Annotated in this window: 52 protein-coding genes, 1 rRNA gene and 1 riboswitch (1 of these 54 running past the window's edge); of the genes, 9 read left to right on the top strand and 44 right to left on the bottom strand. The window is 47.0% G+C overall.

The genetic code is table 11. From position 1 onward, the window contains the following. The 3 genes from bioA to CRO25_RS27795 all read right to left on the bottom strand — a co-directional run. Positions 1 to 692, bottom strand: the 5' portion of a protein-coding gene (bioA, locus tag CRO25_RS27805; RefSeq protein ID WP_079697192.1) for an adenosylmethionine--8-amino-7-oxononanoate transaminase. 667 nt of this gene lie to the left of the window's left edge; only the first 692 of its 1,359 coding nucleotides appear in the window; the start codon lies at positions 690 to 692; its stop codon lies beyond the left edge, outside the window. Between the two features lie 330 nt (positions 693 to 1,022). Continuing rightward, positions 1,023 to 1,802 carry a sirohydrochlorin chelatase gene (locus CRO25_RS27800; protein ID WP_079697191.1) on the bottom strand — a complete coding sequence of 260 codons (780 nt, stop codon included), beginning with the start codon at positions 1,800 to 1,802 and terminating at the stop codon, positions 1,023 to 1,025. 2 nt (positions 1,803 to 1,804) lie between these two features. Continuing rightward, positions 1,805 to 2,095, bottom strand: a complete 291-nt coding sequence (locus tag CRO25_RS27795) for a YerC/YecD family TrpR-related protein (RefSeq protein WP_017690665.1) — start codon at positions 2,093 to 2,095, stop codon at positions 1,805 to 1,807. A 449-nt stretch (positions 2,096 to 2,544) separates the two neighbouring features. Between CRO25_RS27795 and CRO25_RS27790 the strand changes: the two genes are divergently transcribed. Next, entirely contained in the window at positions 2,545 to 3,177 is a 633-nt protein-coding gene (locus CRO25_RS27790; protein ID WP_079697190.1) for a hypothetical protein, read from the top strand. 176 nt (positions 3,178 to 3,353) lie between these two features. Further along, positions 3,354 to 4,445 (top strand): DNA alkylation repair protein, encoded by a 1,092-nt coding sequence (locus CRO25_RS27785; protein ID WP_079697189.1) that lies wholly within the window; start codon positions 3,354 to 3,356, stop codon positions 4,443 to 4,445. A gap of 360 nt (positions 4,446 to 4,805) precedes the next feature. Here CRO25_RS27785 and corA read toward each other — a convergent pair whose 3' ends face one another. The 5 genes from corA to CRO25_RS34195 all read right to left on the bottom strand — a co-directional run bounded on the left by corA (position 4,806) and on the right by CRO25_RS34195 (position 9,021). After that, positions 4,806 to 5,765 carry a magnesium/cobalt transporter CorA gene (corA, locus tag CRO25_RS27780; protein WP_079697188.1) on the bottom strand — a complete coding sequence of 320 codons (960 nt, stop codon included), beginning with the start codon at positions 5,763 to 5,765 and terminating at the stop codon, positions 4,806 to 4,808. A 352-nt stretch (positions 5,766 to 6,117) separates the two neighbouring features. Next, the gene (locus CRO25_RS27775) at positions 6,118 to 7,107 is read right to left on the bottom strand and encodes an inorganic phosphate transporter (RefSeq protein ID WP_063568079.1); all 990 of its coding nucleotides are present in this window, start codon (positions 7,105 to 7,107) and stop codon (positions 6,118 to 6,120) included. Positions 7,108 to 7,121: 14 nt separating this feature from the next. After that, positions 7,122 to 7,739 carry a DUF47 domain-containing protein gene (locus tag CRO25_RS27770; protein ID WP_063568078.1) on the bottom strand — a complete coding sequence of 206 codons (618 nt, stop codon included), beginning with the start codon at positions 7,737 to 7,739 and terminating at the stop codon, positions 7,122 to 7,124. A gap of 216 nt (positions 7,740 to 7,955) precedes the next feature. Next, positions 7,956 to 8,792 (bottom strand): DUF3048 domain-containing protein, encoded by an 837-nt coding sequence (locus CRO25_RS27765; RefSeq protein ID WP_306291830.1) that lies wholly within the window; start codon positions 8,790 to 8,792, stop codon positions 7,956 to 7,958. Between the two features lie 28 nt (positions 8,793 to 8,820). Continuing rightward, a complete protein-coding gene (locus tag CRO25_RS34195) occupies positions 8,821 to 9,021 on the bottom strand; it encodes a hypothetical protein (RefSeq protein WP_306291829.1) in 201 nt (66 codons plus the stop codon). A gap of 341 nt (positions 9,022 to 9,362) precedes the next feature. Between CRO25_RS34195 and CRO25_RS27760 the strand changes: the two genes are divergently transcribed. Together CRO25_RS27760 and CRO25_RS27755 are read left to right on the top strand one after the other, a co-directional pair. Continuing rightward, positions 9,363 to 9,902 carry a DoxX family protein gene (locus CRO25_RS27760; RefSeq protein ID WP_064642274.1) on the top strand — a complete coding sequence of 180 codons (540 nt, stop codon included), beginning with the start codon at positions 9,363 to 9,365 and terminating at the stop codon, positions 9,900 to 9,902. 159 nt (positions 9,903 to 10,061) lie between these two features. Then, positions 10,062 to 10,274 carry a hypothetical protein gene (locus CRO25_RS27755; protein WP_063568075.1) on the top strand — a complete coding sequence of 71 codons (213 nt, stop codon included), beginning with the start codon at positions 10,062 to 10,064 and terminating at the stop codon, positions 10,272 to 10,274. 178 nt (positions 10,275 to 10,452) lie between these two features. Here CRO25_RS27755 and CRO25_RS27750 read toward each other — a convergent pair whose 3' ends face one another. The 3 genes from CRO25_RS27750 to CRO25_RS27740 all read right to left on the bottom strand — a co-directional run bounded on the left by CRO25_RS27750 (position 10,453) and on the right by CRO25_RS27740 (position 12,724). Continuing rightward, positions 10,453 to 11,238 carry a class III extradiol ring-cleavage dioxygenase gene (locus CRO25_RS27750; protein ID WP_079697187.1) on the bottom strand — a complete coding sequence of 262 codons (786 nt, stop codon included), beginning with the start codon at positions 11,236 to 11,238 and terminating at the stop codon, positions 10,453 to 10,455. A 179-nt stretch (positions 11,239 to 11,417) separates the two neighbouring features. Further along, a complete protein-coding gene (locus CRO25_RS27745; protein WP_063568073.1) occupies positions 11,418 to 12,248 on the bottom strand; it encodes an alpha/beta hydrolase in 831 nt (276 codons plus the stop codon). Between the two features lie 239 nt (positions 12,249 to 12,487). Further along, complete coding sequence (locus tag CRO25_RS27740; protein ID WP_079697186.1) at positions 12,488 to 12,724, bottom strand: hypothetical protein; 237 nt, start codon at positions 12,722 to 12,724, stop codon at positions 12,488 to 12,490. Positions 12,725 to 13,138: 414 nt separating this feature from the next. Between CRO25_RS27740 and CRO25_RS27735 the strand changes: the two genes are divergently transcribed. After that, entirely contained in the window at positions 13,139 to 13,975 is an 837-nt protein-coding gene (locus CRO25_RS27735) for a DUF1129 family protein (RefSeq protein ID WP_079697185.1), read from the top strand. Positions 13,976 to 14,282: 307 nt separating this feature from the next. Here the strand turns inward: CRO25_RS27735 and CRO25_RS27730 are convergent, their stop codons facing one another. Together CRO25_RS27730 and CRO25_RS27725 are read right to left on the bottom strand one after the other, a co-directional pair. Further along, positions 14,283 to 15,200 carry an AraC family transcriptional regulator gene (locus tag CRO25_RS27730; protein WP_079697184.1) on the bottom strand — a complete coding sequence of 306 codons (918 nt, stop codon included), beginning with the start codon at positions 15,198 to 15,200 and terminating at the stop codon, positions 14,283 to 14,285. Between the two features lie 250 nt (positions 15,201 to 15,450). After that, positions 15,451 to 18,627: a copper amine oxidase N-terminal domain-containing protein gene (locus tag CRO25_RS27725; RefSeq protein ID WP_179132281.1), complete on the bottom strand. Its 3,177-nt coding sequence runs from the start codon at positions 18,625 to 18,627 to the stop codon at positions 15,451 to 15,453. 287 nt (positions 18,628 to 18,914) lie between these two features. Here CRO25_RS27725 and CRO25_RS27720 point away from each other — a divergent pair, with 287 nt between their 5' ends. Further along, a complete protein-coding gene (locus CRO25_RS27720; RefSeq protein WP_079697182.1) occupies positions 18,915 to 19,880 on the top strand; it encodes a hypothetical protein in 966 nt (321 codons plus the stop codon). Positions 19,881 to 20,030: 150 nt separating this feature from the next. Here CRO25_RS27720 and CRO25_RS27715 read toward each other — a convergent pair whose 3' ends face one another. The 11 genes from CRO25_RS27715 to purM form a co-directional block, all read right to left on the bottom strand. Then, on the bottom strand, positions 20,031 to 20,633 hold the full coding sequence (locus CRO25_RS27715) for a GNAT family N-acetyltransferase (RefSeq protein ID WP_097115832.1): 603 nt from the start codon (positions 20,631 to 20,633) through the stop codon (positions 20,031 to 20,033). Beyond that, entirely contained in the window at positions 20,633 to 21,925 is a 1,293-nt protein-coding gene (ilvA, locus tag CRO25_RS27710) for a threonine ammonia-lyase IlvA (protein WP_079697181.1), read from the bottom strand. Before ilvA ends, CRO25_RS27715 begins: the two co-directional genes overlap by 1 nt. Before the next feature lie 63 nt (positions 21,926 to 21,988). Further along, the gene (locus tag CRO25_RS27705; protein ID WP_079697180.1) at positions 21,989 to 22,879 is read right to left on the bottom strand and encodes an alpha/beta fold hydrolase; all 891 of its coding nucleotides are present in this window, start codon (positions 22,877 to 22,879) and stop codon (positions 21,989 to 21,991) included. Positions 22,880 to 23,136: 257 nt separating this feature from the next. Then, positions 23,137 to 23,742 carry an alpha/beta hydrolase gene (locus CRO25_RS27700; protein ID WP_079697252.1) on the bottom strand — a complete coding sequence of 202 codons (606 nt, stop codon included), beginning with the start codon at positions 23,740 to 23,742 and terminating at the stop codon, positions 23,137 to 23,139. Between the two features lie 14 nt (positions 23,743 to 23,756). After that, positions 23,757 to 24,707 carry a ring-cleaving dioxygenase gene (locus tag CRO25_RS27695; RefSeq protein ID WP_063568066.1) on the bottom strand — a complete coding sequence of 317 codons (951 nt, stop codon included), beginning with the start codon at positions 24,705 to 24,707 and terminating at the stop codon, positions 23,757 to 23,759. 314 nt (positions 24,708 to 25,021) lie between these two features. After that, the gene (locus tag CRO25_RS27690; RefSeq protein ID WP_079697179.1) at positions 25,022 to 26,104 is read right to left on the bottom strand and encodes a hemolysin family protein; all 1,083 of its coding nucleotides are present in this window, start codon (positions 26,102 to 26,104) and stop codon (positions 25,022 to 25,024) included. A 268-nt stretch (positions 26,105 to 26,372) separates the two neighbouring features. Further along, complete coding sequence (locus CRO25_RS27685; RefSeq protein WP_079697178.1) at positions 26,373 to 27,710, bottom strand: hemolysin family protein; 1,338 nt, start codon at positions 27,708 to 27,710, stop codon at positions 26,373 to 26,375. A 724-nt stretch (positions 27,711 to 28,434) separates the two neighbouring features. Then, complete coding sequence (purD, locus tag CRO25_RS27680) at positions 28,435 to 29,700, bottom strand: phosphoribosylamine--glycine ligase (RefSeq protein WP_079697177.1); 1,266 nt, start codon at positions 29,698 to 29,700, stop codon at positions 28,435 to 28,437. Between the two features lie 130 nt (positions 29,701 to 29,830). Next, entirely contained in the window at positions 29,831 to 31,378 is a 1,548-nt protein-coding gene (gene purH, locus CRO25_RS27675; protein WP_079697176.1) for a bifunctional phosphoribosylaminoimidazolecarboxamide formyltransferase/IMP cyclohydrolase, read from the bottom strand. Positions 31,379 to 31,712: 334 nt separating this feature from the next. Beyond that, positions 31,713 to 32,330, bottom strand: a complete 618-nt coding sequence (purN, locus tag CRO25_RS27670) for a phosphoribosylglycinamide formyltransferase (protein WP_072735726.1) — start codon at positions 32,328 to 32,330, stop codon at positions 31,713 to 31,715. Beyond that, entirely contained in the window at positions 32,330 to 33,370 is a 1,041-nt protein-coding gene (gene purM / locus CRO25_RS27665) for a phosphoribosylformylglycinamidine cyclo-ligase (RefSeq protein ID WP_063568060.1), read from the bottom strand. The genes purN and purM overlap by 1 nt, the downstream gene beginning before the upstream one ends. A gap of 247 nt (positions 33,371 to 33,617) precedes the next feature. On the opposite strand from purM, the gene CRO25_RS33110 reads away from it, so the two are divergent. Then, positions 33,618 to 33,806, top strand: coding sequence for a hypothetical protein (locus CRO25_RS33110; RefSeq protein WP_143806606.1), 189 nt, complete (start codon positions 33,618 to 33,620; stop codon positions 33,804 to 33,806). Between the two features lie 41 nt (positions 33,807 to 33,847). Here CRO25_RS33110 and purF read toward each other — a convergent pair whose 3' ends face one another. From purF to CRO25_RS27610, 12 genes are all read right to left on the bottom strand, one after another. Further along, on the bottom strand, positions 33,848 to 35,326 hold the full coding sequence (gene purF / locus CRO25_RS27660; protein ID WP_079697175.1) for an amidophosphoribosyltransferase: 1,479 nt from the start codon (positions 35,324 to 35,326) through the stop codon (positions 33,848 to 33,850). Further along, a complete protein-coding gene (gene purL, locus CRO25_RS27655; RefSeq protein ID WP_079697174.1) occupies positions 35,311 to 37,554 on the bottom strand; it encodes a phosphoribosylformylglycinamidine synthase subunit PurL in 2,244 nt (747 codons plus the stop codon). Before purL ends, purF begins: the two co-directional genes overlap by 16 nt. Beyond that, on the bottom strand, positions 37,532 to 38,221 hold the full coding sequence (gene purQ / locus CRO25_RS27650; protein ID WP_024633543.1) for a phosphoribosylformylglycinamidine synthase subunit PurQ: 690 nt from the start codon (positions 38,219 to 38,221) through the stop codon (positions 37,532 to 37,534). The genes purL and purQ overlap by 23 nt, the downstream gene beginning before the upstream one ends. Before the next feature lie 4 nt (positions 38,222 to 38,225). Beyond that, the gene (gene purS, locus CRO25_RS27645; RefSeq protein ID WP_024633544.1) at positions 38,226 to 38,471 is read right to left on the bottom strand and encodes a phosphoribosylformylglycinamidine synthase subunit PurS; all 246 of its coding nucleotides are present in this window, start codon (positions 38,469 to 38,471) and stop codon (positions 38,226 to 38,228) included. Between the two features lie 638 nt (positions 38,472 to 39,109). Next, on the bottom strand, positions 39,110 to 39,985 hold the full coding sequence (locus CRO25_RS27640) for a phosphoribosylaminoimidazolesuccinocarboxamide synthase (protein WP_079697173.1): 876 nt from the start codon (positions 39,983 to 39,985) through the stop codon (positions 39,110 to 39,112). Between the two features lie 254 nt (positions 39,986 to 40,239). After that, positions 40,240 to 41,538 carry an adenylosuccinate lyase gene (gene purB / locus CRO25_RS27635; RefSeq protein WP_079697172.1) on the bottom strand — a complete coding sequence of 433 codons (1,299 nt, stop codon included), beginning with the start codon at positions 41,536 to 41,538 and terminating at the stop codon, positions 40,240 to 40,242. Next, positions 41,535 to 42,737 carry a 5-(carboxyamino)imidazole ribonucleotide synthase gene (gene purK / locus CRO25_RS27630; protein ID WP_079697171.1) on the bottom strand — a complete coding sequence of 401 codons (1,203 nt, stop codon included), beginning with the start codon at positions 42,735 to 42,737 and terminating at the stop codon, positions 41,535 to 41,537. Before purK ends, purB begins: the two co-directional genes overlap by 4 nt. Continuing rightward, the gene (gene purE / locus CRO25_RS27625) at positions 42,734 to 43,219 is read right to left on the bottom strand and encodes a 5-(carboxyamino)imidazole ribonucleotide mutase (RefSeq protein ID WP_072735748.1); all 486 of its coding nucleotides are present in this window, start codon (positions 43,217 to 43,219) and stop codon (positions 42,734 to 42,736) included. The genes purK and purE overlap by 4 nt, the downstream gene beginning before the upstream one ends. Before the next feature lie 186 nt (positions 43,220 to 43,405). After that, positions 43,406 to 43,507, bottom strand: a riboswitch (purine riboswitch). Between the two features lie 270 nt (positions 43,508 to 43,777). Next, entirely contained in the window at positions 43,778 to 44,212 is a 435-nt protein-coding gene (locus CRO25_RS27620) for a universal stress protein (protein ID WP_024633549.1), read from the bottom strand. A 187-nt stretch (positions 44,213 to 44,399) separates the two neighbouring features. Further along, entirely contained in the window at positions 44,400 to 44,663 is a 264-nt protein-coding gene (locus CRO25_RS27615; protein WP_063568208.1) for a DUF1294 domain-containing protein, read from the bottom strand. Between the two features lie 129 nt (positions 44,664 to 44,792). Further along, positions 44,793 to 44,930, bottom strand: coding sequence for a hypothetical protein (locus tag CRO25_RS33600; RefSeq protein ID WP_162842470.1), 138 nt, complete (start codon positions 44,928 to 44,930; stop codon positions 44,793 to 44,795). A gap of 58 nt (positions 44,931 to 44,988) precedes the next feature. Then, positions 44,989 to 47,118 (bottom strand): DNA topoisomerase III, encoded by a 2,130-nt coding sequence (locus CRO25_RS27610; RefSeq protein ID WP_079697170.1) that lies wholly within the window; start codon positions 47,116 to 47,118, stop codon positions 44,989 to 44,991. Positions 47,119 to 47,500: 382 nt separating this feature from the next. Between CRO25_RS27610 and CRO25_RS27605 the strand changes: the two genes are divergently transcribed. Further along, positions 47,501 to 49,435 carry an amidase family protein gene (locus CRO25_RS27605; protein WP_079697169.1) on the top strand — a complete coding sequence of 645 codons (1,935 nt, stop codon included), beginning with the start codon at positions 47,501 to 47,503 and terminating at the stop codon, positions 49,433 to 49,435. 199 nt (positions 49,436 to 49,634) lie between these two features. On the opposite strand, the gene CRO25_RS27600 is transcribed toward CRO25_RS27605, so the two are convergent. The 7 genes from CRO25_RS27600 to CRO25_RS27570 form a co-directional block, all read right to left on the bottom strand. Continuing rightward, on the bottom strand, positions 49,635 to 50,717 hold the full coding sequence (locus CRO25_RS27600) for an ABC transporter substrate-binding protein (RefSeq protein ID WP_256863764.1): 1,083 nt from the start codon (positions 50,715 to 50,717) through the stop codon (positions 49,635 to 49,637). Between the two features lie 30 nt (positions 50,718 to 50,747). Further along, positions 50,748 to 51,080: a ferredoxin family protein gene (locus CRO25_RS27595; protein ID WP_063568212.1), complete on the bottom strand. Its 333-nt coding sequence runs from the start codon at positions 51,078 to 51,080 to the stop codon at positions 50,748 to 50,750. Beyond that, on the bottom strand, positions 51,077 to 52,684 hold the full coding sequence (locus CRO25_RS27590; protein WP_079697168.1) for an FAD-dependent oxidoreductase: 1,608 nt from the start codon (positions 52,682 to 52,684) through the stop codon (positions 51,077 to 51,079). Before CRO25_RS27590 ends, CRO25_RS27595 begins: the two co-directional genes overlap by 4 nt. A gap of 23 nt (positions 52,685 to 52,707) precedes the next feature. Beyond that, on the bottom strand, positions 52,708 to 53,607 hold the full coding sequence (locus tag CRO25_RS27585; protein ID WP_079697167.1) for an ABC transporter permease: 900 nt from the start codon (positions 53,605 to 53,607) through the stop codon (positions 52,708 to 52,710). A gap of 53 nt (positions 53,608 to 53,660) precedes the next feature. Further along, a complete protein-coding gene (locus CRO25_RS27580) occupies positions 53,661 to 54,467 on the bottom strand; it encodes an ABC transporter permease (RefSeq protein ID WP_079697166.1) in 807 nt (268 codons plus the stop codon). A 95-nt stretch (positions 54,468 to 54,562) separates the two neighbouring features. Beyond that, complete coding sequence (locus tag CRO25_RS27575; RefSeq protein ID WP_079697165.1) at positions 54,563 to 55,339, bottom strand: ABC transporter ATP-binding protein; 777 nt, start codon at positions 55,337 to 55,339, stop codon at positions 54,563 to 54,565. Between the two features lie 208 nt (positions 55,340 to 55,547). Further along, complete coding sequence (locus CRO25_RS27570) at positions 55,548 to 56,549, bottom strand: ketoacyl-ACP synthase III (protein WP_079697164.1); 1,002 nt, start codon at positions 56,547 to 56,549, stop codon at positions 55,548 to 55,550. Between the two features lie 300 nt (positions 56,550 to 56,849). Between CRO25_RS27570 and CRO25_RS27565 the strand changes: the two genes are divergently transcribed. Then, a complete protein-coding gene (locus CRO25_RS27565) occupies positions 56,850 to 57,404 on the top strand; it encodes an NADPH-dependent FMN reductase (protein ID WP_079697163.1) in 555 nt (184 codons plus the stop codon). Positions 57,405 to 57,578: 174 nt separating this feature from the next. On the opposite strand, the gene rrf is transcribed toward CRO25_RS27565, so the two are convergent. Further along, positions 57,579 to 57,671 (bottom strand): 5S ribosomal RNA (rrf, locus tag CRO25_RS27560); the annotation flags it as partial.

Genomic DNA, 57,671 nt, shown 5'->3' with positions numbered 1-57,671 from the left:
ATAATAAGAATGCCGCTAGCTCCTTGCACAATCGGCTCCACGATAATAGCCGCGATTTCATCTGCACTGGTTTCAAGTACATTACGCAATGCGGTTAGCGTAGCTTCCATGGCTTCCCGCTCGCCGTCCTCATGTCGATAAATGTAAGGATATGGAATGACATGAGTAGGAAATAGCATGGGACGGAACACATCATGGTACAACGGAATTGCACCGACACTCACCGCACCAATCGTATCTCCGTGATAGGCTTGATTCATCGTGATAAACTTCGTTTTACCGGTTTCTCCTCGGTTCTTCCAGTATTGAAACGCCATTTTCACTGCGATCTCGACACCGGTTGCTCCTGAATCAGAATAAAATACTTTATTTAATCCCTCTGGGGAAATCTCTACCAGTTTCTCAGCAAGTTCAATAGCTGGCACATTAGCCATTCCGAGTAACGTAGAATGTGCAACACGTTCCAACTGATCCGTTATGGCTTGGTTCAGCTCGGGTATGTTATGTCCGTGAACATTAAGCCAAACCGAGGAGAAGCCATCATAATAAGCACGTCCCTGGACGTCATAGAGCATGACGCCTTCGCCTCGTTCAATGATGAGAGGATCAGAGTTATTGTAATCTTTCATCTGCGTAAAAGGGTTCCATAAATGGGCCTTATTTATAGCTGCAAGCCGTTCATAATGTGTCACAAGATATCACCTTCCGTTAGATCATTTCAATTGTTAACCAAAATAATTTATAAGGTTAACAATTGATTGTTGACATCTTATCAGACAAAAACTTTCCTGTAAAGAGAATCATTTCTGAGTTAAAACCCTCTCCTCCACTCTGTATGAACGGATTGAACCCGGAGCTTCGGCTCGTAGAGGGTTTTGCCTAACACAAAAAAACACGCCTGATTCAGCGTGTTTTGTCTAAAATACATACAAAAACAAAAAAACGGCATCTCTGCCGTTTGTGTTTAAGCAATTGTTAGAGATAACGGGAATAATCGCTAGCAGCGACTTGTTTTCCCTGAATTAAACCCTAACCTTATTACATCTTTCCAGTAAAAGTTGAATTTGGCGCTCCAGCCACTTTCCTAATAAAGGATGTGGAAGCAGTGTCTCACCACTATACGCGTAATCCAGTTCCTTCAGCCGGCCCGGGATCGCCTTCATGGTGAAATAACCGGCACTCAAAAACAGCGGCGCCACAATAACCCGGCTCCCCCGCTCTTCACTCCAGTATTTCGCCTTGTCGTACACACTATCCGGATTTAGCAGCGCATAATCGGTATGAGCAACACCGCTTACTTCCTGCACCCGCTGTGCGAGTGAAGAAATGCCCGCTTCCCAGCGCTGACGGAATCCATCGTGAATACTCCCATGTCCGACTAACAGGATCGTCTCCTGTTCTGGTTGCTGCGACAGGGCCTTTACCTTGTCCCAGACCATAACCGCAATATCCGGGTCGTTATCCACAGGATAACCGAAGTGAATTTGTGCATTCACCTCGAAGGGTTCCAGATCAGTCTCACGCTCAGGAGCGTCTTTGGCACCGATGGCATACTCAATCTCATCCACATGTGTACTACCGGACGAAACAAACAGAGGTACGACCAATATATCAGTTACGCCCTGTGCTTCCAGTCGGTTGATACCGTCCTGGATCAGGCGTCCCTCCACAAGCTCAAGAAACCCGGCTTCAACGGGCAAGGGTACAGGCAGATTCAACCGGGAGACCGCGTCATCGACGGATTCTACCCAGGTCTTCTCCTGAGAACCGTGACTAATGATGAGTACACCCGGTTTCTTCATCCTTAACGTCCCAGGCGTTCCAGCGTCATTTTATAACCGTCATTACCGTAGTTCAAGCAGCGTTTTACACGAGAGATCGTGGCTGTACTTGCACCTGTCTCAGCTTCAATCTGGTTATAGGTATTTCCTTTGCCAAGCATACGCGCTACTTCCAGCCGCTGGGACATGGATTGAATCTCGTTTACCGTGCAGAGGTCATCAAAAAACACATAACACTCTTCAATATCTTTCAGAGTCAAAATAGCCTCAAATAATTGTTCAATGCTTTTATCATTTAGCTTTTTCAGCTGCATTTCATCATCATCCCCTAGCGGTTACTGTGTACCTTCATTGTACCCAGCCTGAGTTGGTATTTCAAGCGTTAACGATTTCACGCACTACAGAATAAAAATACATGTTACCGCTTTCATATAGCATTAATGTCCTCCCTGCGCGCACAATCCCCCTCTATCTCACGATTTATCCCCTTTTTCCGCGTATATTTCCGATTAATTATGTAGGAATTGTTATGTTTAAAATGTGACGATTTTGTGTCCAAACCATATAATTCCACTGCGAACCTATCATACTCTCCTGCGCCCAAATCCGCAAATATCCCGTTTTACGGGATACTCGCCTACGCCGTCTCTCCGCTAATGACATACAGTATAGCAAAAGGGAGTTCCAACTCGGTCTGTTATGCACGTCCAGCAGCTGAAGGAACGCAATTCCGAAATCCAACATAGAAGGAACGTGATAGTTCATGCCACAGCATTATTATCACCGCCAGCCCGCTCCACGGCAGCGTCCGGCTTCCCATACGCAACGGCAGGCCCATACTACTGCCTATATGCCGCCACGGGCATTGAATGAAGCTCAGGTTCCACCCATGTATCCTGGAGTAGAGCCTTACTACCCTCAATTCCAAGAGGTTGAAGCATCCGGACTTGTGCCTTATAGTCCAGGTGGTCCCGGGGGACCCGGTGGAAACTTTTTCGGCGGGGGAGCTCCTGTTGCTCCCCCTGTTCCGGTGGAAGCGCCTGCGTCTTCCTCAGGCTTTTCCCTGGCCAACATCGGAGAACTGAAAGGAATGATCGACCGCTTCGGTGGAATTGATGGCATCATGAGTGGAATCGGCAAAATGCAAAAGGTCGTTGGCGGCTTCCAGCAGATGGCACCCATGATGAAACTAGTGATGGGGATTCTGCCTTTTGGAAAAGGAAAAAAAGGAAGCAGTGTTGCGGATAAAGATTATGAAGAGTATTCGCCACCTCGCTCACGCAAACGCCGTAAAAAAACGACCTCTGCTCCGCGCAAACGGAACACGAATAGTAAAACTGGCCGGAATAAATCCAATTCTACCAAACATCGTCCCAAAAAAAGCAAAAAGCTCTAACTCTTTTCCCAGGCGCCCTCTTACATAAGGGGGTGCCTTAATCCACTTCCATCTTATTCTCCCCTTCAATCCACTCATTCTTTCATATAAGAGAATATTCATAACCTTTTTTAAGAACCTATGTTCTTATTCCCGTGAATTGAGGTATACTGTGTTATAGATAAAGGAGGCGGATTATGGAACTGTTTAAAGACAAATATACTCCCGCATTAATCGACCGGACAGGAGAAAGGTTACACCACTTCTACCCCAAGTTGGACAAGCAGCAATTTCGTGAACTTGTATTTGCCGAAGGTTGGGGAGAGCTGGAATTCAAAGCTCGTATCCGCCGCATTACGTCGGCATTGACCGAAGTTCTCCCTGACAACTATGAAGAGGCATTACACGTGATTGAACAGGCAGCACCACAGATGCGAGGGGTCGAGTATTTGTTCGTTCCTGATTTTATTGAAGTCAACGGACTTGCGCCGGAAAACTACGAACTATCCATGAAGTACTTGACCCTCTTCACACCTTATTCCAGTTCCGAGTTCGCGGTACGCCCGTTTATTGAACGCTACCCGATCGAAACGATGAAACGCATGATGGAATGGACGGGAAGTTCCAATGAACATATACGCAGGCTTGCCAGTGAGGGCAGCCGTCCACGTCTTCCATGGGGTTCCAAACTTCGGGAATTCATCACCGATCCCACCCCAGTACTTCCCATTCTGTATGAATTGAAGCAGGACGAGTCCCTGTATGTCCGAAAAAGTGTAGCCAATCACCTGAACGACATCTCGAAAGACCATCCAGAACTGGTCCTGGATTTGGCCTCAAGCTGGTACGGACAACATGAACATACGGACTGGATCGTTCGTCATGCAAGCCGCTCATTACTGAAAAAGGGACATCCGAAGGCGCTGAGTCTCTTTGGTTATGTCGAGCAGGATGCGACACATATCGAGCATCTTCAGCTTGCAAGAGATACCGTGGCCATCGGGGAAGATCTTCATTTTTCCTTTGATGTCGTTAATGAAAGTGGTCAGTCACAGATGCTGCGAATCGAATATGAAATCGGATATATGAAAGCAAATGGCAAGCAGGCACCCAAGCGGTTCAAATGCTCTGACAAAACCTTCCCTACCGGAAGAACCAAGGTTGCAACGAAGCAATCGTTCAAAGTCATTACGACAAGAAAGCATTACGCTGGTTTGCATACGCTAACGATTGTCGTTAATGGACAACATACAGCTACAGCCACATTTGTATTGGAGCAAACAGAGTAACCTGCGAAGGGCCAGTAGCCATCCAACTTATCATAAAAAGGTAGCAAGGTTCTTTTATGATATAAATCCCATGTTAAAATTCAGCTCATAGAATCCATTCCTTGAGAAATTCCCCAAGGCGTCTTCAGTACTGAAGATGCCTATTACTTTTTCCATCCTGTTCGTAACAGCCAAATTCCCCCTCAAATAAAGTTATGCACATGATGCTTCTTCATTTATTTTATCCACATGTGGACATCTATTCCGAAAATGAATCTATATGTACTCTTATTTGCCCTCTTATGCACATCATACACAGGCTAAAGAAGCGATCTGTGGAGATCGCTAACTCTTCACTTGCTATTCAGTTTCTATTCTTCCTTACTTAAACCAGCCCCGCTTCACGAACCAGGCCACCATGCTTCCGCCCAGAATAAACATCAACAGCAGCACAGCTCCATACCCAAACTTCCATTGCAGCTCAGGCATATAAGCAAAGTTCATACCATAGATCCCTGCAATCAGCGTCAGTGGCATAAAGACTGTTGTTATCACGGTGAGGGTCTTCATAATCTGGTTCATTCGGTTGGAATTCAGCGAAATGTAACTGTCGCGCAGGTCAGCCGTCATTTCCCGATCAGCTTCAATCATGTCCGTCAGCTTCAACAAATGGTCATAGATATCGGTAAAATATACGGTATGCTCTCCTGTTCGCTGCACATGCTGAGAATTGACTACCCGATAGAGCAGATCCCGCATGGGCACTACCGTTCGTCTAAGCTTCAGCAGTCGACTACGCAAGTCGAACACCTGATTCATCAGGTCTTCCACCGACTCCCTGCCGCCCCGGTTCTCCAGTTCAGCCAGCTCATCCTCTATGGCAAACAGAGACGGGAAATAATGATCGACCAACTTGTCCATCACCGTATATGCCGCTGCCACCGGGCCTCGGGCCCAGATGGTTCGTTCGTGCGCATGATGCAGCAACCTCTCCCAAGCTTCATCGACTTCCTCCAGTGCCCCATGATGAAAGGATACCAGGAAGTTCGCACCCAGAAACAGGTCCACCTCTTCCGCTTCCAATGTGGTCGGATTCAGTGCATGCAGCACGAGGAACTGCAAATTGTCATAATAATCGAGCTTAGGTCGCTGCAATACATGCATACAATCCTCAATAGCTAATGGGTGAAAATGAAAATATGTATCGAGCAACTGGCTTTCCTCTTCGGAAGGCTGATTGAAATCTGCCCATACCCAAGCGTAATCCTGCAGATCCAGCTGTGTAAGCGGTACATTTACAGATACCTGATGATCCCGTGAGATGGCGAGTGTACGAATCATAAAATAGACCACGTCCTTGTCTTGTATCCTTTACGTTATTGTACAACTTTAACCACTGAACCGTCTCCTGCAACAGCCCATTATACACACGTTATCGTGCAAACGCGACAACAAAAAAAGCCAACCCTGTTGGCTTCTCTCATTTCCCTATCCACAGTTTCCTGTATCCACAGGAATATCTTCTTTTGGTTTATCATTCCACGGATGGCTATCCACATATCCAGCCTGTCCACACGTTCATGCACAGGCGTCTCTTCTTTTTGGTTGTATAATTGTCCACATATCCCGATATTCACATAGTTATGAACAGTTTGTCTGAAACCCAGAATTTGTCCCGGAACACATTTTCGAATTAGAAAATGATCCAGTACAACAATCCTGCCAGCGCCCCAGTAATCGGAATCGTAATAAACCACGTAATAATGATACGTCCGGCAAGTCCCCATTTCACTGCTGAGAAACGTTTCGCGGAACCTACACCCAGAATGGCAGATGTGATTGCGTGAGTTGTACTCACCGGCAGGTGGAGCAAGGTTGCCGAGAAAATAACAGATGCGGCTGATAGATCAGCTGCAAATCCGTTAATCGGTTCAATTTTGAAAATTTTGGTTCCCATCGTTTTAATGATTTTCCAACCACCGATGGAAGTACCGAGTGCCATCGCTGTTGCCGCGGAGATTTTAACCCACAACGGAACATCCAGATGATCCTGTACGCCTGCTGCGACCAGTGCAAAAGTAATAATCCCCATTGCCTTCTGCGCATCATTGGTACCATGCGTAAACGCCTGGAGCGCTGCTGTGAAAATCTGTACCGTACGGAAACCTTTGTTCACATTATGCGGACTGCGTTTGGCAAAAATATATTTGAGAATGGTCATGACCACATAACCGATGGCAAATGCGATCAGAGGTGATAATAACAATCCTCCGACGATGTCAATGAATCCACTCCATTTGACTTTATCAGCGCCTGCGCCAACGAGTACAGCTCCTGCAAGGGCTCCAATCAATGCATGTGAGGAAGAGGACGGAATACCAAACCACCATGTAACCAGGTTCCAGATAATCGCCGCGATCAAGGTGACTATGACGACCTCAATCCCGTTATCTAGCGTGGTGGGGTCGGTTACACTCCCCCCAATCGTCTTCGCAACTCCCGTAAACATCATGGCACCGACAAAGTTCATCACCGCAGCCATAAGAATAGCTCGGCGTGGCGTCAGTGCTCGGGTCGAGACCGAAGTTGCAATGGCATTCGCCGTGTCGTGGAATCCGTTGATGAAGTCAAACGCCAGTGCAAGGAAGACGACTATACCCAATACCCAAATCGTTGTTTCCATTATTCTCTGGCTCCTTAAGAATTACGCATGATGATGGATTCAAGCACATTGGCAACATGTTCACAAGCATCCGTTGTCGTCTCAAGACGTTCATAGATTTCTTTGCGCTTGATCAATTCAATCGGATCAGGCACGGTAGCAAAAAGGTTCTTGATACAGTTGCGCAGCACTTCGTCGCCCTGGTTTTCCAGATCGTTCAGACGAATCGTGTACTCGCGAATCGCCAGCAATTTTTTCTGAGACAGCAAGTGAATGGCCTTCTGAATTTCGTAAGCCGATTGGCGCAAAATTTCAGCGAATTGAACAATATATTCGTCCGGGTCAGTCAGTTGGTACATATAGAAACGGGAAGCCGTTGCTTCAAGCCCGTCCAATACGTCATCAAGTGTTGTTGTCAGTTCCATAATATCATCGCGTTCGATCGGCGTGATAAATGTCTTGTTGAGCTCTGTAATGACGGTATGCACATAATCATCACACTGGGACTCGTACTTCTTCATTTCATTGGCAAAAAGAGTCACATCCTGAAGGTTGGAAACATGTTGGGAGAAATAATCAGCCGCTTGCACGACCGTATCTGCCATGTTCTCTAGTGTCTCAAAAAATATATCCTTCTTCTTCTTAAGCTTCATAGCTCTATCCCCTTTACGAGAAATTGCCGATAACCGATGAAACATGAAATGACAACCTTTGATATCTTATCATAAATGTTTCACGGTTTGTACATAAGGCATGATCCTTTTTTATATTCTTATCACATAAATCTGAAATGAATCTTAATTATTTGGAATGGCTGGAAAAATGATGATGAAATTTTACACTGCGTTTACATTTCTCTTCAAATTGGATTAATTTTCAATTTCGACATGCCCTGCAAAATCAGGCTGATTCGGAACGATACTAATAAAAGTCTTGCCAGGAATAAGAGCAACTTCGGACCCATTTTGCACAAATCGAATAATATCACCTGGTTTTTTGACCCACTGTCCTCGAATCATTTTGCCTTTTTGAAACAGCATGGCTTCACCGCCCTGCTCCAAATTAACGGAAATTCTACCCACATTGTCGAGCACCTTGTGATCTGCACCCGCTACAATAATATTGGCCGCTCCAATGGGATTGCCGTTATCCAGATCCTGATCTGCCTTTCCGTTCACCAATCTCATATATCGTCCGCTAACTTCATCATAATCATACGTGACCCGGTAACTCTCCAATAAATAATGAATATCGAATTGCTTGGCTAACTCTCCGGCGGACGTGGCACCTTCCTCGTTATACGTATATACAGGGGACTTAAAGTCGTGACTAAAGCCTTTGGTATCCGCGCCTTCTCTCAGCTTGTCCGCCGACGTATATAGATTGTGCGGTGCTTTACGATCGGAGGAACGCCAGAAATAAGGGCCGCTATTCGATATCTCATCCATATGCTGTTTCTGCTGCTTTTGCAAAATGGAATAGGCATCCGGGCTGCCACCCGCATGAACCAATACCCCATCGTAACTCTCACCAAGCTCGATCAGATACGGACGGATACTGCGCACGGGTCCAACCGTGTCTGCCCCACCTTCACTTTGGAAGATGGCAATAAAACGGGTAATGCCTCCCTCAGCGAGCACTTCGATAATTATATCTGCCGCACTCAGACCTGACTGGGGCCGCGCTGCAGGTGCATTGTTAATCATAACTGCCAGCGGACGGCGCGTAATTGCTTCATACAGGCAGACCCGTCAGCGGTGCTGTGTAGAGCGATGTGGCAGGTTCTTCCGTTTCTTGTTCTTCCTGTACGGGTGTGGGAACGGACTCCGGCTTCGGAATCTGGACCATCTCCTTACTCTGGCAAGCGACCAGACTCAGGGCCAGAATAAGCAGCGACGCCACTGATGTCGTTTTGTTCCATTTCAGTTGCTTCAATATATGTACCTCCTGGACGATATGGCTGAAATCTAGGCTGTAGTTGCTCTTATGTAAGTGACCATTTCACGTATTTCTTTCCATTTAATCACACACAGCACCATTTGTCTTCGATATGGAGAGCATTTTCTACCCTTCATTTTACGTTTGAAACTTGAGACAGGATGAAAAATATGTCCTAAATGTGAACTTCTCAAACCTTACTTAAAATTTGAACTAGATTGTGATAATAATCACAAACAGAATGACTTTTGAACTATACAATAAAGACATCAAAGGTGATCACTTAGAAAAACAAAAAAAAAACAACACACACTAAATTCCATGAAGGAGTGGTTTATATGTTCAGCTTCAACCAATGGCTTAGAGAAAACAAAGTGGCAATGTGGATTTTGACAGTACTTCGGGTGTATATCGGTTACGACTGGATGACACACGGATGGGGCAAATTAACAGGTGGGTTCCAAGCTGGCGGATTCCTTGCAGGCGCTGTAGGAAAAGCAACGGGTGAAAACCCAACCGTTCAAGCTTGGTGGGGAACATTCCTTGAGAACTTCGCGGTACCAAACGCAGGACTGTTCGACTTCATCATCCCGCTGGGTGAATTCCTTGTAGGTCTGGGTCTCATTCTTGGATGCTTTACAACACTCGCAGCACTGATGGCGATGGTCATGAACTTCGCATTCCTCTTCTCGGGAACAGTAAGCACGAATGCTCAATTAGTTCTGATGGAAATCTTCCTTGTAGTCGCTGGTGCAAATGCTGGTAAAATCGGTTTGGATCATTGGGTAATGCCTTACCTTCGCGGATTGTTCACTCGCAATAAAGGCAGTCAGCCTAAAGATACACCAACGATAAATCATACACACAAAACAGCCTAAATATTAAATAGACATTTTCCGGTCCTGCTCCCCTCCCCCTGGAGAGCAGGACTTTTTTTGGTTTTTTATATATGCTTGTAGGTCAACTGACTTGCCCATCGACAGAAACACGTATTATGATGAACATATCGATCGATTACAATTAAAGGAGTACATGACATGCCAACCCAGCGCCGCCTTGAAACCGATGCCGACTTCCAGGAAGCCATGGAAATGAAGCATAAAGTTCGTGTTTTTAAAGATAATCACCAGATTGATTCTGGTGGCGTCATTATCCGTTTTGACAGCAATACCGTTGTTATTCAGTCCAGTGTAAGTGAACTGGCATATCACTCGCGTACAGCATGTGAGCTTTTTGAGATTCGCAAGTGATTATACTAAAATGCAGAATGCTCAGTCATAGAAAAAGGTTCCTGAGGCCCATTACGCTGGCCGCAGAAACCTTTTTTGGTTCAGCTAATTCATAACCTAAGTCTGTCTGGTCGATGAACTAGGTGTATTTGCAAAATAAAACTCAAAGACTTGTTCACATACTCTTGTTTGTTCCAAGTTATACGCCGTCACCAAACTGCCAGCAGTTTAAACTGAGCGTACCGTAAGGATACGACTGGAATAGACGTTTTGCAGATCGTGACATATCAGCCGTACCCATAGCATAGAACAAAGGCGCAATGTGCTCCGTTCCATAAGATGGAACTGCTGTGCGGGCATGGGGCGCTTTTTTGTCATACTGAAACAGCTCTCTCGTATTCCACTGCTCAAGCCGCTCGCCAATCCAGTTATCGAATTCCACTGCCCAGTCTTGCGGTTCATCATTACTGCCAAGCATGCGCAAGTTATGAACCGTTCCGCCACTGCCAATGATCAGCACATTATCATGACGCAGCTGCTCCAGCATCCGGCCTATATCATACTGTTCCTGCGGGGAACGCAACGAGTCGACAGATACCGCAATAACAGGAATATTGGCCTCTGGATACATGTGTAACAGCGGTACCCATACCCCGTGATCCAATCCCCGGCCTCGAACCGGTTGATGTGGAAGATTACTACGAGTGAACAGAGCGCAGATCTCATTCGCAAGGTCTGGCTGACCAGGCGCAGGGTAATTCATTGTATACATATTAGAGGGAAATCCGTAAAAATCATGCAAGGTCTGATGTGTATCATCCATTGTCACAGACGGTTCGGGACGATCCCAATGCGCCGTAAATACAACAATGGCTTTCGGAGCCGGCAGCCTGTCTCCAAGCTGGTTCAAAAAGTGAGTGTAGTCATTGCTCTCCACCGCCAGAGCGGGAGAACCATGCGCAATGAATAGTGCGGGTAATGTCATTGCTGCCAACCTCCAGACACGGATAGGATGCTTACCCTTCTATTTTACCCCGAAGAAGGCGCTTTTCCAAGCTAACATCCCAATCAGATGCAATATGGACGCGCATGTTACCTTATGGACCGATCCATGTTGGCTATAGAATGCTCCAGCCTAATCATAGAGATTGATATTTAGCCCTCTTAGATCATCCAGTGCTGCCAATCCTGTTCAATCTTCTGACGCTCTCCTAGCCATTCTCTCGTACGCGTAATCAGCTGTTCACGCTCTTTACCGGAAGAGAAGGTATGATCGCCCTGGAAAATAATCTCCTTGTCGCAGCGGCCTTCCTGGCGCATCCAGAATACCTTTTGATACAGGAATGCGTAATCGACAGGAATGATCTCATCCGACGTGCCGTGCACCACCAGAACATCTCCGTTAAATTTAACGGCTTCCTGGTAAGGCTGATGTTCAGCCAGTGATTCAAAGAATGCTGGTGTAAACTTGTAGCCAAGATAATCAGCAGACCCCAGTTTCACCCCTTCATCGTACACATCACGTCCGGTAATCTTCACAATATCGTTGAACGGATATCCCACTGATGACCACATGACGAGATTCTTAACTCGTTTGTCGCGGACAGCAGTCAGCAGAGCAACAGCTCCACCCAGACTATGACCAATCAGCGTTACACGGGTTGGATCTACATCACTGCAATTTACCGCATAGTCCAGCACAGAACGTGTTTGGGTAATCATGGATTCAAGTCCTTCAGCTCCATACTCACCGCTGCTCTCCCCGCAGCCGATGTAATCGAAGCGCAGCACCAAATACCCATCTTCGGCCAGCTCACGGGCGGTCTTCACAAACAGACGATCTACACCGATCCGACTTCCTACGAATCCATGGCAGATGACAGCAAGAGGCACGCGCTGTTGGTGATTTCCCTCCTTGATGTCTTTAACGACCGGATAATGAATCGTGGCTGTTAATTCTTCCTGCCCATGACGAATACTGATCTGACGCTCCATGCCTATTTCCCCTTTCCATTCTTCCCTGCTCATGTTCACTTTGTTAATTATATATAAATCCGATAAGTTTAATGTGTATTAAGATGATATTAGTATATTATCATCCTGTGAACCTCAAGTCAACGTGAGGAAATGTCTATTTCCAGACGTACCTTGTCTACATTTTATCGGTAATTCCGCAAAAAAAATGAGCCAAGCTGACAACAGCTGACTCGAGTCATTCCTAATATTTGAGGCCACTACTCATAACTGCGACGGAACATCTCATGGGTCTCTACTCGACCCTGCCATTCATGTTCATGAACCAAATTTGAGCTCCCCCAGAAGCTCCCTGATTGAAAGGTTCCTTCTGAATACTCTTCCGCATACTCCGCATCCTCCAACGTCTCCTCCATTGGCACAACCTCATCCGTTACTCCTCGGGAGTTGCTGTTTAGCAGCAGCTTCCTTGTTAATTGTTCTGTTTGTTGATCCATCCCTGCCACACTCCAATCCCTGGTTTCTGTTGGAAATGCTACTATTGTGGTGGAATCGGGTACACTTTATTCATTCTTCACACAATCGTTAGAACTGGATGAGCACTTACGCATATTAACGGCGGACCACGGAGAACCTAAGCCATATATCATAGCCAACATTTGCCTCCGATTCCTTCTGGCGAAAGGGTTGAATTCATGGAACACATCTTGGAATGGATTCGTAGTCACGGAAAACTGGTGCTGCTATGCACCTGTGTCATTCTGGCCTGCGCAGGGCTATGGTCGAATCGTAAACAGTTGTTTTATAAGGAATGACTTTGCGAAACGAGAGCCCTTCCCGTATACTAAAATACCGTCAGGGTCTCCAGATTCACCGGGGATCAGAACGTGTGTAGACAGGGGGAGCAATCATTGGGGATTTCCTATAAGAAGTTGAAAGAAATACAGAATCGGCAAATGACCGAAATGAGTAAGATGACACCGGAACATGTAAAACTGTTTGATCAGATCAGCACCATTGCGCGTCAAGCACCTGCCGATGAGAGAACGCAGGAAGAATGGATTCTCTCGGCTGGAAGAGCCATCGTACAAGCTCAGCGTGACGGCAAGCCTGCTCGTGAGTTATATGGACCTGATCTGGAACAACATATCTATTCACAACTAGGAGTAGCAGACAATAATCCGGCTGCAACTGCTAGTGAATCAAATATGGACTCATCCAGAGCTTCAAGTACGGCCGTACAGGGCTCCGGAAGCAAATCCAATGAACGCAGTACTTCAGCCAAGAAGGCAGCAGAAGTTGAAGCCGAGCCTGCGGAGACTAAGGATCAAGTTAAACGGACGCCCAAATGGTACTTCATGATCTCCTGGGCAGCTTTGTCTTTTGTCATGCTGATTCAAGGTGCAGTTGGGCTATTTATTGGTTGGACGGGTGGAGATACGGAACCATTTAGCCATATCAGCCTGTTCTCCCTGATCGTTGCGGCGGTTGGAGGTATTGCATTGGTTGAAATGCTTCGCCGCCTTGCTGAGCGTCCAGATGATCAGGGAGCAGACAAGACGGCCAGACCACAGGTCAATCTTCGCGGAATCGTCATCTATATCGTTATCGTTGTGCTTGTCTTATTTGTAGGATATCCGCTGCGTGACAGCCTTCCCGTATTTACGCTGGCTCCGTGGATTAGTCTCGTAATCGGGATTGTGGGATTAGCTACGTTGAGACCACTCTTCGGACAAAAGAAAGCATAAGGATGTTGGTGCCCTTTGTGGGCAGCAGCATTGGGTATATCCCAGTTATGTGGTGTGCGAAGATGAAGTACGACAATTCGGTGATGAAATAGAATATCGAGTGTCAAAAAAGGGGCCCTAATGGCCCCCAACCAGCTGTTGAGAAATTCTCGACAGCTATTTTTATTTTCAGACCCTTCAGGTAAACCTCATAATGCTTTTTATCTAGCATAGGTAAAGATAATCACTTACCATAACTCATAAGTAACCTTATATTACGGCCAGTAGCTCGTTTGAAACTGAATCCATATCCGAAAGGATGACCTTGTCATACTTCATATAGATGATCCACAGGGCCCGTAGAGTCTTTCTCCATTTTGAGCTGAATGCGATGCTTGATTTCCTTGCCCGGAGTCTCTCCGAACTCTCGCTTATACATGCGGATAAAGTAGTTAACTTCCATACCAACCGTCTCCGCAGCCTCTCTTACACTTGCTCGTGGATGCTTGTCCATCCATTCCGACGCCTTCTGCAAACGCAATCGCTGCATGTACTGATGTCCTGTCCCCCCATGTCTCTGGTGAAATAATCGGTTCAGGTGCTGCACCGAATAACCAACGGCTTCAGCTACATACTTCAGCAGCAGATCATCCTGGTAGTGCGTGTGCATCAGCGACACAGCTCGGGTGAATGCTTCATTTGCCGATTCGAACTCGCGCTCAGAACGTGTTAACGACCTATTCCTTGCTTCTCGCTCTCCTGTCTCATCATGCAGCGGGAGGATGGACCGGGATATGTCCAGAATAAGCTGGTAGATGATCGTTGAACTGTTCCACATTTCAGTCATCCCATCGTCCAGTGAGTGCCAGATAGCCGTCACTCGTGACCAAAACTTTTCAAATTCGGACAAACGCAGTGGCCCCATCGGCAGCAGTCCTGCCGACCGAAGCACCGCCCCCGCCGCCTCTCCACCAATGCCGATATATCCAAGCTCTCCGTGTGTTTTGGAATGCGGAATATACTCATGTGCAACCCCAGGTTCCAGCACGAACAGTTCACCCGCCGACACATTCCACACTCCTTCATCTTGAACTTTAAATTCCCCCTTGCCACTGCGTAACAAAAAAAGCTTATACACCGGAAATCCATCCGGTCTAAACTGAACTTTCTCTTCTTGTGTCCCCACACAATACAGATACAGAGGCAACCGGGAATCCGGCAGGCCGGTCAAGCGAAATGCAAGCATCCCATCAGTCCTTTCGGATCATGCTCTTCTTTCTCCTATTATCCATCGGTTGCCCCGTTGCAGCAAAGGCCAAAGGAACCTTTTTGGTGACAGGATTTTTAAAATTAATCATTCTCCTCTATGGTGTAAATTCTATATTGAACTGACCTTGGTTCAACGAACAGAAGAAGCTCCCTTCCGTGTTGGAAAGGGAGCTTCTTCTGTTGAAGTAGTTACTTCATAATATTTATTTTAGGTCTGAGGTGTAGCGTCACTGGACCGAATTGGTAGAATCAGCATTTGGTTGTGGCGTTTGAACTTGAGTTACCGGCGCAACTGTTTGCAACATAACTGTACCAGATGGAGCAGAAAGGGCACTAGTATAGGTTGTTGTATTTCCAGCAACAGACAAAATATATGCTTTGTATTCATTTCCAACCGCAATGTTAGTTCCAGTTGAATCTTTAGTACCTGAAGTCAGGTTAATTTCCCCCGCCAAAAGTTCTTCCGGAGAAATAACTCTATAGTTGATGTTTGAGCTTGCCGTGATTGCATTCAGACTATCTGAGCCTTTAACAATAAAAAGTCGATATTGGGATATTCCAGTTTCATCTGATGCTTTATTGAATAGCACCTTGTAACTTGCATCCGTTGCTGAACTAGTATTTCGAAGTTCATTGATCGTTGCTGTTTTTACTTCAGTAGCTTGTGCAAAGATATTAAATTCATTAGAAGCAGCGGATAGATTGGAAGCACGTGCAGTACTATCTGATACGGACAAGACAAACACTCTATATTTCTGTCCCACAACAAGTCCACTCCCGTTAATATCCCGGTGACCATTGTTTAATACAATTGGATTTCCTGCATCGTTTTTATTGATATCAATACTATAGGTGATTCCAAGTGCAGAACTTGTATTAAAACCACTTACCTGGCTTGCAGGCACAATCAAAACACGATAGTTGGCAATACCATTTTCGCTGGATGGTTTGTTGAAAGTAATTTTCACATCCGAAGGATTTCCTAATTGCCCCTGATCTTTCACAGTTGCATTTACATTACTCACTGCGGCTACAGCCGTATTGGAAGCCAATGTGATCACTCCCGAGCCTGAAGACAATGCATTGGCAAGAGAAGCGTTATTATTTACTGCCATTACAAACACCTTATAGCTCACATCATTACGAACCAGATCCCCATCCGTTGTTTTGGAACTAGTATCTAGAGTTACAGGGTAGCTGCTTGATCCGTTCTTGCTTACGAGCTTATAGTTCGAATTCCTGCTAGCTTCTGCTAGATTGAAATTACTCGCATTGCCCGATTTCACCACAAACACACGATAATGATTCACATTCGTCTCATCCGTTGAACGATTGAACGTCACACGCAGATCGCTACCATTGCCGTTATCCCCAATATCACTTGCCGTCACATTGCTCGGTGCAGTCACAGCTGCATTGGCAGTCAGCGTAATCTGTGAAGAATACGATGATAAAGCATTCTGACTGGAGTTTCCACTTGTGCTAACCGACAGGACAAACACGCGATAGCTAACATTATTGGACAATGTGTAACCGTTAGTATCGACCGCATTGTATGGGAGAGTAAGTGACTGGTTTCCACCTGTTTTGTATACCTGGGTGTAATTGTTCGATGCGTTAGCTGCGCTCAGTGTGAAGCTGCCTGCATAGGCGGAACGTACCACATATATCCGATATGCGGAAACGTTGGATTCATCCGTAGCTCTATTAAACGAAACCCGGAGATCGCGTCCATCGTTGTAGTCACTCACATCAGCCACTCCGATGTTGCTTGCGACTCCAGCATTACTATTCGTTGTCAGTCTCAATAGCGTCGAGGAGGAAGAGAGCGCATTCGTATAGCCGTTCTGCTGGTTGCCTACAGCCATAACGTAGATCCGGTAGTCTTGCAGATTTGTTACGTTATAACCACTTGTGTCCTTCATGGATGATGGCAGAGTGGTTGTAATATTGTTGCCTGTTTTGTTCACGTTATAGTACAAGCTGGAAGACAGATTGCTTGCCGTAGTCAGATTGAAGCTGCTGGATACTGAGTTCCGTACTACGAAAATTCGATAATTAGCAACTTTAGATTCATCGGATGAACGGTTGAAGCTCACTTGAATGTCACGACCGTCTCCATAATCCGAATTGTCTTTCACTTGCGTGATGACTGGCGCTGTTGCTGTGTTTACGCCCAGCGTAAGTGAAGATGATACTGTGGACAGTTTATTGTCTGCTGTTGCCGCATTGGAGCTCACAGATACAATATACACGACATAGGATGTGCCGTTTTTGATCAATTCCCCGGATGTATCACGTGTCGAGGAACTGAGCTGGGTTTTGACCGCTGTGCTGTTACCTTTGTAGATAATGGTCGAATTCGAACTGGACACATTATTGGCCGTGGTCAGATTGAATGAAGAAGCATCTTTCGCCTTAACTACAAAAGCACGGTAATACGTAATATTGGATGTTGTACTCGGCTGTGTGAAGTTAATTTCCAGGTCACGTCCATCGCCATAGTCACTGATATCTGCGATCCGCAGGCCTGTGACAGGTTGAACCGTCGTTTTCACATTGTTTAGTTTCAAGGACTGGGAAGACCACGCCAGCAGATTTTTGTAGCTGTTGTTGCTGTTCCCCATTGTAAGTACATACAGACGATAGGTTTCACTTGTGTTTAACAAATCCCCGTTCACGTCGCGTGTCTGGGCATTCAACGTCAATCTCGGATCAGTGCCATTTGGAGTAATGGATGTGTAATTACCTGATGGCACGACCGATGCCGCAGACTCATTAAAGCTGTTTACATCACGGGTTTTCACCAGCATCACACGATACTCGGACACAGCTTTCTCGGACGTCGGGCGTGTAAAGCTTACAGTCAGGTCACGGCCATCTCCATTACTTCCAGATACTGAACCGTAAATGTTCCATGCTGCATATTTCGTCTCATCCACAGGAGGTGTGGACGTTGTTTTGATATCTACTCGCTGATTGCGGGAATTCCAGAATACTTTCTCCCCAAATGCTTCACTGACAAAACGAATCGGAACCATCGTATTTCCTTTGATCGTGTTTGCAGGCACATCCAGTGCGATCGCTTCGCCGTTGATGTAAGCCGTTTTGGAACCCAGCGTAAGCGATACTTCTTGGTCACCCCGGCTAGCCTTAATGGTTTTAGTTCTGTTGGTGTACTCTACTGTTGCATCCAATCCTTCAAAGATGGACCGCAAAGGAACCAGTACGCGTCCACCTTTCATGACTGGTGCCTGTGCGGACGAAAGCTCCGCATCATTGATATATATACTAATTCTCGCAGCTGCATCCATAACTGACGTTGGTAGTGCAGACATCAACATAGCCGATACGGCCAGTGCTGACATCACCTTTTTCACTTGACGTCCTCCCGCTTTCTTCATATCCAATATCCCCATTCTCTTCAATATTTAAGTTAGATTGTGATCGTTTTTGAATTTCATTTTATTCCTGTAATTTCCTGTGCACATCTAAGACGTATGAACATGAGTAAAAGTTTCCAATCCCACAAAAAATATTTTCGCAGAAATGTCCTTACACCATCTACCCTCCAAAGGTTAAAAATAACAGAATAATTTGTCATTATTCCGCAACAACATCCTTCCCAAATTCGTTTAATGTATAGTGAATAACAACCTTTTATTTTTAAAATTACGGGAGGTTCACACAGATGACATCATCGTATTTATCTGGCCAACGCAAAGGGATGCGATTCTTCATCACAGTCGTTGCCATTGCTGCAATTTTCACAGGAACCGCAGCTACATCCGGAGTTGCTACTGCCGCTCCTTCAAGCCCGGATACCAAAGTAACCACCAGCAGTTCAACCGCCATATATAAAACATTTCAGTCCATGCTCAAAAAAAAGAACGGCTTACCCGCCGCTGACACCTTTCTGGAATCCAATATCAAAAAAGTAACAAAGCATCACGCCACCCTGATGGTGCTTCAATTGGAGAATGCACGCCTGAAGACTCTAACCTCCATGACGGACCACTTGCTCGTTCCTAACGTTCAGGACAAGATGCTCAAGGTATACCAAACGAACGACAGCTTCACCAAACTCATGGAGCGTACCCAGGACTCCGATCTGCGTGCACTATTAAAAGAAGCCCGAGACAGCGGCTATCGCCTCGTCATGCTAGAAGGCTCTCTCTATCCCATCATGAATTATGCGGCACTCGTGAAATATACCTCTGATATTACAGAGGATATTTCAAGCTACATCATCATCATGATGAAGGAAACGAAAAACTTACCAGCGGATGACGGTGCTCTGGTCATTGGCTATCAGGAAATTCTCCTTCGAGCACTCAGCCAGGAAAGATTCCTGGAGCTTTATCCGAAATCGAATCGGGCCAAGCAGGTGCAGGATTTGTTGAACAGTTATACCCTGTATACCTTTTATGGGCTGAACAATACACCTCTGTTTGATTATGAAACGAACAATATGGTTGCGAACGCCCAAAGAGGATACAACGGCGTCTTACAGCGTCTTGCATCCGTCGATAGTGAATTTCTCGCCAAGCTGGATGCCTTTATGGATGTGGTTAAGGAAGGAAAGTATGAGAAAACAGCTGCGGTGGAGAAATGGCTGGAACAGAATGTTCCGACCAAGGCTGATACCGGCTATTAATAATACATGGTATTAATCACCTAAAGGCACATAAAGCACACAAAGAAAACCGACATAGGATTTGCTCCCATGTCGGTTTTCTTTGTGGATTCTATCGATGAATTGAATTTGAATTGAATCTCCTACACCAGGCTAATTCGGATGCATGAACTACAGAATTGGCTTGACCATATGGTTATACTCATGTCCAGCAATGACAATTACTTCATCCTTGATATAGCCCTGGCGTTCGTACAACATCAAGGCACGGCCATTGTCACGTTCAACAATGAGGGACACCCGGGAGTGTCCAAGTTCCCTTCCCTGCTGCTCAAAAGCAGCCATCAATGCCTTGCCGATACCCTGTCCCTGATACGCTTCGCTTACGGATAGAGTATCTAGATAATACTCCCCGGGACGGGTTTCTTTGACCAACGTATATTTCTCATCTGTACTCCGACCAGGCCGATCCAGTATTGGCTGATCCAGAAGATCTGCTTCACCGCCATCATACGCTACCAGTATTCCAGCGACCTGTTCGTTCTGCTCCATTACCGTTATATTGCGATAACTGATCCGATTGTCTTCCTGCGCGTAAAATTGCTGCAAAATCTGCATCGCTTTCTCATGCTCACCTTCACCCGCCAGAGCATAGGCAATATCACCAATCGCCTGATAAAGCAGAGGAATGACTTGTGCCACATCTTCTTTGCGAGCAGGTCTCAACAGAGGCTGCGCCTCACTACGGTCCGACTTCACATTGGAATGATTCATCAGATTAACATGTTGAACAGATTGAGATTTTTGTTCAGCTCGGTATACGCGAGACCTTTACGATTCATACGTTCAATCAGCGGCTGGTAATCTTCCTTGTACATCAACTCGATGCCCACCAAGGCAGGTCCATTTTCCTTATCATGCTTCTTCGTATATTCAAAACGGGCAATGTCGTCATTGGGTCCCAATACTTCCACAAGGAATTCACGCAAAGCTCCCGCACGTTGTGGGAAATTGACCATGAAATAATATTTCAAACCTTCGTAGATCAACGAACGTTCTTTGATTTCCTGCATCCGATCGATATCATTGTTGCCGCCACTGATCACACAGACAACCGTCTTACCCGCAATTTGTTCGCGATACTGCTCCAGTGCAGCAACCGCTAGAGAACCGGCAGGCTCCACAACGATAGCATTTTCATTATATAGCTCCAAAATGGTGGTGCAGGCTTTGCCCTCAGGCACCTTCACAATGTCATCCAACGTTTCACTACAGATGTCGAAGGTCAGGTCACCAACACGTTTCACCGCAGCACCATCCACGAATTTATCAATATCATCCAACGTGACAACCTGCTTACGGAACATGGCCTCACTCATGGAAGCCGCGCCAAGTGGTTCTACGCCAATGATACGTGTTTCCGGGCTAACCGTCTTCATGTAGGTTCCAACACCGGCAGCCAGGCCGCCACCACCGATTGTGACGAAAACATAATCCGCTTTTTCATCCAGACTCTCCATGATTTCCATCGCCACCGTACCATTACCTGCAATGATCTTCGGCTGGTCGAACGGATGGATAAACGTCATGCCCTCTTCATTACAGGCACGCATAGCTTCTTCATAAGCATCGTCATACGTATCACCTGTCAGCACAACTTCAACATTATCTCCACCAAATCGACGTACCTGTTTCACCTTCTGGTTAGGAGTTGTGCTTGGCATGAAGATTTTCCCGTGAATGCTAAGCGCGTTACAGGAAAAAGCAACTCCCTGCGCATGGTTACCCGCGCTCGCGCAGACAATGCCTTTCTCCAGTTCAGCTGGAGTCAGACTACGAATCATGTTGTATGCTCCACGAATTTTAAACGAACGGACCACCTGCAGGTCTTCCCGTTTAAGATACACATTACAGTTATATTTGGCCGACAATACAGCATCCCGCTGTAAAGGCGTTCTTACAATGACTTCACGCAGCACATGATGTGCGCGCACGATATCTTCCATGCCAACACCGGTACGGCCGGGATTGGCAGTTCCCGTTGGTTCTTGTTCCACTGGTTTCATCTCTTATCCACACTCCGCTTATCTTGGTTGGCAATGCAAGCATTGCTTTTTCTTTTTATTGTATCACTTTTGTTCTGTTCTTGCGCCTGAGCTCGCATCATTTACCATTCGCAATATTTCATCAACAATGACCTGTGGATCTGTAAACATGACCATATGGCTGGATTGATCAGCTCCAATCCATTTTCCATTCATTAAAGTACTCACAGTCCAGCGATGTGCCTCGATAATTGCAGGTCTTATTTTACGTTCTCCCATGCCTATTTTCGTACCTGAGATAATACTGACTTCAAGATCACCAAAATTGAGAGGAGTAACCAGCAAGGAAGCCAAGTCATTCAGAAAAGGTTTCGACTCAGCAACCATTGTCTTAGCCGCCTGTACGGTGAAATCCTCGGAACGGTGATCCCTGACAACATCGTCAGGCTGTACACTTCCAGGTCTGCTGCCTAATAATCTGTATAATCCCGAACGTGCCATGAGGGGAATTAGGAGACTGTTCAAGGCAAAATTGAATTTGGCTGCTTTGGAAAAGTACAATTGGCAATGCTCGTCTGAAGGATCAACCAGGATGATTCCCCTTAATCGTGACAGGTTCGAGGCCGCAGCCGCTCGTACAATGGGGCCTCCCCAGCTGTGCCCTACTAATATGAACGGACCAGGTCCCAATGCAGTCAGCAGATCGTCAAGGTCTTCTGCTATTCTACGGAGATTGCGCGGAGACGAATCAATTTCACTTCGTCCTGTCCCCGACCTGTCGTACACAACGGCATGTGCATATTCAGCAACTGCAGGTGCTACCAGCCCCCAGGTCGATCGTGAGAAGCCCATACCGGACTCAAATACAACGGTCAGATCGTCTGTTCCTCTGGACATATAATGTAGTTTGCGACCATCCCGGGTCTGAATAAAGGCACTTGAACCAAAAGAATGTGAGCTATGGTTAGGCTTCATCTTCCCCTCCTGATTACACGCATAGTCATAACAAACCGAATCTAATTGAAAATGATTATCAATTACTTGATTATAGATTATTCCATACTTTAGGACAAGGCATAGTGTCGCTCTGATTCATTAAAAAGTGGATCGTTGGAAATTGGCACGAGTAGCATGCTGCTCGGTTCGTTAAACCTTAAAAACGGCAAAAAAGGGGTGTCCCCGTCATTTTCATGACCTATGGGACATCCCTTTTAAAATGCCAGTCAAATTTTTTAAGCCTGAGTCTTAAACCAAGCCGCAGCAGCCTCCGCCTCGGTACGGGTCAACTGATGCCCCTGACGCTCCCAGTGCATGTGCACAGCTGCACCTGCACCGCTAAGCAGTGAGGCCAATTCATCCGTTTCACGTTTCGGCACAATTGGATCATTCTCTCCTGCGCCGATGAATACAGGCAGCCCCTTCAGGTCTGGCAATTCCAAACCGCGAAGCGGTACCATCGGATGGTGCAGAATCGCTCCTTTGAATACGTCAGCCTGATGGAAGATCAGACTTGCTGCAATGTTTGCTCCGTTAGAATAGCCCAGTGCGAAGACATTGGCACGATCAAAGCCATACTCCAAAGCAGCTGCATCCACAAATGAACCCAATTCCGCTGTCCGTGCAATGAGATCTTCTTCGTCAAACACCCCTTCCGCCAAACGGCGGAAGAAACGGGGCATTCCATTTTCAGATACGTTACCACGCACCCCCAGAATACCAGCTCCTGGGGCAATCATCTCGGCCAGACCTACCAGATCGTTCTCCGTTCCACCTGTCCCGTGCAGCAACAAAAGGGTGGGTGCATTTGGCTGAGAACCTGCTTTATAAATATGTTTCATTGTATTAGTAGTACTCATGATTTGGACTCTCCTTTCCATTCACGTACTTGAATAGGTGGCAGCAACTGTTCAATCTGCTCACGCTGTGGTTCGTACCATTCAGGCAACATCAGCTTTTGGCCCATGCTCTCCTGTGGTTCATCCCGTGCAAATCCTGGAGGATCAGTAGCCAGTTCAAACAGTATACCTCCCGGTTCCCGGAAATACACAGCGTTGAAGTACTGACGGTCAATGACCTGAGTTGGATGATATCCGGCTTTTTGAAGCTCCTGCTGCATTTGTTCGTGCTCGACATAATCTTTTGCACGCCATGCGATATGGTGAACCGTCCCTGCTCCGCCAATTCCCCGCTGGATTCCAGTCGATTGAATGTCGATCAGTTGACCGATGTCACCACTCGCCTGCAGACGAATGATTCCATCCTCTTCTCCTACCTTCTCCAGACCGAGCATCGTTGTCAGCACATCCGTTGTTTTGTCAGGTACATGGCTGAATAACACAGCTCCACCAAAACCTTTGATGGCATGTTCAGACTGCACACCGTTGAATGCCCACTGACTTGGCTGGCCTCCATCACGCTCGACCAATTCGAGCAAGAGACCCCCTTTATCGAAGAAGCGAATGTACTGCTCGCCAAATCTTGTTTTATTTTCAAATGGAATATCGAAGGATGTCAGACGTTCTTTCCAGAATGGCAGACTGCCCACCGGAATCGCATATACAGTTACGCCAGTCTGTCCTGCACCGATAACTCCTCTTCTGGCATTCTGCTGAGGGAAGAAGGTGATGATGGTGCCCGGTGCCCCATCCTCATTGCCATAATACAGATGGTACACATCCGGTGCATCAAAGTTAATCGTTTTTTTCACCATTCTCAGTGCCAATACACCTGCATAAAAATCAACATTTTTCTGTGCATCATCTACAAAAGCCGTAACGTGATGGATTCCTGAAGTTCTGAACATAATCTCCACTCCCTTGGTTTTATTTGTATCGTTGTTTTATTTGTATCGTTGTTATACTTAGCAGTTTGTTATGCATCACTTTTTTGTTATTTATCTTTAAATTAAGATTCTTTAAATTTATATTAATCCATTAACCCTAAATAAGCAAGCTTTTGTTTTAAAGTTAAGATATATGCTTTTTAACCTGCTGAATTACGCCTGAGTATACTGAGATCGACAAAAAAACAGGCCCCGATCACTCGGAAACCTGTCTTCCTTGAATTTTATTCAATTGCCGCCATGCAACATCGACCCTTATAATTTCGCATTATGTTTTAGGTTAATTTTAATCGCTTAGGCGGTTGAACCAGATCTTTGCCATCATACTCATCCTTGATATCCCCAACAATTTCTTCAAGAATATCCTCCATCGTAACCAGACCAACTGTTTCCCCTTCTGCATTATGCACTGATGCGATATGGGAACGACTTTGCTGCATCTGGACCAAGACATCCTTAATCGGCAATAACTCCGAGAATTTCAACATGTCATGTACAAACGTATCCATGTTGAAAGCCCTGCCTGCGGCAACACTCGTAAGCATTTCCTTTGTATGAATAAATCCAACGAAGTGATCCTGATATCCTTTTTCGATCACCGGGAAACGTGTATATTCATGCTGCTTTAGAACCTCGATCATACGATCCAGCGGCATTTCTTTGTCCAGCGTAACGATTTTTTCTTTGCGGATCATAATCTCCTGAAGCAAACGCTCATCAAAAGCAAAAATGTTTTTGAGGTAGTCCAGCTCTGTCTGATTAATTTCTCCACTCTCATAACTCTGCGCCATAATCAGCTTAAGTTCCTCTTCGGAGTGAACCGTATCGTGACCGGCTGGTTTTATACCGAAGATGCCAAGCAATAGACGGGCAGCCCCATTCAGCGCGTAGATGAACGGATTCATGATCTTACCAAACCAATACAGCGGTGGTGCAAGCAATAGTGTCATCTTCTCTGCAAACTGGATCGCCAGTGTTTTCGGTGCCAATTCACCGATAACCACATGCAGGAACGTGATGATTGCCAAGGCAATCCCGTACGAAAGTACCGTAGACAACGCCGCTGGGACTTCCAATCGCTCAAACAGCGGATGCAGCATTTTCTCAACAGTGGGTTCACCCAACGCACCCAATACCAGTGCTGTGATCGTGATACCCAATTGACACGCAGATAGATAATAATCCAGATTGTGAGCCACTTTTTTGGCCAACACCGCTTTTTTGTTCCCTTCCAAGATCAGCTGATCTATTCGGGACATCCGTACTTTCAGAATTGCAAATTCCGCTCCAACGAAAAAGGCGGTCAGGCCGATAAATACGGCTACTAAAAATAAGTTTAAGGCTATTATTCCGTCCAATGATTTCCCTCAAAATGAGGGATTCACCTCCAAGTAAATTTATATTAAGATTGCACGAGTGACGGCTCGTTCTTCCGATCGCCATTGCCTCCAAATTTCCCTGATTGTTGTTTTCAAAGGTTTAAAATTGGTTTGCAAACGCGAACGCTACGCTTCTTCAGAATCGATTCCATCCCCTACACTGCTACGTTGCCAAAACATTAAAATTCTGAGCGCAGTAGCCAAATGGGCAGTCATACCCTAGATTACAGTCATGATCGAACCAACATCACGCCAGGTCACTGGAAGATTCCTCGACCTGAGCACCGTTTACACGTTCAAGCAGCACCTGCTTAATGTGAAAATTTTCTGCGTCCACAACGGTCCAGACATAATCACCGTGTTCTACCGTATCGCCTTGTTCCACACCGACACCCTTCTGGAATTGAATCCATCCGGCCACGGTATCCATTTCTTCGTTGCCTTCAAAGACAATCCCAAACTGCCGCTCCAACTCATCCAGCAGCACCCGGCCGTTAATGAGATATTGGTTCTCTCCGGTTACCTGAATGTCAGCAACTTCATCAGCATCGAACTCATCACGAATCTCGCCGACAAGCTCCTCCAGAATATCCTCCATTGTAATGATACCCGAAGTACCACCGTATTCATCCACGACCACAGCCATGTGCACTCGTTCCTGCTGCATCTTGATCATCGCATCCTGGATACTTGTAACTTCAGAAACGAAGGGAATCTTCCGAACAAAATCGATAAGTTGGTGCTCCCTAAGGGCAACCATGTCAGGCAAAATCTTTTTCACATTCACAACACCGACAATTCGGTCCTTGTCCCCATCCTCGATGACGGGATAACGTGAATAATTATGCTCATCCAATATCGGAATGATATCGTCATAAGTCATATTCTGATTAAGTGTCACAAGCTCTGTCCTCGGAACCATGATATCTTTGGCATCACGCTCATCGAACACGAATACGTTTTCCAGATACGAAAGCTTGGTCTTGTTGTTCTCGTCTCCTTCATAACTCTGGTTCATGATGATTTTGATCTCATCCTCCGAGTAGGCCTGTTCATGTCCGGCAGGCTTCACGCCAAATGCCCTAAGAAGCACGCGGGATGCACCATTCAGCGCCCAAATGAAAGGATACATAATTTTTCCGAACCAATATAGCGGTGGCGAGAGCAACAGCGTCAATTTTTCCGAAAATTGAATCGCCATCGTTTTGGGAGCCATCTCCCCAACCACAACGTGCAGGAAAGTGACAAGGATAAAGGCAATCGCATAGGAAGCAACCGCCGATATGGAAGCTGATACGTCCAGATAATTAAATACCGGGTATAACAACCTTTCAACGGTTGGCTTACCGAGCGCTCCCAATCCAAGGGCAGTTACGGTAATACCGAGCTGACAGGCTGACAGATAATAATCGAGGTCCGAGACTACTTTTTTGGCCAATATAGCTTTTTTATTCCCCTCGGCAACCAGTTGATCCACTCTTGATGTACGAATCTTAACCACAGCGAACTCAGATGCAACGAAAAATGCGGTCAATGCAATCAAGATAATGAGTAATACAATATTTAATATGGTGATTATGTCCAATGATTTCCCCGCTTCTCAGGGATTCACCTCCAGAGATAGTTACAGCGTCATTGGTTAACTTCGTTAACCATTCAACAGCTGATTGACGTTCAATATGGCGTATGCCTTATATGAAATCGAAAAGATAAAGTGTGTATAGGTTGTACTTTGACCTTGTAAAATTGCAAAACAGGAATTCAGGATGAAGTCAATCACTTATAGAAACTACTTCACTAAAAACAGGGTTCCCCCTCATGCTGTCATTGTTTCTCGATTTACTCCACCAAAATTCTCCATTTGGACAGTTTACAATATCGCCTTCCCAATAGATATCCACCTCCCCTCTTATTCATTCCTGTTTCAGAAAAGTATAACATGTTCTACGCCAAACCATCCAGTTGCACGTTATGGTTTGGAATATAGATTATAAAATGAGTTCACAAAATAAACTTTTATGTATGTGGTCTTTCTCGATCTACAGTTTTATTTTATGTGATATGGTTCACATAATTAGTATAGAACAGTTTATAGAAATGGTACCCTTTACTTTAGTCGATTAAACCTGCTACAGGTCTTTATTTACAGCCATTCTTCTTTGCCGTATCCGGACTGCGACATGTCCAGCAATTACACCATAATCATGTATACGTTGAAAAGAACCCGCGGGATGCAAACACCTTTTTCGGTGTACATCTTTACGGGCCCTTAGGTTTCACTTTATCAAGTTACAATTAATTAGAATTAGTTATACCAACGCTTTGGCAGCAATATCAGAACGTTGATGTTTACCGTCAAAATGGATACGTTCCGCTTGAGCGTAGGCTTTGTTTCTAGCTTCGGCAATATCAGAACCAAGACCCACAACGCCTAGAATTCGTCCACCATTGGTGACCCATTCTCCAGATTCATTGCGTGCTGTTCCAGCATGGAATACCACTGCTTCGTCGACTTGATCCAGTCCTTCAATAACTACACCTTTTGCATATGGACCAGGATAGCCTCCAGATGCAAGCACCACACATACAGCGGCTTCGTCGCTCCATTCAATCTCGATATCCGCCAATTTCCCGTGCACAGTTGCCATGAAAATGTCGAGCAGATCACTCTTCAGACGCGGCAATACAACCTGTGTCTCGGGATCACCGAAGCGCGCGTTGAACTCAATCGTTTTGGGTTTACCATCTGGTGAAATCATCAGCCCGGCAAACAATACACCTTGGAACGGGCGCCCTTCGGATACCATCGCTTTGGCTGTTGGTTTGATAATCGTCTCTACCGCTTCTTCAATAATGGAGGCTGGAATGTGTGGCAATGGTGAGTACGTACCCATTCCGCCCGTGTTTGGCCCCTGATCATTGTCGAATACCGGTTTGTGATCTTGTGCAGCAGCCATCGGACGAACGGTCTCCCCATCGACAAAAGCCAAAATCGACATTTCCTGACCTGCCAGGAATTCTTCGATGATAACTTTGGCTCCTGCTTCACCAAATACTTTGTCCACCATAATGCTGCGGAGTGCCTGGTCAGCCTCATCACGGGAATAGGCTACGGTAACGCCTTTTCCAGCCGCCAACCCATCGGCCTTGATTACCACAGGGATGGCCTGCTCATTCAGATAAGTCTGCGCTTGCTCGTAATTGTCGAACTTCTCATAGGCTGCAGTCGGAATATTGTATTTGTGCAGCAGGTCTTTCATGAACGTTTTGCTGCCCTCAATCTCTGCTGCATTGCGGCGTGGTCCAAATACCGGAATACCTGTTTTATCAAAAGCGTCCACAATGCCGTCTGCGAGCGGATCGTCTGGCCCAATAACAACCAATCCCACGTTAAGCTCCACGGCGAGTGCCGTCAGTTTATCGAATTCATTTACCGCAATCGGATGACACTCGGCGAGCTGCGCAATGCCCGCATTTCCTGGAGCACAATGAATCTTGCCTGCCTTCGGGCTTTTCGCCAGTGCCCATATGATTGCGTGTTCCCGGCCACCGCCGCCCACTACCAGAATATCCATTAGCGTTGTTCCCCCTCCGTGTATAACTGGTTTTGTAATACTAATACATGTTGAAATATCCTAAAAAAGAAGGGGTGTACCATAAGTCATAAGCATGACAGGCGACACCCCTTATTAAACCTTTTTCGCTCTAGTGTTTGAAGTGACGAACGCCAGTGAAGACCATGGCAACGCCGTATTCATTCGCTACTTTGATGGACTCTTCGTCCTTGATCGAACCACCTGGTTGAATAACGGCTGTAACTCCAGCTTTGGCTGCAAGTTCCAGTGTATCGCCCATTGGGAAGAACGCATCGGATGCCAGAATGGCTCCCTTGGCTAGTTCTCCAGCTTGTTCAATAGCAATCTTGGCTGCGCCGACACGGTTCATTTGCCCTGCGCCGACACCTACAGTCATGTCGTTTGCTGCAAGCACGATTGCATTGGATTTCACGTGCTTAACCACTTTCCAGCCAAACAACAGCTGTTTCAGTTCTTCTTCGGATGGTGCACGATCTGTAACTACCTTGAGCTCGCTTGCTTCAATAGAATGCACATCACTTTGTTGCACGATCATGCCGCCGTCGATGGAGGTAACTACGAACTTACTCTCCCGATTGCGGGCAGCGTTCAGTTCACCCGTTTTGAGCAAACGAATATTTTTCTTTTTGGTCAGGATGTCGAGTGCCTCTTGTGTAAAGTCAGGAGCCAGTACGATTTCCAGGAAAATTTCACTCAGTTTAGCCGCTGTATCGCTATCGATAATGCGGTTGGCTGCCACAATTCCACCAAAGATAGAAGTTGGATCAGCCGCATAAGCTTTGCCGTAAGCTTCGTAGATGCTTTCGCCAATACCCACGCCGCAAGGATTCATATGTTTAACCGCCACAACTGCCGGTTCTTCAAATTCTTTCACAATCTGCAAAGCTGCGTTCGCATCGTTGATATTATTGTAGGACAACTCTTTGCCATGCAATTGCTCGGCTGTTGTCAACGTATCTTGGGCTGCCAGCGGTTTGCGGTAGAATGCCGCCTGCTGATGTGGATTTTCGCCATAGCGCAAATCCTGGAGTTTTTCGTAAGTAACCGTCAGACGCTCTGGCAGTGGATCACCGTTCAGGTTGGAGAGATAATCAGAAATAACTGCATCGTATGCCGCTGTATGGCGGAACACTTTTGCCGCAAGCCGTTTGCGTGTCTCGAGTGTGGTGTCCCCATTGCTGCGGACCTCTTCAAGCACCTTGCCATAATCTGCTGTGTCTACAACAACACTAACATAAGCATGGTTTTTGGCAGCAGAACGAAGCATGGTTGGACCACCAATATCGATGTTCTCGATTGCGTCCTCATACGTTACGTCCGGTTTGGCGATGGTGTCCTGGAACGGATACAGGTTTACAACAACGAGGTCGATATAGTCCAGTCCATTCTCCTCCATCTGGCGCTTGTGCTCTTCGCTGTCACGAACAGCCAATAAACCACCATGCACTGCTGGATGCAATGTTTTAACACGTCCGTCCATAATCTCCGGGAATCCGGTCACATCCGAAATTCCGATGACAGGTACGCCTTCCTTCGACAACAGACTGCTTGTACCTCCTGTCGAAATAATCTCCACACCCATTTGCGACAGCTCGCGGCAAAAATCCACGATGCCTGTTTTATCCCATACGCTGACCAGCGCTCTTTTGATACTCACAATATGCTCCTCCTTTAATGTCCCATGGCTTCGCGTTTCATGGCGAAACACAACCGATTTATTTCCCGAGAAATATCACAAAATGCGTACCAATTTTCGACTTCTGTTATACAAGTTGAACCAAGATGTTTACACGAGACACTCCGATGACAGAACAACCTTCTAATCGCTGTTATCCCCAGATTTTTGATTCCCTTTTCTTAAAGGGAAAATCCGGTGATAAAGCGTATGCTTCCGATGCAGCTTTCTTTCAGAAAGCTTTTAGGCGAACGCTTCGCTTCTTCAGGTTTTTTCTGTCCTCTCCGTTAATGTGTAAAAAAATTTTCAACTTATATCAAACCGGTTTGTTAACAGTGACGTGACGTCCGTCTAACTGAACCAGACCTTGTGCAAACCAGGAAACAACCTCGGGGTATAACTGCTGTTCGGCCGCATGAATAGAACGGCTGATTGACTCAGGCGTATCCTCTGGCAAAATAGGAACAGGATGCTGGGCAATAATCGGCCCTGTATCCATTCCCCCATCCACAAAGTGGACGGTGACCCCGGTGATTTTAACGCCATATTCCAGTGCCTGCCCTATGGCATCTTTGCCTGCAAACGCTGGCAACAAGGACGGATGAATGTTAATCAGTCGTCCTGCATAACGATCCACAACTACTGAAGTCAACAATCTCATGTATCCGGCAAGAACAACCAGGTCAATGTCTTTGGATTCAAGCACTTCCACGATTTCAGCCTCGTAGGCTTCGCGGGAATCATAATTTTTAGGAGTAAACAGATGGCATTCCACGCCTGCCTCCTGCGCCCGCTGCACCACACGTGCAGCCGGTTTGTCACTTACCAGCAGATCTATGGATGCCCCCAGCCCTCCGTTCCGTGCTGCATCCACCAATGCTTGAAAGTTCGACCCTTCACCAGAGGCAAATACAGCAATACGGTAGTTCGCCATTAAACATCCGCTCCCGTGAAGGTTACTCGCGCATCTCCTTCGGTCACACGTCCAATGATGTACGCTTCTTCACCGGATGCTTTCAGTTGTTCCAATGCTTCAACTGCGTCAGCTTCATTCACGACTAGCACAAGTCCGATCCCCATATTAAACGTGGTGAACATGTCGCGGTTCGAAACGGAGCCCTTTTCTTGCAACAGATTGAAGATTGGCAGAATCGGCCAAGAACCATAGTCAATATCTACATTCACGCTGCTTGGCAGCATACGCGGGATGTTCTCGATGAAGCCACCACCAGTAATGTGGGCCATGCCTTTTACTTTTACCTTTTCAAGCAGGGACAGGAGTGGTTTTACATAGATTTTCGTTGGTTCCAGCAGTGCGTCACCCAGCTTACCACCCAGTTCAGCAACTTCATCCTGCAAGCCCAATCCGGCTTGTTCCAACAATAGTTTGCGTACCAAGGAGAATCCGTTACTATGCACTCCGCTGGATGCAAGTCCGATCACTGTGTCGCCAGGAGAGATCGTTGTACCGTTAATGATTTTCGCTTTGTCCACGATACCTACGGTAAATCCGGCAATATCGTATTCACCCTCACTGTACATGCCCGGCATTTCAGCCGTTTCGCCACCGATCAGAGCACAGCCCGACTGATGACATCCTTCTGCGATTCCCGCAACGATGGCTTCGATTTTCTCCGGGATGACTTTGTCACATGCCAGATAGTCGAGGAAGAACAGCGGCTCTGCGCCTTGTACCACAATGTCGTTCACACACATGGCTACCGCGTCGATTCCGATGGTATCATGACGGTCCATGGCAAATGCGATTTTCAGCTTGGTTCCTACACCGTCTGTACCGGATACAAGCACCGGCTCATCATATTTATCTTTGTTCAAACCGAACAGGGCGCCAAAGCCTCCCAGATCTGTCATCACTTCCGGACGGAAGGTACGCTTTACGTGTTTTTTCATCCGTTCAACCGCTTCGTTGCCTGCCGCGATATCGACGCCGGCGTTTTTGTATGCTTCGGACAAGTGGAATCAGCTCCTTATTTTTCGCCCCTCCTAACTCCTCCCGCCCGGGAGGACCCCATAGGACCTTGGCAGGCCCTCTGGACACCCGCCAAACAAGCGGTGCAGGGGTGGCTGGTATGATCTTGCTATGATTGGTTCGTTCGTGTGCTCGCATGGTTGTTCGCCGATTCCGCTGGCCGAAGGCCATCGGTCGGCGAACCCCGCTCGGCTGCGCTGCGGGGCAAGCCCGCGGGGGCAGCTGCTTCGCTTGGCTGCCCGGCCCCTGTTGCTCCGCAAAGCGGGGCTAAGGGCCGGGCTGCGCTCGGGGGCAGCTGCTTCGCCTGGCTGCCCGGCCCCTGTTGCTCCGCAAGGCGGGGCTAAGGGCTCGGGCTATGCACGGGGGCAGCTGCTTCGCTCGGCTGCCTTGGCCCCTGTTGCTCCGCAAGGCGGGGCTTAAGGGCGCGGGCTACGAGTTACGTTTGTCTCGCAGGATAACAGCTAGCAGCTGCAGCCAAATTTCTCTTCGCCGCCGAAATCGAGGCGGGTTGGGTAATCATTATCAAAGCATGCGAGGCAAAGCCCGCCTTTGTAATCATCCTGATTATCTCCCTGAATCGACGTAATCAGCCCATCCGGGCTGAGGAACGACAGGGAGTCCGCGTTAATTTCACGGCAAATTTCTTCCACCGACAGCTGGGAGGCAATCAATTCGCGACTGTCAGGCGTATCAATGCCGTAGAAGCACGGGTTTTTGAACGGTGGTGATGTAATGCGTACATGCACCTCTGTTGCTCCGGCATCACGCAGCATGTTCACGATTCGGCGAGAAGTGGTTCCCCGTACGATGGAGTCGTCAATCATGACCACGCGTTTGCCTTCTACCACACGGCGCACAGCACTCAGTTTCATCTTCACGCCTTGTTCCCGCAATTCCTGGCTTGGCTGGATAAACGTACGTCCGGTGTATTTGTTTTTGATCATACCCATCTCATACGGAATCCCTGTCTGCTCGGCGTAGCCGATTGCCGCGGAAATACTGGAGTCTGGTACACCTGTTACCAGATCGGCATCCACAAATGACTCAATCGCCATCCGACTGCCCATCCGTTTACGCGCAGCGTGCTGGTTTGCACCATTCATGTCACTGTCCGGACGGGCAAAGTAGATATACTCCATCGCGCACAGTGCCTTGCGGTGTTTGTGATGATCGAAGCGGTCTTCATGAAGACCATCCGCATCCAGCACCAACAGTTCGCCCGGTTCAATGTCACGAATCAACTCTGCACCAATCGTCTCCAGCGCACATGTTTCGGATGCAAACAGATACGCATCTCCCAATTTACCCATTGTGAGCGGACGCAGACCATGGGGATCAGAAGCAACCAGCAATTTGTCGTTGGTCATGATCAGAAATGCATAACCACCCACAATCCGTTGGAACGCATCCTTCGCGGCTTCTACCAAGCCTTTGGAAGATCTCGCGATTAGATGGGCAATAACTTCGGTATCACTGGTCGTTTGAAAAATGGACCCGCCCTGCTCCAATTCACGCCGAATTGTTGGCGCATTTACGATATTTCCGTTGGTTGCTACAGCCAGATCACCATCGCGGTATTTAAATACCAATGGTTGTGCGTTCGTCAGCTTACTGTCACCACTGGTTGAATAACGAACGTGTCCGATGGAGATATCCCCGGTCAACGTCTGCATCAGGTCTTTGGTGAAAACTTCCTTCACCAGACCCATACCACGGTGGTAGTGAAACTCGTTACCGTCACTTACACACATCCCTGCACTTTCTTCACCCCGGTGTTGAAGGGCATGCAGACCATAATAGGATAATGATGCGGCGTCAGGGTGTTTGAACACCCCGAATACTCCGCATTCTTCCTTTAATTTGTCGAGTCCTTCCTTGCCGGACCCTTCGTTATAATAATCACCTGTCCACAATGGTCCTGTCGTCAGTTCATGAGACATGGAATCGCATCCTCCCAGACCTGAGCTAAACCTCCTACAGGTTCGTTCACGGCTGATGTTCCGTTCAATTCAATTGTCAGGTTACTTCCTTCTACACGTCCAATAACAGCTACAGGTACACCGCGCTCACGTACAAATGCTTCAAGTTTACCCGCTTGCTCTGGCGTAGCCGACAACAAGATACGGGATTGGCTCTCACTGAATAGGGCGTGATCTGCACGCAATGCCGTCTCCACATTCACCTGTGCTCCTACGTTACCGCTGATACAAGACTCTGCGAGTGCAACAGCTAAGCCGCCTTCAGACAAGTCATGTGCAGAGCGAACGAGACCGGATTGAATAGCTTCCAGCACGGTTCCCAGCAATGCTTTTTCCGTTTGCAAGTTCAGTTCTGGTGGACGACCTTCCGTCTGACCATGAACCGCGTATTGCAGCTCGCTACCACCCAGTTCAGCTTTTGTTTCACCGAGGAGGATGATAACATCACCTTCGGATTTGAATGCTTGTGTCGTGATATGAGCCGTATCATGAACGAGACCTACCATACCGACAACTGGCGTTGGATAGATGGAGCCTTTGGCGTTTTCGTTATACAGACTTACGTTACCACCGATGACCGGCGTATCCAGCACACGACAAGCTTCCGCCATACCGTCTACTGCTTTTTCCATTTGCCAGAAAATATCCGGCTTCTCCGGGTTACCGAAGTTCAGGTTGTCCGTGATTGCCAATGGCTCTGCACCGGAACATACAATGTTACGCGCTGCTTCACTTACGGCAATCCGTCCACCTACTTCAGGATCAAGGTAAACATAACGTCCATTACAGTCCGTTGTCATCGCCAGACCCTTACGTGTACCACGAATCGTAACTACGGCTGCATCCGAACCTGGACGAACCGCAGTACTTGTACGCACCATGTAATCATATTGATCATAAACCCACTTCTTGCTCGCTACTGTTGGGGATGCCAACACTTGTTTCAATGCACCGCCGAGATCCGACACTTCATCATAACGAAGGGTGTCGATAGAGGCACTTTGCTCGTAGTAATCAGGTACAGAAGAAGGTTTGTCATACACCGGACACTCGTCAACCAGTGCTGTTACCGGCATGTCTCCAACCACTTCGCCATGGTGAATCAATTTCAGACGTCCATCATCCGTTACTTTTCCGACTTTTGCACAGATAACGCCCCAACGTTCAAAGATCTCCATCGCTTGCGCCTCATCCTTAGGCTCAACGACAAACAGCATCCGTTCCTGGGACTCGGACAGCATCATCTCATAAGGCGTCATGCCTTCTTCACGCTGTGGCACCTGATCCAGATACAGTTCCAGACCATTGCCCGCCTTACTTGCCATTTCCGCACTGGAGCACGTCAGACCTGCTGCGCCCATATCCTGAATACCAAGCACGATACCGGTATCGATTAATTCGAGGCAAGACTCCATTACGAGTTTTTCCATGAACGGGTCACCGACCTGAACCGCTGTGCGTTGGGACTCGGATTCTTCAGTCAGCTCAACGGATGCAAAGGTTGCTCCATGAATACCATCACGGCCTGTTGGCGGCCCTACATAATACACAGGGTTTCCTACGCCTTTAGCTACGCCGCGCTGAATCTTGTCATGATCAATAAGACCCACACACATAGCATTAACCAGCGGATTGCCTTCATAGCTCTCATCAAACATGACTTCACCAGCAACAGTAGGAATACCAATACAGTTTCCGTATCCAGCAATACCTGCTACCACGTGCTCGAACAGATATTTAACGCGATCACTTTCCAGCTTGCCAAAACGCAATGAATTCAACAAAGCTACCGGTCTTGCTCCCATAGAGAAAATATCACGGATAATGCCGCCAACACCTGTTGCCGCACCTTGGTAAGGCTCAACCGCGGAAGGATGGTTATGGCTTTCAATTTTGAATACAACTGCCTGATTGTCACCGATATCTACGATCCCGGCACCTTCACCCGGACCCATCAGGACACGCGGTCCACTTGTAGGGAATCGACGCAGTAACGGCTTGGAGTTTTTGTATGCGCAGTGCTCCGACCACATAACACTGAAAACACCAATCTCCGTGTAGTTCGGCTTACGCCCCATGAACTCACAGATCAGCTCATACTCGCTGTCAGACACGCCCATTTGTGCGTAAAGTTTATGTTCTGCGACCTGTTCTGCTGTCGGTTCCTTAGCGGATAGCTGCTGCGTCATGCCGATCCCTCCATGCTTTCAAAATAGATGTAAACATACGTTTGCCGTCTTCCGAACCCAGCAGTGAGTCCACCGCGCGCTCTGGATGTGGCATCATACCAACCACGTTTCCACCCTCATTACAGATTCCCGCGATATCACCCAGGGAACCGTTCGGGTTGCTGCCATACGTAAAGACGATCTGGTTGTTTGCCTGCAAACTCGCGAGTGTTTCCTCGTCACAGTAATAGTTTCCTTCACCGTGAGCAATTGGAATAACAATCTCTTCCCCCGGTGCATAGTCACGTGTAAATGGAGTATCTGCATTCGCTACTTTCAACACCGTATCGTGACAACGGAATTTCAGCGACATATTGCGGATCAATGCACCTGGAAGCAATCCCGCCTCAGTGAGGATCTGGAATCCGTTACAAATGCCGAGAATATATTTACCTTGTTCAGCAGCCTTAGCTACCTCATTCATTACGGGTGCAAAACGGGAGATCGCTCCGCAACGCAGATAGTCACCATAAGAGAAACCACCTGGAACTAGGATACAATCATAAGCCGATAGATCTGTAGCCGTGTGCCATACATAATCAACCTCTTGTCCAATCGCATCTTCTACTGCTTTGTAACAGTCGATGTCGCAGTTGGAGCCAGGAAACACAAGAACTGCAAATTTCATGGGATTAACCCTCCAATTCGTAGCGGTAATCTTCAACAACGGTGTTAGCCAGCAGCTTTTCACACATTACTGTCAATCGTTTCTCCGCTTCCGCACGGTCTGTTGTATCCAGAGTCAGTTCCATGACTTTACCAATCCGTACACTTTCCACTTCATTGAATCCCATCGAATGCAGGGCACCTTGAACAGCTACTCCTTGCGGGTCGAGAACGCTTTGCTTAATAGTGACATAGACGGTTGCTTTGATCATGATCCTTATGTTCCTCCTCAGTAATGAACGGGATAAATGCTTTATGCTGTTAAAAAAAGTGACTTGGGAGCTTGCTCCGGGGCGGATTGTTCTTTCCGGTCGCTGTTGTCCCCAGGTTTTTTGGATTGTTTTGGCCCGCTATGCGGTCAAAACCCGGGGACAAAGGCGAACGCTATCGCTCCTTTAAGAACAATTCCGCCCCTCCGCTAGTCCATGCGACGTTTTTTTAAAGGCCTAAACCCTTTTACGTTGCACGGTGTGTAATGGTCTAGCCTGACCATTCCGCGGAAACGCTGATATAGTCTTCGAGTTTAAATGAGTAACCTTAACGTTTTTTTATATTGATAGACTTCCTGTTTAATAGAAGTCTTGGTTTAAATTTCCTATCCACCAGTTTGAAACTGGCGGAGGGAAAGATTTGAGCTGGAGAAGCGAAGCTAAAAGCTTTCTGAAAGAAAGCTACTTCGTAAGCATAAGCTTCGCCTTTGCAACCGGAATGTTTCCTTTTGAAAAAAGGATTCCAATCAAAACATTCCGGGGGCAACAGCGATCGAAAGCCAAACTTTCCCGTAGCCCGCTCAAACGTTAGCCTCCTCAAACTTTCCCGTAGCCTACACTCAAACGTCCCTTACTCAAACTTACTTTTCCGTTAAACGGTTATAAATATCGACGTACCTTGCGGTTGTGGCCTCCACTACCTCTTGTGGCAGCGGGTCAGGTTTGCTGTTCTTGTCCCAATCGCTGCCTAACAGATATGTGCGCACTGGCTCTTTATCCATGCTATCGATCTCGATGTCGAGTTCGTAATTCTCTTTGGCCCAGAAGCGAGAAGCGTCTGGCGTGAAGATTTCATCGATCAGAATGACTTTACCATCGACCATACCGAACTCGAATTTGCAGTCTGCGAGAATGATTCCCCGCTGATCGCAATAGTCGCGAGCAAATTCGTAGAGACGCAGGCTCTTTTCCTGAAGCTCAATCGCGAGAGCATCTCCGACAAGTTCTTTCATTCGATCCATCGGGATGTCTTCGTCATGACCGACATCGTTTTTAGCTGCTGGGGTGAAGATGGGAACGTCGAGCTTGGCGTTTTTGCGAAGTCCATCCGGCAGCTTGATGCCGTTGACCTCTCCGCTTTTCTCATATTGTCTCCATCCGCCACCGGTAATGTATCCACGCACCACACATTCAATATCAATGCGCTCGGCTTTGCGGGTCACCATGATGCGGTCTTTGAGCAGTTCAGGATCAGTAATGATATCGCCCAATTGGTTTACATCCGTATGCACCACGTGGTTATCCATCATGTCGCCCGTCAGTTCAAACCAGAAGCTGCTCAGTTTATTAAGCACATTGCCCTTCTCGGGAACGGCTGGGTCCAGCACATAGTCAAATGCCGAAATCCGATCCGTAACCACGATGAGAAAATTTTCACCCAGATCGTACAACTCACGTACTTTTCCCTTATATAACAAAGGAGCTTTAACGAGATCTGCCGCAGTGGACAGCGCCATGGAGGCTCACCTTCTTTCAGGAGATGTAAAGTATACGTCCAATTCCCCTCATCACGCAGGGCCACTCCGAATGCAGAACAACCTTCCGATCGCTGTTATCCCCGGATTTTTCTGATCCCCTTTCTCAAGGGGAAAATCCGGTGATAAAGGCGAGCGCTTTGCTTCTTCAGGTTTTTTCTGCCTTCTCCGTTCCAGCGTGAACACATAATTAACCTATACTTTTAGGGAGTAGAATAATTCAAAGCCTTAATATATTAATCGTTCAAACCAAGCTTTTTAAAGATGGTATCTACGTGTTTCAGGTGCCATGATGGGTTGAACGCATCTGCGATTTCCTCTTCGCTCAGCACTTCAGTGATTTCCGGTGTGGATTTTACGATATCCTGGAACTGGCGTTGTTCTTCCCATGCTTGCATCGCACGTGGTTGAACGGTATCGTACGCTTGCTCGCGACTGAAACCTTTGTCGATCAACTTCGTCATTACGCGACCGGAGAATGGTACGCCGAAGGTGCGCTCCATATTACGTTTCATATTTTCAGGGAATACCGTCAGATTCTTCACGATGTTACCGAAACGGTTCAGCATGTAGTTCAGCAGCATCGTTGCATCCGGCAGAATGATACGCTCTACGGAAGAGTGTGAGATATCACGCTCGTGCCACAGTGTCACGTTCTCGTATGCCGATACCATATGTCCGCGAATGACGCGGGACAGACCGGAGATATTTTCACTACCGATGGGGTTACGTTTGTGCGGCATTGCCGAAGATCCTTTTTGACCCTTTGCAAATGCTTCTTCCACTTCACGGAATTCACTCTTTTGAAGCGCACGCACTTCTGTAGCGAACTTGTCCAAAGATGTTGCGATCAATGCCAGTGTAGCCATGTATTCTGCATGACGGTCACGTTGCAGCGTTTGAGTCGAGATCGGTGCAGGTTTCGTGCCCAGCTTCTCGCAGACAAACTCTTCAACAAATGGATCGATGTTTGCGTATGTGCCAACTGCTCCTGAGATTTTACCGTACTGTACGTTGTCTGCCGCGTGGCGGAAACGCTCCAGATTCCGTTTCATTTCTTCATGCCAGAGTGCCATTTTCAGACCAAACGTCGTTGGCTCCGCATGTACCCCATGTGTACGTCCCATCATTGGCGTATGCTGATAAGTCTTCGCTTTGTCACGTAAAATTTCGATAAAGTTCACAATGTCACGTTCCAAGATTTCGTTTGCCTGACGCAGTACATATCCCAGAGCCGTATCAACGACATCCGTGGAAGTCAGTCCGTAGTGCACCCATTTCCGCTCAGCACCCAGACTTTCAGATACCGTACGTGTGAAGGCAATAACGTCATGACGTGTTTCCTTTTCAATCTCGTAAATGCGGTCGATATCAAAAGAAGCATTCTGACGAAGCAATGCTGCTTCTTCCTTAGGAATGACTCCAAGCTCTGCCCAAGCTTCACATGCACAAATTTCAACTTCCAGCCAAGACTTGAATTTGTTCTCCTCCGTCCAGATGGCTCTCATTTCGGGTCTGCTATAACGTTCGATCATAAATTTGTATTCCTCCAAAGATTAGTTTGTTCAATCCATTGTAATCCTTCTTCGACATCCTGACAGAGCAGATTGACATGCCCCATTTTTCGTCCTGTCTTCGCTTCGGTCTTACCATATATATGAAGCTTAGGAATTACACCGAGTTCCAACGCTTCCGCGTCAGCCTGACCCGTTCTGGCAATAATACCTTCCAGATGTTCTCCAAGCACATTGACCATAACAACCGGGCTTAATAATGAAGTATCTCCAAGCGGCAATCCGCAAATCGCACGAATATGCTGTTCAAATTGTGATGTGGCACAGGCCTCCATCGTATAGTGGCCGGAATTATGCGGCCTAGGGGCCAGCTCATTCACATACAGTCTTCCATCTGCCGCAACAAACAACTCCACTGCCAGCAATCCAACGGCTTGGATGGATTGAGCCACTGCTGCCGCCAACTTCTGCGCCTCAATCTGTATTTCGGTCGCCACTCTTGCTGGTACGATCGAAGCATGCAAAATGTTGTTCACATGAATGTTCTCCGCAGGCGGGAACGTCTTAATTTCCCCATTCGTGCTGCGTGCAACAACGACTGAAATCTCGCAGTCAAATTTAATAAATTGCTCCAATACCAGTTCCGCACCGGTAGCTGCGAGTTCTTCATACGCAGATATCGCCTGATTTGTTTCTCGTATAACCCGCTGACCCTTGCCGTCATATCCACCAGTCACCGTCTTCAGTACACAAGGAACACCAAGTTCACTCACGGCCGCCTTCATTGTGTCCTTACTTGTAATTTCCCGATAAGGGGCTACACGTACACCAGCCGCCTCAATGGCACGTTTTTCTCGTAAACGATGCTGGGTTGTGTACAATAATGCACTTCCTTGCGGTACATAGGATTCCCGTTCTAGGAGAGAAGCAACATCTGCATCTACATTCTCGAACTCATATGTGATTACATCACACTGCCGAGCCAGTTCGAGTGCAGCCTGTTCATCGTCATAACCCGCTTTAATCTGATCGGCAATTTGTCCACAAGGAGCATCTGCTGCTGGATCAAGTGTAACGAACCGATACCCCATCGCTGTTCCGGCAAGTGTCAGCATCCGTCCAAGCTGCCCTCCTCCGAGAACACCAATGGTTGTTTTTCCTGGGAGCAAGACACGTTCTGCTTTGCCTGCTGATCCGGGTTGTATTCTTGTACTATTCATATTTCGTCACTGCTTTCGAGCACTTCTTTTTTGATTCGCTCTCTGCGGGCTTCGCTGCGACGTTGGACATCCTGGTCAAAAGCACCGATGATCTGAGCCGCAAGCAATCCGGCATTCGTTGCACCTGCTTTGCCAATCGCTACCGTTGCGACGGGAATGCCACCAGGCATCTGAACAATGGACAGCAAGGAATCGAGACCATTTAGCGCCTTGGATTGCACGGGAACTCCAATGACCGGAAGCATCGTTTTGGAAGCGACCATACCGGGCAGATGAGCTGCCCCACCCGCACCCGCAATGATAACCTTGAATCCACGGTCAATCGCTTGCTCCGCATATTCAAACATCAAATCTGGTGTGCGATGCGCGGATACGACTTTTTTTTCATACCCAATCTCCAGCTCGTCCAGCACCTCACAAGCATACTTCATCGTTTCCCAATCCGACTTACTGCCCATAATTACAGCCACCTGTACTGACATGAATACATCCAACTCCCGTCTGAGCGTTTTGGTTTCATCCTGTTGCTTCTCGTTTATTGTGAAATGAAAAAATCCGCTACCCGCGAAAACATCACATTTTCTCCGGACACCGGACTCCAAGAAATACGTATCCCGCATTTGGGCATGCCAAAGGCAGGCTTGCTGTCCGCATCTGATTTCATGCGTCTCTCAGCCGTATCTCCTCGTAGTCCGGAAATTTACGGTTCCCGGGTAGATACTTCCGGGCCCTATTCCCGGCGTTATACGAGCAAATATCTATTTCAACAAATTAATTCAATAAAATTGAAAAATCCACATCTTTCGAACCTACTCGACCTTATATATAACTGATCGACACATCTAACATTCTAACAATCCCCTACAGCTAATGTCAACTTAAAGACGAACATTTAACATATTGACAAATTTAATGTTCGGAAATAACCGATCATTCAGAGATACTGCATCCCTTTTATTCCAAAAAAGAAAGCCGACCCCTCTTCAACCTATCGAAGACAGCCGGCTTTTCTCTATTATGTGTATACACACATTCTATAATTATTTCACGATAAGTACCGGAACCTGAGCATGCTGCACTACGTTGTGACTAACGCTACCCAAGACAAATTCCCGGATTCCACCAAGACCACGACTACCAATAATGATGATATCCGATCCGTTCTCTTTGGCATAATCGAGAAGGACCTCGGCAGCAGCTCCTTGAATCAGATCCACGTTTGCTGTAACGCCAGCAGCCTGAATCCGCTCTTTCGCTTCATCCGTCGTTTGCACCGCCAGATTATAGTAGTCATTATTCAAAGAAGGTGGCAAAGGTGCCAATCCTTCCCCGATGAATACACGTGGAAAGTCAAAGGCATGAATAACATCCAAGACTGCACCCGGAGAAACTTTGGCTAACTCAATCGCACGATCAAGTGCTTTATTTGAAGCTTTCGAACCATCATAAGCAACTAGTATTTTGGAGAATAACATGTAAATCCCGTCCCTTCCTTTATATGTAGAACATTCGAAGCCAGCTTCGGTCTGACATAAAATACAAGAACCATGTAACTCCTTAAACGTCCCCAGGTCAAAATGAACCATTTATAAGAAACATTTTACATAATCATTCTAGCCACTCACCTGGAGTACAGCAGATCCCAACCATTCAATCCGTACCTTATTGCAGGAAATACCCATAGATTACCGCATTTAGGAATAACAACAACGGAATGCCGATCGTAAAACTGGGATGTTTGGTCTTGTGACGTTTACGATACATTGCAATCCATACCCCCAATGCCCCACCAATAAAGGCCAGCAGAAACAGCGTTCGTTCGGGTGTACGGTCTCGACGGCGCTGCGCACGTTTCTTGTCGTCCGACATGACCAGGTAACCTACGACATTGATAAATAAAAACCACAGTATCAATCCGGTTTGCATATAATTCTAGCGGTCCCCCTGTCCCGGGACATCTCCCTGTACCTCCATTATAGTCCTCTGAAGGAACATGATCAACGCGAGAAGGGAACCGCAAAGATATTTAGAAGCAATGAATCCCGAATACCAAACCTATGACTCCTGTTTAGGAATACCATTCAGGTTTGGTGCTCTTTTTGCTGCCTTTTCGGGACGTACAGAGATACTCTCTTCCTGAATGCTGTCTTTGTTCTGCTGATTATGAATCTTCTCTGGTTTGTTATGTGGCATCTGCGTATCACCTCCTAGGCTTACGTTGCCTGAAAAAGGAGAATCTTATACGACAGTCTTACTCTCCCTTTTTCTCCATGGCTGCCTTCAACAGTTCTCCCAAATTGGAACCGATCGACTCCTGTTTCGCATATTGTTTGACCAGCTTTTGCTGATCACGTTTGTTCACATGCTGTTTGTCTTTATCCAACGTTTCCGTTATGCCGCAAGGCAGACATTGCACGTACAAACCTGCCTTACCCTCTTTAATTTCCATCTTTTTGTGACACTGTGCACAGCGACGGTTGGATAATCGTTTCTCTGCCGAACGACGATATCCGCAATCCTCCGTTGGACACACGAGGAACTTGCCACGTTTGCCTTTCTTCTCCAGTAAGCGGGCATTACAATCCGGGCAGTGACTATTGGATACATTATGCGGCTTATACTCCGCTTTGCTTCCTTTTACTGTAGATACAAGCTCTTTCGCCATCGAACGGATGCTCTCCAGGAAAGGCTCAGGCTTCCCTTGTCCACGGGCGATTCGTTCCAGCTCAGCTTCCCAGCGAGCTGTTAACTCCGGTGAACGCAGCTGTGGAGCAGCCAGTTCAATCAGCTGTTTTCCTTTTCCCGTTGGATGCATGCTGTTCCCTTGACGATCAATGGTGTCGGAACTGACCAGCTTCTCGATAATATCCGCTCGTGTAGCCGGAGTGCCCAGTCCATGCTTCTCCATTTGGGAAAGCAGCGCTGCCTCTGTATACCGTTTGGGCGGCATCGTCCGTCCACTTTTGATATGACAACGTTGAACCGTCACGGACTGACCTTGCTGCACGTCTGGCAAAAGCGCACGATCATGGTCTGAGGAATCGTCAGCACGATCATCATCCTCATCGCTATAATCTCCGCCGTACACTTCCCGCCAGCCGCTTTCTTTCACCGTTGTGCCTTTCACATGAAAGGAATCGTTGCCCACCTGAACAGTGATCGCAACAGAATCGTACTTTGCAGCCGGATAGAACAAGCTGATAAAACGACGTACGATCAGATCGTATAGCTTACGTTCCTCTGGATTCAGCTGATTGAGGAGAACCGTCTGTTCTGTTGGAATGATCGCATGGTGATCCGTTACCCTGCTGTCATCCACGATACGTTTGGTGATATTCAGATTTTTGCGCAACAACGGACGAGCCAGAGACGCATAGGGGCCAATCGCTACACTATCCAGTCGTTCTTTCAGCGTTCCCGTCATATCCGATGTCAGGTAACGGCTGTCTGTACGTGGGTAGGTTACCAGCTTGTGCTGTTCATAAAGACGCTGCAGCACATTCGATGTTTGCTTGGCGGAAAAACCATATTTCCGGTTGGCATCCCGTTGTAATTCCGTCAGGTCATAAGCCAGCGGATGCGGCTCAACCTTTTCGCTTTTTTTCACTTGGGCAATCGTACCCTTGCGACCCTCTATTCGTTTCTTCAATTCTTGTGTCTCTTGCGGATCGAAGATGCGTGAATCCCCACCTGCAGCGCGCCATACTGCCTGGAAACCTCCCAGATCGGCCGTTAACGTCTCATACTCTTGGGAGCGGAATCCGTTGATCTCATTTTCCCTGTCCATAATCATGCCAAGTGTAGGGGTCTGTACCCGTCCAGCTGACAATTGTGCATTAAATCGAACCGTCAATGCACGCGTCACGTTAAGACCAATCATCCAATCTGCTTCTGCCCGGCAACGTGCCGATTCATAGAGACGATCAAACTGGCTACCTGGCTTCAGTGATGCAAATCCATCCTTGATGGCCTTGTCGGTCTGGGATGATATCCACAGCCGTTTAAACGGCTTTTTCCACTGGGCCATTTGCATAATCCAGCGAGCCAGCAATTCACCCTCACGTGCTGCATCCGTTGCAATGACCAATTCACCAACATCCTGACGTTTCATCAGCTGCTGTACCGCTTTGTATTGATGGTTGGTCTCTTTGAGTACCTTCAGCTTGGTGCGATCAGGCAGAATCGGCAGATCCTCCAGATTCCAGGTTGCATACTTTTTGTCATAGTCCTCTGGTTCAGCCAATCCAACAAGATGCCCAAGCGCCCAAGTCACGATATATTTCGGGCCTTCCATATAGCTTTTATGTTTATCACGCGCTCCCATCACTCTGGCTATTTCTCGTGCCACAGATGGTTTTTCTGCGAGTACTAATGTTTTCAATCCATATCTTCCTTTCTTTGATAAACCTATGACTCTCTTGCTTCTATCGTAATTAAAAGAGTTCTTCTACTTCTATCTTTTCATTATATCATTTCATGGTATTGGTTTGCTTTGGCTTCACAATTAACGATTTATCTCATGAAATACCTATCTTGCAGTCTTATGTTAGATTAATTAACACAATAATCTTCGACATTTTTCTTCCGCGCATGGAATTAGGAGCATTTAGTAGGATATCTAGCGTGAATATAGTATGTATACGATTTTTTGGATAAATATGAGTGTTGTAAGAATACCTTACATGTACTTAGAATGTGAAAAAAGCAACTATATCAGATTCGCCAACACACATCATTGATACACAGGAAGGGAGCGTGGATGCATGACTTATCATGGATCTGTATTGAAAAAAAGTGGGGCCTTGTTACTGGCCGGAGCGGTTGTTGCCTCAACATGGGGAGGAACGGTTCCCTCAGCGTCAGCTGCAACGGCAACGCCTTCTAGCAAAACTACGGTTGCAGCCGTAACAGCTGGTAAGGCACCTGTCACAGCAGTAGCATTTGTTCAAGCTATGGAAGAAGCGGCTACACTTGCAGGTGTTCCTTTTTCCATGGACAAACTTTCCGGCACAACAGTACAGCGTAAAGATGCTGCTTTAGCTTTGCAAACCTGGCTGAAGCTGGAGTCCACTCCAGAATCGTTCAAGGATGTTCCGGATCAGGCGAGCTTTGCCGGTGCCGTTGGTGCGCTGAACACCGCGGGGTTGATGAAAGGATATACCGACGCCCTCTTCCTTCCTAATGCAGTACTGACCCAAAATGATGTTGCTATATTGAAAGACCGCATTTATAACTACATAAAACCATTTGTTCTGGAGGAAGCGACAATTACGGATCTCCAGGCTGCCATGACGCAAGGAAAGCTAACATCCAAAGAACTCGTGCAGAAGTACCTGGATCGGATTGAAAAATATGATGATCAGGATGTGAGCATTAACGCAGTTCTGACCTTGAACCCGGATGCCCTCAAAATCGCTGAAACGTTGGACGAAGAACGTGCAGCTCAGGGTGCCCGCGGACCTTTACATGGTATTCCGGTTTTAGTTAAAGATAACTTCGATACCAACGATATGCCTACAACCGCAGGCTGTATCTGTCTGAAAGATTCCGTACCTGCTCACGATGCTGAACAAGTGAAGAAGCTCAAAGCAGCCGGGGCCATTATTTTGGGCAAAACCAATCTGCATGAATTCGCATTCGGTATTACCACATCCAGCTCGCTGGGTGGACAAACACTGAATCCTTATGCGCTGGATCACTATCCAGGCGGGTCAAGTGGTGGTACGGGTGCCGCCATTGCCTCAAACTTTGCAGCCGCAGGCATGGGTACTGACACCGGCGGATCAATCCGTATCCCTTCCAGCTTCAACAGCCTTGTCGGTATTCGTCCAACAATCGGACTGTCCAGCCGTGAAGGAATCATCCCTCTTGCATTGACCCAGGATGTCGGTGGTCCTATGGCTCGTACCGTAAGTGATGCTGCAATCATGCTGGATGCTACAGCCGGCTATGACAAAAACGATGTCGCTACAGCTTATGCTGTAGGCAAAATCCCTTCCAGCTATACTGACTTCCTGGATGTAAACGGTCTGAAAGGTGCACGCATTGGTGTGGCCACCGAACTCATCCCAAGTACCAAAGCTGAGGAAAAAGCCGTTGCTGATGTGATTAACAATGCAGTAGAAGAACTCAAAACGCTGGGAGCTACGGCAGTCCCGATCAGTATTCCAAACCTGGCGGAAATCAACAAATACCCAAGCTTGAGTGGATACGAGTTCAAATTCCAACTTAATGACTATCTGGAGTCTCTTGGTGACGAAGCCCCTTATCACAGCTTGTCCGAGATTATTGCTTCCGGACAGTTCGACAAGTCACAAGAACAGTCTATGAAGACTCGTGATGCACGGGAAACGTTGGAGACTGCCGAATATAAGGACATCGTCCTGAAACGTACCCAAATCACACGTGAGTCCTTGCTGAAAGTTATGGCGGACAACAACCTGGATGCCATCATCTATCCAACATCCACGCAAGCCGCTGGTGTTATTGGCGAAGGGCAAAACTCCGGTGGTAACAACCGATTGAGCCCATTCTCTGGCTTCCCGGCAATTACCGTACCTGCTGGATTTACAACTGAAGGTCTGCCAGTAGGTATGGAATTCCTGGGCCGCGCTTTTGATGAAGGAACCTTGATCAAGCTGGCTTACAGCTATGAGCAAGGGACTCATCACCGCCAAGCACCAAAGCTCACTCCATAAATCGTTCATGGGATTAAACATTCTTTATTGCTACACACAAAAAAAGTCCATCCAAATTCATGTAGCCATGAATTTGGATGGACTTTTCACTATTTTGTTCGTTTTGTCTGCTAATGTTCAATAGATTACCTGTTTGTTGTTTTTCTGTAGTGGTCTCTGTAGTGCCACTCTAACGGCTCCCAAGCCAAAACTGTGTTGGCTATTGCTGTTGCCAGTCACTAATCGAATAATCCTTTTTGGCCAGTTTTTCTTCCACTAAAAAGTTTTTCGTGCCTTCCAGCAGCTTCAACCCGTCCTCCGTAAACGCCGTATCCTTGATTTCACTGATCGGATTTACCTGCTTCGCTAGTTCAGGTGTAGTGTCCCCAATCTCAGCAAGGAACTGATAATATTCATCTTCATGCTGCTTGAGGTCAGCTAAAGCCTTCTGCCTTGCTTCATTCCATACTTGAGGAAAATCAGGGAATTTAGCGAGGAAATCCTCCGCTACAACTGTAACGCTGCTGCCTAGAAGATCTGGATGCTGTGAAGCATCATCCAGATGCGTATAGCCTTCGGAAATGAGCTTTAGCGCGGGTACACCCAGGTTGGTAGTTGCATCCACATCCCCTCTTGCCAATGCAGCTGTTGCATCCGGAGTTAACATATGAACCAGCTTGTAGTCGGTTACTCCTTCTTCCTGAAGCAGGCCGACCACGTAACGGTGCATGAAGGAACCTTTTTGAATTGCAATTGTTTTGCCTTGCAGCTCCTTAACTGTTTTTGGACCGTCCTTTTTACCAATCAGATAACCCACATTATTCACCATGGATTGAGTTATTAACCTGGTCTTCGCTCCGGAAGCATAAGCAATAATGGCTGGCGTATCGCCCAAGCTGCCAAAATCCAGCCGTCCGCTGATCAACGATTCCGTCTGGTCAGGCCCATTAGGGAATCCGGTCAGTTTCACTTCCGTAATACCGTATTTTTTTAGTTCCTCTTGAATAATACCTTTATATAGGCCCCACCCCTCGGCACCACCAGGCAAATTCAGCTTATTCGAGCCAATAAAACCATAATTGAGAATGGTCGGTATATCCTCTGACCTTTGACCACTTGTCGCCTTCGATTGACCTTCATCAGTTGAGCCTGTCGCGCTGTTGGTATTTCCTGAACCAACGTTATTCCCACAAGCCTGAAGAGTCAGTACTACCATAACAATGCTAACGAGAACCGACAGGCGCAGCCACATTGCAGTTGTCCCTCCGGTATTCTTCTCCTTGTATCTGTGTGCCTGTTTCATTGTTGGTTTCCCCCTTGAACATTTGCATCTTCAGAATCCGGCTCTCGCAGAGAGTTGTACCATGAAGTTATGACTTGCTACTGGCTTTCTGCCCTTGCCCCAGCCTACCTTCTCACGATATCCACCTAGAAATCCCTGCTCCTGAAGCTCCTGCTCGGTTATTCCGGTAAGTGCTTCGGAATCAGGTGCAACATACAAGGCATCCACTGGACAATACAGCTCACACATAAAACAGGTCTGACAGTCGTCCTGCCTTGCAATAACGGGTATTCCACCCTCTACTCGATCGAAGACATTGGTTGGACAGACGGCTACGCATTGGTTGCACTCTATACACTTGGTCGCACTGATGACTTCAATCACAAGGGAACACTCTCCTTCGCCACTTCCTCGGTTTTCACCCAGACCTGATCCAGGCCGCCACTGATCAGCCGATGATGCTGTGCCGTATCGGACTCTTTGTAATCCTCACGTTTGTGCATCCCTCTGGATTCCGTGCGGGCCAGTGCAGAGTTGTACATCCAACGGGCGGTTGCCGTCATGGCGGCTGCCTCCCGGGCCTTCACACCTTCCGGTGTTCGCTGAACCTGTATATTGCGTTGAATGCTCCATAACTCGTCAAGACGACCAAGCGCCGAGGACAAACCTTGCTCTGTACGGAACAAGTTCACTTCATAAGGCTTCACCTCAGCCTGCACAGCGGATACATATTCTGCTGTGCGAGCTGCCGTCCCTTGCTTCACTTGCCCTTGCACCAGAGGAGCAGAAGATAAGCCTGATGGATTACGTTTTGCAGCATTGTGCCCGAGTTCTAACACGTACCCTGCTGCACCCTCCCCGGCGAAAGACCCGGAAGACATCGCCCAGGCCGCATTATGGCTGCCACCTCCAGTAAATCCACCACAGATCAACTCCCGTGTAGCGGCATCTCCTGCTGCATAAAGACCCGGTACGCCAGTGGCACAATTTTCATCCATCACCCGAATGCCGCCAGTTCCACGAACTGTCCCCTCCAGACGCAGCGTGATCGGGAATAATTCCTTGAATGGATTAATTCCAAGCCGATCAAACGGCAGGAAAAAGTTCGTTTGCGCTACTCTCAGCAACGGCTGTAAATCTTCTGGCGCCTGATCCAGTCTGGCGTAAACCTGACGTCCAGCCATCAGATGGCGAGCGATGACAGAGCGTCCCTTTTTGGAGCCTGCACCTTCAACAATGGTGCCATCTTCATGATAAAAGCTGGCATAATTGTAATAGGCCGTCTTCGTTACGGAAGAGAACGTCGGGCAGATGGCATAAGCATTGGAAAACTCCATGCCTGAAAGAGCCGCTCCCGCCTCGGCCGCAAACAGGTAACCGTCGCCAGTAAGTACGTTGCAGCCCAACGCTTTGCTGAGAAATGCGCATCCTCCAGTCGCAATGACAACAGCCCCTGCATGAACAGTCCATGTTTTTCCACTCTGCGTTTGTACTCCGGCTGCACCTGCTACACCATATTCATCTGCAAGCAGCTCCATGGCTGGGCTATGATCCAATATTTTAACCCCTGCCCTTTTAACCAGCTTACGCATCAGTCGCATATATTCCGGCCCTTGCAGACCACGACGATGCTGCTGACCTTCTTCATTGATCGGAAAAGGGTACCCTGATACTCCCAGTCGATTCATATTGTCATATGTTCGATTCAGCACCCGATCCATCCAGCGATGCTCAGCTAGTTGACCTCCCATAAAATACCGGCTCGCCTTCGCTTCTTCCCGTAGCTTCTCATCAGGCTTCACATACCACACCCCTGTTCCAGAAGGGGCAGTGGCTCCGCTTGAGCCGCAATATCCCTTGTCAGCCAGTACCACTGAGGCTCCTTTGGCAGCTGCCGCGAGAGCTGCCCATGTACCCGCTGGTCCTCCACCAATAACCAGTACATCTGCCAAAAGGAATAATGAATCTTCTCGTACCGCTTCACTCATGTGCATTGACCTCCCTGAAATGTTCAGCCCTGGTAGCTGTCTCGCCAGAACAGAAATTTACGTTCTATCATACGAAAGAGCGAGTCTATCCCTTTGCCGACAATAGCGAAAATGAGAATACCGACAAAAATGATGGCCGTATTGGCATTCTGCTTACCCTCATTAATCAGAAATCCGATTCCAGACTGTGAGCCGATCAATTCCGCCACGACCAATCCAATCCAGGCTACGGCTAACGAGAGCCGGAGCCCCAACAAAATACCCGGTAGTGCTGCTGGAAGAATCAACCTGCGTATTCGCTGATACGGGCTGAAACCGAGTACCTGTGCTACTTCATATAGTTTTTTGTCCACCCCACGAATAGCCATAAAAGTGTTGATGTATAGAGGGAAAAAGGAACCACTCATAATAATGACCACCTTGGATACTTCTCCGAAGCCAAACCACAAAATAATCAGCGGTGCAATCGCCAGATGCGGCACAAGTCGAAGCACCTGTACGCTCGGGTCCAATATATATTCTGCTTGACGAAAGAGTCCGGTTAGGATCCCAAAACACAGTCCGAGTACCCCGCCAATCAGAAATCCCAATCCTGCACGGCCCATACTTACACCAAGATGATGGATTAGCTCTCCTGTTGCCGCAAGCTCGGTCAATGCGCTGAGGATACTCAGTGGGGTTGGAAGAAATTCAGCCGATAACCACCCTATGCTGCCAGCAATCTGCCATAATGCCAGTGTACCCAGTGGAATCAGCGACCCGATGACCACATCCGACAGCGAGGTTTTCCATGAACGCGATGGTAGCTGTAAACGAGAGATTACTTTAGTCCGTCCAGCAACGATCGGAGCTGTTCCGCTGATATCTCTGGAGTCCAGCGCGCTTTTAGCTGTTTTCATTATGGCTTCCGTTCCCTCGTTCATAGTGCATCCCTCCTATCATTTCGAGCTTTGTCATTTATTCTTTAGCCTTTCAATTAACCTGAAATGCTGTCCTTCCATTGCAATAATCGCTGTTCCAGCAGTCGAACCAATGTATCGCTTAACAACCCTGCTGCAGCAAAAATGAATATTCCCACGAACACGACAGGTGTATCTGCGAACTGCCGAGCATCCGACATCATATAACCGATGCCTGAGCTGGAAGCAATCATCTCTGCCACGACCAGTGCCAGCCAAGAAAGCCCAAGTGACAATCGCACGCCAAGTATAACGTTTGGCACAGCCGCCGGAAGCACAAGGCGGGTAACTTGCTTGATCCGGCTGTAACCCAGCACCCGTGTCACCTCAAACAGCTTATTGTCCACCCCACGTATGCCCATAAAAGTTTGAATATATAAAGGAAAGAATGCAGCCTTTGCTATCAACAGCACCTTTGATTCCTCGCCTATACCAAACCAGAGAATGAATAAAGGTACAACCGCAAGGCTTGGAATCATACGAATCATTTGCAAAGTAGGGTCCAACAGTTTTTCTGATTTGCGAAACAAACCTACCAGAATACCGAAGAAGAGGCCAAGACCTCCGCCAAGAAAGAATCCCGCAAATGCTCTCATAGCGCTAATTTGCAGATTAGCCCACAAATCTCCCGAAACAACTAGAGTCACCAAAGCCACTGCGATGGTATAAGGGGTCGGGAACAGCATTTCCGAAATGATTTCGTAATGCCCCAAAGTCTGCCACAGCATAAGCACAATACCCGGCAAAATAAGACCTAATGCAAATTTTACTGCTTTGCCGGTTTTTTTATCGGTCGCTTTGAGCGTTGCCGCCTGTTCTGACATTAGATCATATCCTCCTCCACTCACTTAAACATATTTATTTTATTGAATTACTCGGATTAATAGTGGAATGAATGAATCAATCAGGTTAACTTCATTTATATCCCGGCCCCATCCTTAAGTTCAAACTCTTCCAATTTCTCAAACTCACTTAATACCTTTAACCGAACTTGTTGAAATGAATTCGACGCTTTCTTTCGAGGATAAGGGAGATCAATAGGTACGATTTTTCGAATTTGTCCCGGGCGGGGTTCCAAAATGACCACACGCTCACCCAGAAAAACTGCCTCATCAATATCATGGGTTACAAAAATCATCGTTGTCTTGTTTGTGCGCCAAATATCTAGTAGTACCGCCTGCATATGAGCCCGAGTGAATGCATCTAGCGCACCAAACGGTTCATCAAGCAGTAAAATTTGGGGACTTCGGAGCAGCGCTCGCGCAATGGCGACACGCTGGGCCATACCACCCGACAACTCACGCGGATAGGCTTGTTCAAATCCTTGCAATTTCACCAGTTCAATTAGTTCATTCACCTTCCGTCTGACTTCCGGTTTACCGAGCGACAGATCAGAAGCGATGTTCTTCTCTACAGTGAGCCAGGGAAAGAGTCGGTGCTCCTGAAAAATAAAGCCCTTATCGATCCCTGGTCCTTTAATTTCGTTCCCATTCAGCGTTACGCTACCCGTATAACCGCGATCCAGTCCCGCTACGATACGCAACAAGGTGCTTTTTCCACAGCCACTTGGCCCTATAATCGTTATGAACTCCCCTTCTTTCACATGTAAATCCACATTATACAAAGCCTGGACCGACCCTCCTGTGGTATCAAACTGTTTGTTTAGTTGAGATATAGCCACTAACGTCTCACCCATTTGAGTCCCCCTCCCAGATGAAAAGTACAAAAAAGAGGTATCCTGCAAATATACCTTTGCAGGATACCTCTGTCTAAACAGTCGGTATATAAAATTATAGTAAAACAAAGTAAATCAATTGGAATTTGTATGATTAAATTATCATCTTTCCTTAAGCCTGTCAATACACAACATAAAATTACCCATAAATACACTAAAGGATTGAGCTTTATTTTACAGGACTGTCAGGTACACTCCATCTAAGCACAAGACCTGCGTAGGTCAGGCCGCCTCCAAAACCAAACAGGGCTATTTGATGCCCATGCTTTAATTTCCCTGCGTCTACTGCAAGCTGTAAAGCGAGCGGAATGGAAGCTGCCGAGGTATTTCCCCTGTACTCAACACTTGTTAAAGTGCGTTCCAGCGGAATAGGACCGCGTTCACAAACCGCTTCAATCATTCTTAGATTCGCACTATGGGGTACAAACCAATCGATCTGCTCCGGCTTCATCTCTGCTTTGGCTATAAGCCCACTCAATTGTTCTGGAATCGTGCGTACTGCCCACTTATAGATTTCTCTGCCATTCTGGACAAGGCATCCCTCACCCTGCAGAGGTACACCATTCATCTCAGAAGAAAGACCACTCTTATAGAGATGAATACCGCCTTCTCCACTCGTACCTGAGATGGCTGCCATAAAGTCACCTTTTCCAGCAGCTCTTTCTACCAAAAAGGCTCCTGCCCCGTCGCCGAACAATACACATGTCGTACGGTCTGTATAATCAGTAATCTTGGACAACGTCTCTGCTCCAATAACCAACACTTTATGATACATGCCACTGGTTACCAAACTGTCAGCCAACTGTAATCCATACGTAAACCCCGCACATGCAGCATTCAAATCAAGCACTCCCGTATGTGGAATCTTGAGATTCGCCTGTACTCTGGATGCTGTGCTGGGAAATGAATATTCAGGTGTGCTGGTAGCAACCAAAATCATATCCACATCTTCTACGCTAACATTATAACGGCGCATCATATCTTCTACAGCCTTGGTGGCCAGGTCAGATACAAATTGATCATCAGCTGCTATGCGCCGTTCTCTCATTCCTGTACGCTGTACAATCCATTCATCACTCGTCTCGACGAGCTTCTCCAAATCAGCATTACTTAATATTCGATCCGGTACATACGTACCCATTGCGGTAATGGTTGACATTGATTGATTCATACCGGTAGTCACCTCGTTTGTTTTTTATCATTATAGCACTAAGTATTAGTACTTGGTACTAATTTTAAAAAATATTTATTATGACTCATTCGTCAGTTAAATATTTTATGTGATCTATTCATCCTATTACCCACAGTCATGCAAACTATCGCATGCATTTTTGATGAAGAATTGTGGATATCCTCTGAGTAACATGAAGAATGCCTTAATTAAATACGTTTTCTATAGACAGTCCATTCCAACAGGAGGAAAATAAACAGATTGCCCTACATTACTAAAGAATAGAGATGATGTATAGCCATGAAAAATGAATTTAATATCCTTGCGATTTCCGGAAGCCTGCGCAATCAGTCCTCCAATACGTTACTAATGCATGCCATGATTAAGCTAGCTCCTCCTAACCTTAAGTTTGGAGTATATGGTGGATTAAATGATCTACCGCATTTTAACCCTGACCTCGATGTCGAGGAAGGTCCTGAGTCCGTGCAGAATTTGAGAGCCCAACTGAAGCATTCGGATGGAGTCCTTATCTGCACGCCCGAGTATGGAAACGGAGTTCCTGGGGTCTTAAAAAACGCATTAGATTGGATCGTATCTTCAGGAGAATGGCTCAATAAACCCACCGTTGCCATCGCTGCTTCTCCAAGCCTCATGGGCGGTGACAAAGCCCATGCTTCACTATTGCTGACGCTAAACATGATTAATGCCCAAGTCTTACATGAGGCCTCTCTAACCATTCCTCATGTTACCTTGAAGATGAATAAACAAGGAGTCATCCTTGATTCAGAAACACAGCATGCATTGGAGAAATCACTTTTAAGCCTAGGGGAGGCATGCAACCAAATGGTTAAATAGAAAGAACCTGCTTAAATTAATCTGACTATAAAAATTAGTACATTCACATAAATTGAAATAAAAAAACAGCCCTGGATTTTCTCCGGGCTGTTACGGTCTATATTAGATACTTATTAGATACTTCGTATAAAACAAATAAAAACCACCACCGAATAACATCGGCAGTGGTTCTTTGCTTGGCGGCGTCCTACTCTCCCAGGACCCTGCGGTCCAAGTACCATCGGCGCTAGAGGGCTTAACGGTCGTGTTCGGGATGGGTACGTGTGG

The organism is Paenibacillus sp. RU5M (assembly GCF_900221055.1).
In the GTDB taxonomy this organism is placed as follows: domain Bacteria; phylum Bacillota; class Bacilli; order Paenibacillales; family Paenibacillaceae; genus Paenibacillus; species Paenibacillus marchantiae.
This window is presented reverse-complemented; position numbering and strand designations above follow the sequence as displayed.

Coding starts and splice junctions, on each gene's coding strand:
- CRO25_RS27800 (WP_079697191.1), bottom strand. CDS start 1,802: ATGAAGAAACCGGGTGTACTCATCATTAGTCACGGTTCTCAGGAGAAG.
- CRO25_RS27795 (WP_017690665.1), bottom strand. CDS start 2,095: ATGCAGCTGAAAAAGCTAAATGATAAAAGCATTGAACAATTATTTGAG.
- CRO25_RS27790 (WP_079697190.1), top strand. CDS start 2,545: ATGCCACAGCATTATTATCACCGCCAGCCCGCTCCACGGCAGCGTCCG.
- CRO25_RS27785 (WP_079697189.1), top strand. CDS start 3,354: ATGGAACTGTTTAAAGACAAATATACTCCCGCATTAATCGACCGGACA.
- corA (WP_079697188.1), bottom strand. CDS start 5,765: ATGATTCGTACACTCGCCATCTCACGGGATCATCAGGTATCTGTAAAT.
- CRO25_RS27775 (WP_063568079.1), bottom strand. CDS start 7,107: ATGGAAACAACGATTTGGGTATTGGGTATAGTCGTCTTCCTTGCACTG.
- CRO25_RS27770 (WP_063568078.1), bottom strand. CDS start 7,739: ATGAAGCTTAAGAAGAAGAAGGATATATTTTTTGAGACACTAGAGAAC.
- CRO25_RS27765 (WP_306291830.1), bottom strand. CDS start 8,792: ATGATTAACAATGCACCTGCAGCGCGGCCCCAGTCAGGTCTGAGTGCG.
- CRO25_RS27760 (WP_064642274.1), top strand. CDS start 9,363: ATGTTCAGCTTCAACCAATGGCTTAGAGAAAACAAAGTGGCAATGTGG.
- CRO25_RS27755 (WP_063568075.1), top strand. CDS start 10,062: ATGCCAACCCAGCGCCGCCTTGAAACCGATGCCGACTTCCAGGAAGCC.
- CRO25_RS27750 (WP_079697187.1), bottom strand. CDS start 11,238: ATGACATTACCCGCACTATTCATTGCGCATGGTTCTCCCGCTCTGGCG.
- CRO25_RS27745 (WP_063568073.1), bottom strand. CDS start 12,248: ATGGAGCGTCAGATCAGTATTCGTCATGGGCAGGAAGAATTAACAGCC.
- CRO25_RS27740 (WP_079697186.1), bottom strand. CDS start 12,724: ATGGATCAACAAACAGAACAATTAACAAGGAAGCTGCTGCTAAACAGC.
- CRO25_RS27730 (WP_079697184.1), bottom strand. CDS start 15,200: ATGCTTGCATTTCGCTTGACCGGCCTGCCGGATTCCCGGTTGCCTCTG.
- CRO25_RS27725 (WP_179132281.1), bottom strand. CDS start 18,627: ATGAAGAAAGCGGGAGGACGTCAAGTGAAAAAGGTGATGTCAGCACTG.
- CRO25_RS27720 (WP_079697182.1), top strand. CDS start 18,915: ATGACATCATCGTATTTATCTGGCCAACGCAAAGGGATGCGATTCTTC.
- CRO25_RS27715 (WP_097115832.1), bottom strand. CDS start 20,633: ATGAATCATTCCAATGTGAAGTCGGACCGTAGTGAGGCGCAGCCTCTG.
- ilvA (WP_079697181.1), bottom strand. CDS start 21,925: ATGAAACCAGTGGAACAAGAACCAACGGGAACTGCCAATCCCGGCCGT.
- CRO25_RS27705 (WP_079697180.1), bottom strand. CDS start 22,879: ATGAAGCCTAACCATAGCTCACATTCTTTTGGTTCAAGTGCCTTTATT.
- CRO25_RS27700 (WP_079697252.1), bottom strand. CDS start 23,742: ATGAAACATATTTATAAAGCAGGTTCTCAGCCAAATGCACCCACCCTT.
- CRO25_RS27695 (WP_063568066.1), bottom strand. CDS start 24,707: ATGTTCAGAACTTCAGGAATCCATCACGTTACGGCTTTTGTAGATGAT.
- purD (WP_079697177.1), bottom strand. CDS start 29,700: ATGGATATTCTGGTAGTGGGCGGCGGTGGCCGGGAACACGCAATCATA.
- purN (WP_072735726.1), bottom strand. CDS start 32,330: ATGGCGAACTACCGTATTGCTGTATTTGCCTCTGGTGAAGGGTCGAAC.
- purF (WP_079697175.1), bottom strand. CDS start 35,326: ATGTCTCATGAACTGACGACAGGACCATTGTGGACAGGTGATTATTAT.
- purL (WP_079697174.1), bottom strand. CDS start 37,554: ATGACGCAGCAGCTATCCGCTAAGGAACCGACAGCAGAACAGGTCGCA.
- purQ (WP_024633543.1), bottom strand. CDS start 38,221: ATGAAATTTGCAGTTCTTGTGTTTCCTGGCTCCAACTGCGACATCGAC.
- purS (WP_024633544.1), bottom strand. CDS start 38,471: ATGATCAAAGCAACCGTCTATGTCACTATTAAGCAAAGCGTTCTCGAC.
- CRO25_RS27640 (WP_079697173.1), bottom strand. CDS start 39,985: ATGGCGCTGTCCACTGCGGCAGATCTCGTTAAAGCTCCTTTGTTATAT.
- purB (WP_079697172.1), bottom strand. CDS start 41,538: ATGATCGAACGTTATAGCAGACCCGAAATGAGAGCCATCTGGACGGAG.
- purK (WP_079697171.1), bottom strand. CDS start 42,737: ATGAATAGTACAAGAATACAACCCGGATCAGCAGGCAAAGCAGAACGT.
- purE (WP_072735748.1), bottom strand. CDS start 43,219: ATGTCAGTACAGGTGGCTGTAATTATGGGCAGTAAGTCGGATTGGGAA.
- CRO25_RS27620 (WP_024633549.1), bottom strand. CDS start 44,212: ATGTTATTCTCCAAAATACTAGTTGCTTATGATGGTTCGAAAGCTTCA.
- CRO25_RS27615 (WP_063568208.1), bottom strand. CDS start 44,663: ATGCAAACCGGATTGATACTGTGGTTTTTATTTATCAATGTCGTAGGT.
- CRO25_RS33600 (WP_162842470.1), bottom strand. CDS start 44,930: ATGCCACATAACAAACCAGAGAAGATTCATAATCAGCAGAACAAAGAC.
- CRO25_RS27605 (WP_079697169.1), top strand. CDS start 47,501: ATGACTTATCATGGATCTGTATTGAAAAAAAGTGGGGCCTTGTTACTG.
- CRO25_RS27600 (WP_256863764.1), bottom strand. CDS start 50,717: ATGAAACAGGCACACAGATACAAGGAGAAGAATACCGGAGGGACAACT.
- CRO25_RS27590 (WP_079697168.1), bottom strand. CDS start 52,684: ATGAGTGAAGCGGTACGAGAAGATTCATTATTCCTTTTGGCAGATGTA.
- CRO25_RS27585 (WP_079697167.1), bottom strand. CDS start 53,607: ATGAACGAGGGAACGGAAGCCATAATGAAAACAGCTAAAAGCGCGCTG.
- CRO25_RS27580 (WP_079697166.1), bottom strand. CDS start 54,467: ATGTCAGAACAGGCGGCAACGCTCAAAGCGACCGATAAAAAAACCGGC.
- CRO25_RS27575 (WP_079697165.1), bottom strand. CDS start 55,339: ATGGGTGAGACGTTAGTGGCTATATCTCAACTAAACAAACAGTTTGAT.
- CRO25_RS27570 (WP_079697164.1), bottom strand. CDS start 56,549: ATGAATCAATCAATGTCAACCATTACCGCAATGGGTACGTATGTACCG.
- CRO25_RS27565 (WP_079697163.1), top strand. CDS start 56,850: ATGAAAAATGAATTTAATATCCTTGCGATTTCCGGAAGCCTGCGCAAT.